General features: G+C 66.5%; 49 protein-coding genes, 3 tRNA genes and 1 riboswitch (1 of these 53 running past the window's edge). Of the genes, 27 read left to right on the top strand and 25 right to left on the bottom strand.

From position 1 onward, the window contains the following. The 3 genes from AC3A5N_RS14160 to AC3A5N_RS14150 all read right to left on the bottom strand — a co-directional run. Positions 1-444: the 5' portion of a response regulator gene (locus tag AC3A5N_RS14160; RefSeq protein WP_487737969.1), read on the bottom strand. 351 nt of this gene lie to the left of the window's left edge; only the first 444 of its 795 coding nucleotides appear in the window; the start codon lies at positions 442-444; the stop codon falls past the left edge of the window. Between the two features lie 328 nt (positions 445-772). Continuing rightward, a complete protein-coding gene (locus AC3A5N_RS14155) occupies positions 773-1,183 on the bottom strand; it encodes a response regulator (protein WP_487737968.1) in 411 nt (136 codons plus the stop codon). A 113-nt stretch (positions 1,184-1,296) separates the two neighbouring features. After that, positions 1,297-2,454: an N-acetyltransferase gene (locus AC3A5N_RS14150; protein ID WP_487737967.1), complete on the bottom strand. Its 1,158-nt coding sequence runs from the start codon at positions 2,452-2,454 to the stop codon at positions 1,297-1,299. 149 nt (positions 2,455-2,603) lie between these two features. On the opposite strand from AC3A5N_RS14150, the gene AC3A5N_RS14145 reads away from it, so the two are divergent. Then, positions 2,604-3,686: a fatty acid desaturase family protein gene (locus AC3A5N_RS14145; RefSeq protein WP_487738140.1), complete on the top strand. Its 1,083-nt coding sequence runs from the start codon at positions 2,604-2,606 to the stop codon at positions 3,684-3,686. Positions 3,687-3,762: 76 nt separating this feature from the next. Here the strand turns inward: AC3A5N_RS14145 and AC3A5N_RS14140 are convergent, their stop codons facing one another. From AC3A5N_RS14140 to AC3A5N_RS14115, 6 genes are all read right to left on the bottom strand, one after another. Beyond that, a complete protein-coding gene (locus tag AC3A5N_RS14140; RefSeq protein WP_487737966.1) occupies positions 3,763-4,053 on the bottom strand; it encodes a hypothetical protein in 291 nt (96 codons plus the stop codon). Between the two features lie 67 nt (positions 4,054-4,120). Then, a complete protein-coding gene (gene lptG / locus AC3A5N_RS14135; RefSeq protein WP_487737965.1) occupies positions 4,121-5,218 on the bottom strand; it encodes an LPS export ABC transporter permease LptG in 1,098 nt (365 codons plus the stop codon). A gap of 12 nt (positions 5,219-5,230) precedes the next feature. After that, positions 5,231-6,454 (bottom strand): LPS export ABC transporter permease LptF, encoded by a 1,224-nt coding sequence (gene lptF / locus AC3A5N_RS14130; protein WP_487737964.1) that lies wholly within the window; start codon positions 6,452-6,454, stop codon positions 5,231-5,233. An 83-nt stretch (positions 6,455-6,537) separates the two neighbouring features. Next, entirely contained in the window at positions 6,538-6,915 is a 378-nt protein-coding gene (gene clpS, locus AC3A5N_RS14125) for an ATP-dependent Clp protease adapter ClpS (protein ID WP_487737963.1), read from the bottom strand. A gap of 179 nt (positions 6,916-7,094) precedes the next feature. Beyond that, complete coding sequence (locus tag AC3A5N_RS14120) at positions 7,095-7,766, bottom strand: phasin family protein (RefSeq protein WP_487737962.1); 672 nt, start codon at positions 7,764-7,766, stop codon at positions 7,095-7,097. 144 nt (positions 7,767-7,910) lie between these two features. Continuing rightward, complete coding sequence (locus tag AC3A5N_RS14115; protein ID WP_487737961.1) at positions 7,911-9,755, bottom strand: PHA/PHB synthase family protein; 1,845 nt, start codon at positions 9,753-9,755, stop codon at positions 7,911-7,913. A gap of 125 nt (positions 9,756-9,880) precedes the next feature. On the opposite strand from AC3A5N_RS14115, the gene AC3A5N_RS14110 reads away from it, so the two are divergent. The 3 genes from AC3A5N_RS14110 to AC3A5N_RS14100 all read left to right on the top strand — a co-directional run bounded on the left by AC3A5N_RS14110 (position 9,881) and on the right by AC3A5N_RS14100 (position 12,431). Next, entirely contained in the window at positions 9,881-11,086 is a 1,206-nt protein-coding gene (locus tag AC3A5N_RS14110) for an LL-diaminopimelate aminotransferase (protein WP_487737960.1), read from the top strand. 162 nt (positions 11,087-11,248) lie between these two features. Then, complete coding sequence (locus tag AC3A5N_RS14105) at positions 11,249-11,668, top strand: winged helix-turn-helix domain-containing protein (protein WP_487737959.1); 420 nt, start codon at positions 11,249-11,251, stop codon at positions 11,666-11,668. Beyond that, positions 11,625-12,431 carry a crotonase/enoyl-CoA hydratase family protein gene (locus AC3A5N_RS14100; RefSeq protein WP_487737958.1) on the top strand — a complete coding sequence of 269 codons (807 nt, stop codon included), beginning with the start codon at positions 11,625-11,627 and terminating at the stop codon, positions 12,429-12,431. Before AC3A5N_RS14105 ends, AC3A5N_RS14100 begins: the two co-directional genes overlap by 44 nt. A 1-nt stretch (position 12,432) precedes the next feature. Here the strand turns inward: AC3A5N_RS14100 and AC3A5N_RS14095 are convergent, their stop codons facing one another. Continuing rightward, the gene (locus AC3A5N_RS14095; protein WP_487737957.1) at positions 12,433-13,212 is read right to left on the bottom strand and encodes a thioesterase family protein; all 780 of its coding nucleotides are present in this window, start codon (positions 13,210-13,212) and stop codon (positions 12,433-12,435) included. A 136-nt stretch (positions 13,213-13,348) separates the two neighbouring features. On the opposite strand from AC3A5N_RS14095, the gene AC3A5N_RS14090 reads away from it, so the two are divergent. After that, positions 13,349-13,422: transfer RNA gene (locus tag AC3A5N_RS14090), tRNA-Cys, on the top strand. Positions 13,423-13,482: 60 nt separating this feature from the next. After that, a tRNA-Thr gene (locus tag AC3A5N_RS14085) sits at positions 13,483-13,558 on the top strand. Positions 13,559-13,597: 39 nt separating this feature from the next. Here the strand turns inward: AC3A5N_RS14085 and AC3A5N_RS14080 are convergent. The 4 genes from AC3A5N_RS14080 to AC3A5N_RS14065 are packed head-to-tail and all read right to left on the bottom strand — an operon-like array spanning position 13,598 to position 19,208. Further along, entirely contained in the window at positions 13,598-16,270 is a 2,673-nt protein-coding gene (locus AC3A5N_RS14080) for a family 20 glycosylhydrolase (RefSeq protein ID WP_487737956.1), read from the bottom strand. After that, positions 16,263-17,408, bottom strand: a complete 1,146-nt coding sequence (nagA, locus tag AC3A5N_RS14075) for an N-acetylglucosamine-6-phosphate deacetylase (protein WP_487737955.1) — start codon at positions 17,406-17,408, stop codon at positions 16,263-16,265. The genes AC3A5N_RS14080 and nagA overlap by 8 nt, the downstream gene beginning before the upstream one ends. Next, positions 17,405-18,445 (bottom strand): SIS domain-containing protein, encoded by a 1,041-nt coding sequence (locus AC3A5N_RS14070; RefSeq protein ID WP_487737954.1) that lies wholly within the window; start codon positions 18,443-18,445, stop codon positions 17,405-17,407. The genes nagA and AC3A5N_RS14070 overlap by 4 nt, the downstream gene beginning before the upstream one ends. A gap of 19 nt (positions 18,446-18,464) precedes the next feature. Next, entirely contained in the window at positions 18,465-19,208 is a 744-nt protein-coding gene (locus AC3A5N_RS14065) for a GntR family transcriptional regulator (RefSeq protein WP_487737953.1), read from the bottom strand. Between the two features lie 225 nt (positions 19,209-19,433). On the opposite strand from AC3A5N_RS14065, the gene AC3A5N_RS14060 reads away from it, so the two are divergent. The 4 genes from AC3A5N_RS14060 (at position 19,434) to AC3A5N_RS14045 (ending at position 29,803) form a co-directional block, all read left to right on the top strand. Next, entirely contained in the window at positions 19,434-22,115 is a 2,682-nt protein-coding gene (locus AC3A5N_RS14060) for a TonB-dependent receptor (protein WP_487737952.1), read from the top strand. Between the two features lie 55 nt (positions 22,116-22,170). Continuing rightward, a complete protein-coding gene (gene ptsP, locus AC3A5N_RS14055) occupies positions 22,171-24,738 on the top strand; it encodes a phosphoenolpyruvate--protein phosphotransferase (protein WP_487737951.1) in 2,568 nt (855 codons plus the stop codon). Further along, entirely contained in the window at positions 24,735-26,441 is a 1,707-nt protein-coding gene (gene nagE / locus AC3A5N_RS14050; protein WP_487737950.1) for an N-acetylglucosamine-specific PTS transporter subunit IIBC, read from the top strand. The genes ptsP and nagE overlap by 4 nt, the downstream gene beginning before the upstream one ends. A 350-nt stretch (positions 26,442-26,791) precedes the next feature. Next, positions 26,792-29,803, top strand: a complete 3,012-nt coding sequence (locus AC3A5N_RS14045) for a TonB-dependent receptor domain-containing protein (RefSeq protein ID WP_487737949.1) — start codon at positions 26,792-26,794, stop codon at positions 29,801-29,803. A gap of 170 nt (positions 29,804-29,973) precedes the next feature. On the opposite strand, the gene AC3A5N_RS14040 is transcribed toward AC3A5N_RS14045, so the two are convergent. Then, positions 29,974-31,518: an acetyl-CoA acetyltransferase gene (locus AC3A5N_RS14040; protein WP_487737948.1), complete on the bottom strand. Its 1,545-nt coding sequence runs from the start codon at positions 31,516-31,518 to the stop codon at positions 29,974-29,976. A 41-nt stretch (positions 31,519-31,559) separates the two neighbouring features. Here AC3A5N_RS14040 and AC3A5N_RS14035 point away from each other — a divergent pair, with 41 nt between their 5' ends. The 11 genes from AC3A5N_RS14035 to AC3A5N_RS13985 all read left to right on the top strand — a co-directional run bounded on the left by AC3A5N_RS14035 (position 31,560) and on the right by AC3A5N_RS13985 (position 43,967). Beyond that, positions 31,560-32,180 carry a flavin reductase family protein gene (locus tag AC3A5N_RS14035; RefSeq protein ID WP_487737947.1) on the top strand — a complete coding sequence of 207 codons (621 nt, stop codon included), beginning with the start codon at positions 31,560-31,562 and terminating at the stop codon, positions 32,178-32,180. A gap of 63 nt (positions 32,181-32,243) precedes the next feature. Then, positions 32,244-33,227, top strand: coding sequence for an ArsR/SmtB family transcription factor (locus AC3A5N_RS14030; protein ID WP_487737946.1), 984 nt, complete (start codon positions 32,244-32,246; stop codon positions 33,225-33,227). Then, positions 33,224-34,159, top strand: a complete 936-nt coding sequence (gene metF, locus AC3A5N_RS14025; protein ID WP_487737945.1) for a methylenetetrahydrofolate reductase — start codon at positions 33,224-33,226, stop codon at positions 34,157-34,159. Before AC3A5N_RS14030 ends, metF begins: the two co-directional genes overlap by 4 nt. Then, positions 34,149-35,195: a homocysteine S-methyltransferase family protein gene (locus AC3A5N_RS14020; protein ID WP_487737944.1), complete on the top strand. Its 1,047-nt coding sequence runs from the start codon at positions 34,149-34,151 to the stop codon at positions 35,193-35,195. Before metF ends, AC3A5N_RS14020 begins: the two co-directional genes overlap by 11 nt. Before the next feature lie 2 nt (positions 35,196-35,197). Further along, positions 35,198-35,719: an N-acetyltransferase family protein gene (locus AC3A5N_RS14015; RefSeq protein ID WP_487737943.1), complete on the top strand. Its 522-nt coding sequence runs from the start codon at positions 35,198-35,200 to the stop codon at positions 35,717-35,719. A gap of 24 nt (positions 35,720-35,743) precedes the next feature. Continuing rightward, complete coding sequence (metH, locus tag AC3A5N_RS14010; protein WP_487737942.1) at positions 35,744-38,374, top strand: methionine synthase; 2,631 nt, start codon at positions 35,744-35,746, stop codon at positions 38,372-38,374. A gap of 57 nt (positions 38,375-38,431) precedes the next feature. After that, a riboswitch (glycine riboswitch) is annotated at positions 38,432-38,527 on the top strand. A 165-nt stretch (positions 38,528-38,692) separates the two neighbouring features. Further along, on the top strand, positions 38,693-39,826 hold the full coding sequence (gene gcvT, locus AC3A5N_RS14005) for a glycine cleavage system aminomethyltransferase GcvT (RefSeq protein WP_487737941.1): 1,134 nt from the start codon (positions 38,693-38,695) through the stop codon (positions 39,824-39,826). Between the two features lie 5 nt (positions 39,827-39,831). Continuing rightward, positions 39,832-40,203 carry a glycine cleavage system protein GcvH gene (gcvH, locus tag AC3A5N_RS14000; RefSeq protein WP_487737940.1) on the top strand — a complete coding sequence of 124 codons (372 nt, stop codon included), beginning with the start codon at positions 39,832-39,834 and terminating at the stop codon, positions 40,201-40,203. 100 nt (positions 40,204-40,303) lie between these two features. After that, positions 40,304-41,665 carry an aminomethyl-transferring glycine dehydrogenase subunit GcvPA gene (gcvPA, locus tag AC3A5N_RS13995; protein ID WP_487737939.1) on the top strand — a complete coding sequence of 454 codons (1,362 nt, stop codon included), beginning with the start codon at positions 40,304-40,306 and terminating at the stop codon, positions 41,663-41,665. Further along, positions 41,662-43,233 carry an aminomethyl-transferring glycine dehydrogenase subunit GcvPB gene (gcvPB, locus tag AC3A5N_RS13990; protein WP_487737938.1) on the top strand — a complete coding sequence of 524 codons (1,572 nt, stop codon included), beginning with the start codon at positions 41,662-41,664 and terminating at the stop codon, positions 43,231-43,233. Before gcvPA ends, gcvPB begins: the two co-directional genes overlap by 4 nt. Beyond that, complete coding sequence (locus tag AC3A5N_RS13985; protein WP_487737937.1) at positions 43,233-43,967, top strand: Nmad3 family putative nucleotide modification protein; 735 nt, start codon at positions 43,233-43,235, stop codon at positions 43,965-43,967. Before gcvPB ends, AC3A5N_RS13985 begins: the two co-directional genes overlap by 1 nt. On the opposite strand, the gene mmsB is transcribed toward AC3A5N_RS13985, so the two are convergent. The 9 genes from mmsB to AC3A5N_RS13940 all read right to left on the bottom strand — a co-directional run bounded on the left by mmsB (position 43,951) and on the right by AC3A5N_RS13940 (position 51,085). Next, positions 43,951-44,820, bottom strand: a complete 870-nt coding sequence (gene mmsB / locus AC3A5N_RS13980; RefSeq protein WP_487737936.1) for a 3-hydroxyisobutyrate dehydrogenase — start codon at positions 44,818-44,820, stop codon at positions 43,951-43,953. The genes AC3A5N_RS13985 and mmsB overlap by 17 nt on opposite strands. A gap of 14 nt (positions 44,821-44,834) precedes the next feature. Beyond that, on the bottom strand, positions 44,835-45,056 hold the full coding sequence (locus tag AC3A5N_RS13975) for a hypothetical protein (protein ID WP_487737935.1): 222 nt from the start codon (positions 45,054-45,056) through the stop codon (positions 44,835-44,837). Between the two features lie 7 nt (positions 45,057-45,063). Further along, positions 45,064-45,849 (bottom strand): enoyl-CoA hydratase-related protein, encoded by a 786-nt coding sequence (locus AC3A5N_RS13970; protein ID WP_487737934.1) that lies wholly within the window; start codon positions 45,847-45,849, stop codon positions 45,064-45,066. Between the two features lie 113 nt (positions 45,850-45,962). Further along, a complete protein-coding gene (locus AC3A5N_RS13965) occupies positions 45,963-47,030 on the bottom strand; it encodes an enoyl-CoA hydratase/isomerase family protein (protein WP_487737933.1) in 1,068 nt (355 codons plus the stop codon). Positions 47,031-47,041: 11 nt separating this feature from the next. Then, positions 47,042-48,187 (bottom strand): acyl-CoA dehydrogenase family protein, encoded by a 1,146-nt coding sequence (locus AC3A5N_RS13960; RefSeq protein WP_487737932.1) that lies wholly within the window; start codon positions 48,185-48,187, stop codon positions 47,042-47,044. Positions 48,188-48,196: 9 nt separating this feature from the next. Further along, the gene (locus AC3A5N_RS13955; protein WP_487737931.1) at positions 48,197-48,652 is read right to left on the bottom strand and encodes a YybH family protein; all 456 of its coding nucleotides are present in this window, start codon (positions 48,650-48,652) and stop codon (positions 48,197-48,199) included. Positions 48,653-48,699: 47 nt separating this feature from the next. Continuing rightward, on the bottom strand, positions 48,700-49,017 hold the full coding sequence (locus AC3A5N_RS13950; protein ID WP_487737930.1) for an I78 family peptidase inhibitor: 318 nt from the start codon (positions 49,015-49,017) through the stop codon (positions 48,700-48,702). Continuing rightward, on the bottom strand, positions 49,014-49,529 hold the full coding sequence (locus AC3A5N_RS13945) for a hypothetical protein (RefSeq protein WP_487737929.1): 516 nt from the start codon (positions 49,527-49,529) through the stop codon (positions 49,014-49,016). The genes AC3A5N_RS13950 and AC3A5N_RS13945 overlap by 4 nt, the downstream gene beginning before the upstream one ends. Positions 49,530-49,588: 59 nt before the next feature. Further along, positions 49,589-51,085, bottom strand: coding sequence for a CoA-acylating methylmalonate-semialdehyde dehydrogenase (locus tag AC3A5N_RS13940; RefSeq protein ID WP_487737928.1), 1,497 nt, complete (start codon positions 51,083-51,085; stop codon positions 49,589-49,591). Between the two features lie 90 nt (positions 51,086-51,175). On the opposite strand from AC3A5N_RS13940, the gene AC3A5N_RS13935 reads away from it, so the two are divergent. From AC3A5N_RS13935 to AC3A5N_RS13910, 6 genes are all read left to right on the top strand, one after another. After that, a complete protein-coding gene (locus tag AC3A5N_RS13935) occupies positions 51,176-52,072 on the top strand; it encodes a LysR family transcriptional regulator (protein ID WP_487737927.1) in 897 nt (298 codons plus the stop codon). 35 nt (positions 52,073-52,107) lie between these two features. Next, positions 52,108-52,181 (top strand) — tRNA-Gly (locus AC3A5N_RS13930). A gap of 163 nt (positions 52,182-52,344) precedes the next feature. Next, positions 52,345-53,595 carry a tyrosine-type recombinase/integrase gene (locus AC3A5N_RS13925; RefSeq protein WP_487737926.1) on the top strand — a complete coding sequence of 417 codons (1,251 nt, stop codon included), beginning with the start codon at positions 52,345-52,347 and terminating at the stop codon, positions 53,593-53,595. A 177-nt stretch (positions 53,596-53,772) separates the two neighbouring features. After that, entirely contained in the window at positions 53,773-54,915 is a 1,143-nt protein-coding gene (locus tag AC3A5N_RS13920; protein ID WP_487737925.1) for a Fic family protein, read from the top strand. A 94-nt stretch (positions 54,916-55,009) separates the two neighbouring features. Then, positions 55,010-55,306 carry a hypothetical protein gene (locus AC3A5N_RS13915; protein WP_487737924.1) on the top strand — a complete coding sequence of 99 codons (297 nt, stop codon included), beginning with the start codon at positions 55,010-55,012 and terminating at the stop codon, positions 55,304-55,306. Between the two features lie 165 nt (positions 55,307-55,471). Continuing rightward, a complete protein-coding gene (locus tag AC3A5N_RS13910; RefSeq protein WP_487737923.1) occupies positions 55,472-55,960 on the top strand; it encodes a hypothetical protein in 489 nt (162 codons plus the stop codon). A gap of 577 nt (positions 55,961-56,537) precedes the next feature. On the opposite strand, the gene AC3A5N_RS13905 is transcribed toward AC3A5N_RS13910, so the two are convergent. Continuing rightward, positions 56,538-56,705 carry a helix-turn-helix transcriptional regulator gene (locus AC3A5N_RS13905; protein WP_487738139.1) on the bottom strand — a complete coding sequence of 56 codons (168 nt, stop codon included), beginning with the start codon at positions 56,703-56,705 and terminating at the stop codon, positions 56,538-56,540. Positions 56,706-56,708 lie beyond the last annotated feature (3 nt).

The raw sequence follows: 56,708 nt of genomic DNA, 5'->3' as shown, positions 1-56,708 counted from the left end.
GTCCTCGATGATCAGGACGCTCGTGGCCGATTCACGGTCGATCTCCTCGACCGCTTCCTGGACCAGTTTCTGCACCGAGTCGCTGTCGAGATTCATGATCTCGGCCGCTTGATCGATGCTGAAATCCTCCAGCGTCGTCAGCAGCAGCGCCTGCCGGTTGAGCGGCGTGATCGTGCTGAGGCGGTCGTGCGCGGCGGCTTCGTGATCGCTCGCACCCATTCCCGCACCTGCGACTTCCATGTGGGCGCTGGCCCAGATCTTGTTGAACGCGCGGTACAATGGCACCCGTCCGTCGGCGAGCGACGCTTTGAGATCGTCGTCGGCGAGCGCGGCTTCGAGCGTCTGGCGCACGAACGCGTCTCCGGTCGATTGCGACCCCGTCAGCGCGCGGGCATAACGGCGCAGGTAAGGCAGATTGTTGGCGACTTGCTCTCCAAGCGGCATGAATTCCCTTCCCTAGATAGGCGTCGCTAGAACGCACGCGCGCAGGCATGGTTCCAATGAGCCCGTCTGGTGGACGATAAGCGCTTGTTGTGCAACCATTACGCTTGATCCCAAGCTGTCGTGAAAATTTTCGAAATTTTTTCTGAGGGCGGGGAACCGGATTTCAGGACGAACATTATCCCAGTGTCACCGCCGAGACCCCCCTCCCGTCCAAGCGGCTGGTGATACGATCCCGAAGGGCCTCCGTTCGAATTTCGAGCGGAGGCCTTTTTTCTTGCTCTCCGCACGTGCGGGATGCCTGTCCGATCGGCCACGGGTCGACGCGGCGTCAGCGTGCGATAAGGCGGAAGCGGGAGAGCAGGCCGCGCGGATGCTGCTCGCGGACAGCACGGACGAGCGCCGCCGGTTCGTACGGTTTCACCAGTACAGGGCCCAGCGCGGCGATGTTGGGGGGGATCCTTTCGGGGGCGCCGGTGGAGAAGACGATCCCCGGCGGCTTGGGTCCGATGCCGTCGACCAGTTCGGCGACCGCCCACCCATCGTCGCGATCGGCCAGATGGACGTCGAGCACGATCACGTCCGGCCGGGCGCGGCGCAGCGCCGCCAGCGCAGCATCGGTGGTATGGCAGATCTCGACTTCCGCCGCGCCGGCGTCGATCAGCGCGCCTTCCATGCCCAGCGCGACCATCGCATCGTCCTCGACGATCAGAATGCGTCCGAGCTTGTGCGTCGTCTCCATGATGTTGGCATAGTCCGTTGGGCCCGGCCCGTTGCCGTGCGCTGGCTGTTCAACGGCAGGGGCGATGGCGGGGTTCCCACATTGGCCTGCCATCGGCGTGGTTCGGCCGCGGATTACAGCGCCTTGCGGTAGATCGCGTATTCGCGGTTGATCTCGCTTTCGATAGCGTCGGCGATCGCGATCATTCCCTGGTTGTCCTCCAGGATCCAGCCGATCTCGCCCCGGGTCGTCCCGTTCGCACGGGTTGTGTCCTCGCGAATGTCGCTGATCATCATGAAGGCGAGCTGGCTGGCCAGCCGCGAGCTGTGATACTCTTTCAGCACGCCCATAAGCGGAACGCGCGCGGTCCGCGCCCGCGGCCTGCGCAGCCAGCGCAGCATGGTGATCCAGCCGAAGGGGAACAGCTTTCCCCCGATCCGCGCCAGCGGCTCATTCACGTCGGGCAGTGCGAGCATGAAGGCGACCGGCTTGCCGTCCAGCTCGGCGATGCGGGTCAGTTCCTCGCGCACCAGCGGCTTCAGCTTCTTCGCGCCGTATTCGATCTCGCGCTCGGTGAAGGGCACGAAGCCCCAGTTGTTCGACCACGCGTCGTTGAGGATGTGCAGCACCGTGCGCACGTCCTGCGTGTAGTTCGCGTGGTCGACCGGGCGGATGCGGATGCGCGGATTGCGCTTGCCCGACTGGACGATGCGCCGGATCAGCGGCGGGAAATCTTCGCTGACGTCGAGCTCGTAAGTGAACAGCCGCTTGGCGACTTCGTACCCGAGGCTCTCGATATAGTCCTGGTAGCGCGCGGGATGATGGCCCATCAGCACCGTCGGCGCGTGGTCGTGGCCGGCGACGAGCAGCCCGGGCTCTTCCCACATGGACAGCGAGATCGGGCCGAGCACGCGGGTCATGCCCCGCGCGCGCAGCCAGTCTTCGGCGGCCGCCAGAAGCGCCTGCGCCGCGGTTTGGTCCTCCGCGTCGAAGTACCCGAAGATGCCGGTGCCGGGGCCGAACCCCTGCTCCGGCCGCATCTCCAGCATTATCCGGTCGACACAGGCCGCGATCCGGCCGACCGGCTTGCCGGTGCGCCGCGCGATGAAGAGCTGGACCTCGGCATGCTCGAACAGCGGATTGCGCTCGGGATCGAGCAGCTCGAGCTGCTCGGAGCGCAATTGCGGCACCGAATTCGGCGTCTCGTCCGCGAATCGGCGGCCCACGTCGACGAAGGCCGCGCGCCCCGTCTTGCCGTGGACGGGTTCGATCACTATTTCGGCGTCGGTCACGGGGTATCCTGTTCAGCTTGGGTTAGCCCTGTGTTTGCTTGTTGCAGATTGTCAAGCGACAGCGCCAATGGCTCCGCCACCGGACGTGATTGTTCCGCAAGGCGGTTTTTTGCTGTAGGGCGCGGTTTCCGGGAAATATGGCCATGAACATGCATCAGAGCATAGATTCCATTGCCCTCGCGCGCGCGGCAACGACAGTGCCGCCGAAGCAGGCGATCGCGGACGACAAGGCCATGTTGCGCGCCGCCCGCGACCTGACCAAGGATCTGATCGTCGCCAGGCCAGCGATCTACTGGACCGACATGCTGCTCTCAGCAGGGTTCGGCTATGCCGCGCTAGCCGGGGCGATCCTGGTCGGCAGCGTGCCGCTGGCCGTGATCCTGGGCGTCGTCGCCGCGCTCTCGCTCTACCGCGCGCTGCTGTTCATCCACGAGCTGTCGCACATCCACCGCGACGCGCTGCCGGGCTTCCGGCTGGCGTGGAACCTGCTTGTCGGCATTCCGATGCTCACGCCCTCGTTCATGTACGAAGGCGTGCACACGCTGCACCACGCGCGCACGCGCTACGGCACGGCGGATGACCCCGAGTACCTGCCGCTGGCGCTGATGAAGCCCTGGTCGCTGCCGCTGTTCGTGCTCATCGCGCTGCTCCTGCCCTTCGCGCTCCTGTTCCGTTTCGCGGTGCTGGTGCCGCTGGGCGCGGTGATCCCGCCCATCCGCACGATCGTGTGGCAGCGGTTCTCCTCGCTTTCGATCAATCCGCAGTTCCGCCGCCGCCCGCCCGAGGGCGAGCTTCGCCCGCGCGTGTTCTGGCAGGAGCTGGGCGGCAGCGTCTGGGCTCTGGCCCTGCTCGGCAGCACGTTCCTGATCGGCTGGCAGCCGCTGCTGATAGCGCTCACCGTGTTCTCGGCGGCGGCAGTGCTCAACCAGCTGCGCACGCTGGTGGCGCACTTGTGGGAGAACGACGGCGAACCGATGACGGTGACCGCGCAGTTCCTCGACTCGGTGAACGTGCCCCCGCCGGGGCGGATCGCGGAGATCTGGGCGCCGGTGGGCCTGCGCTACCATGCGCTGCACCACCTGCTGCCAAGCATGCCCTACCACTCGCTGGGCGAGGCGCACCGGCGGCTCGCAGCGCATCTCGGCACGGGTTCGACCTACGACGGGGCGAACCACCCGGGCATGGTCCCGCTGGTCCTGCGCATCGCTCGCAGCACGATGCGTCCGCGCTAAGCGGCATCACAGGCAAAGAAGAAGGGCCGCTCCCCACCGGGGAGCGGCCCTTCGCGCTTCTACCCTGCGTAGGGGCTTATTCGTCCTCGACCGTCAGCGACGGGTCGCCGTCGACGTCGGCGCGCACGCGCGTATCCTCGTCGCCGACATTCGCCTCTAGGCCGTCCTCGTTGACGGTCACGCTGTCGCCGTTGTCCGCGTTCGGAACGCCGCCTTCGGTCACGACAGTGGTGCTCTCGGGCGCGGGCACCGGCACCACGGTTTCCTCGACCACGGTCTCGGTCTCGGTCGGTTCGGGAGCATTCGCTTCGCTGCAGGCGCCGAGCGCAAGTGCGGCAGCGAGGGCGGGAACGGCGAGGATCTTCATGCCAGGTCTCCTTTGTGTCGACATTGTGGCATAGACTCGCAGCCCGGCAGGAGGTTCCCGCAGCCTGTTATTCTTCTGTGCGGATCAGCACGGTTTCGCCGATCAGCAGGAACAGGAAGAACGGCGCCCAGGCCGCAAGAAACGGTGTGTAACCGCCGAAACTGCCCATCGCGAGCGCGGCGTTGTCGATCACGAAATAGGCGAAGCCGAGCGCCATCGCGATGATCGCGCGCAGGAAGAGCTGACCCGATCGCGCGAGCCCGAAGGCGGCGATTGCCCCGAGAAGCGGCATGAGGAAAGCCGAGAGCGGGCCGGAGAGCTTATGCCACCAGGTAGCCCGCAGTTCCGCCGTCCGCCGACCGGCCTCCTCGTAGGCGCGGATCGACTGAAACAGCTCGATGAAGTCCTGCGTGTCGGGATCGACGCTTTCGAGCTCGATCTGCGCCGGGGTCAGCCCTTCGGCCACGACCAGCTCGGGCAGGCGGGCGGTATCGGCGGTCGCGACGTCGAAACGCGCCGGGTTCTCGAGCCGCCAGCCGGGGCCGGCGTAAGTCGCGGCATCGGCGCGGACTTGCTCCACCAGCATTCCGCCCTCGCCGCGCCGATACCAGGTGACGCCGCGCATGGTGATGTCGTCCCCTTCGCCGGCGAGCGAGGCCGCGGTGAGGATGTCGTTGCCGTCGGTCAGGTAGACGTTGGACCGGACGCCCGATTCCTGCGGAATGGGGCCGAAGTCGCTCGCTTCCCAGGCCTTGAGCGTCGCCGTCGTGCGGGTGACGACCACTTCGTTGAAGGCGAAGCTGATCGCGGACACCACCGCCGCAGTGAGCAGCAGCGGCGCGAGCACCTGGTGCGCGGAGAGGCCGGCGGCCTTCATCGCGATCACTTCGCTGTTCTGGTTGAGCGTCACCAGCGCGATGATCGTTGCCAGCAGCACCGAATAGGGCAGGAACCGCGCGGCCAGCTGCGGCACGCGAAGCGAAACGTAGGTCCACAGCTCCCCCTGTCCGTTGCCCGGCGCGGCCAGAATCTCGCCGCTGGTGCTGAGGAGATCAAGCATCATCAGCACGAGCACGAGGATCGCGAGCATCGCCAGGATGCGCACCGCAAACAACTTCGCGAGATAGAGCGTCAGCGTGCGCGAGGGGAAGAAGTCGAACTGCATCGGGCCGGGCCGCTATTCGGCAGGGGCGAGGCTGGGGGCGCCCTGCCGCCGGCGGCCGAAGAGCTTGCGGATGCGCTTGGCCAGCTTGTCGAACGCGGTCTCAAGCGCCCCGATCGCCTGCCCGCCGGGCACGACCGCCACCTTGTAGTACATCCACAGGATCAGCGCGGCGAAGAGTGCGAAGGGGACCCACAGCGCGAGCACGGGTTCGAAGCGGCCGAGCGCGGCGAAGTCCTCCCCGTACTGGTTCACCTTGTGATAGGCCACGACCATCACGACCGAAAGGAACACGCCCAGCGCGCTGGTCGATCGCTTGGGCGGAATCGCCAGCGCCACTGCCAGCAGCGGCATCAACGCCATCATCACGACCTCGACCATGCGGAAGTTGAAGCTCGCCTGGCTCGCGTCGCGCTTGGCCTGGGTGGTCGTGTCGCTCCAGCCGATCTTGAGCAGCTCAGGCAGGATGTACTCGCGCTCGGCGTCGCCGCGTTCGCGGAACTGTTCGACCTGCGGCAGGTCGATCGGCAGATCGTGGCGCGTGAAGCTGAGCACGCGCGGGGTATTGCTGCCGGTATCCTGCACGATCGTGCCGTCGGTCAGCCGCAGGATGATCGTGTCGGGACTGTCGGTCGTAGCGAGGAAGGCGCCCTCGCGGGCCGAGATCGAGAGCACCTGGCCCTTGTCGTTGGCGACGCGGGCGAAGATGCCCTGGAGCCGCCGGCCCTGATCCTCGCTCTCCTCGATCCTGAGCGCCATCCGGTCGGCGAGCGTGGTGAACTCCCCGACCTTGATCGACGCGCCGAGCGCGCCCGAGCGCAGCTCGTACTCGAGCTGTTCGTAGTAATAGCGGCTCACCGGCTGGACGTAGAACACCAGCGCGACGTTCACCGCCATCAGCAGGGCGGTGATGATGTAGGGCACGCGCAGCAGCCGCCAGTAGCTGAGCCCGACCGCGCGCATGACGTCGAGCTCGCTCGATATCGCCAGCTTCCGGAAGGCGAGCAGGATGCCGAGCAGCAGGCCGAGCGGAATGGCGAGGCTGGCGTATTCGGGAATCAGCGCGCCGAGCATCTTGAACACGACGCCGATCGGGCCGCCTTCGACCGCGACGAAATCGAACAGCCGCAGCATCTTGTCGAGCAGCAGCAGCGAGGCCGCGATCGCGAACACCCCCAGCATCGGCAGGGTCACCAGCCGGAAGATGTAGCGGTCGAGAGAGGGGATGAAGTTGAACACGGGTCCCGAACGGCAGCTAGGTTTCAAGCGCTCTAGCGCGAATTTGCCGCCCGGTCATGCCTCCGATGCGCCGAATGCGACAGTCAGGCCTTCTCCAGCGTGCATTGCAACGGATGCTGGTTCTGGCGGGCGAAGTCCATCACCTGGTTCACCTTGGTTTCGGCGACCTCGTACGGGAAGATGCCGCAGACGCCCACGCCCCGCTGGTGGACGTGCAGCATCACCCGCGTCGCCTGCTCCAGGTCCATGCGGAAGAAGCGCTTGAGCACCATGACGACGAACTCCATCGGCGTGTAGTCGTCGTTCAGCATCAGCACCTTGTACTGGCTCGGCTTCTTCGGCTTGGCCTTGGTCTTGGTGGCGATGCCGAGCTGGCCATCGCCCGCACGGTCCGAATCATCGTCACCCGCGCTGCGCGGGCGCAAGTCGAGAAGGTGGTCGGTGGGGCGGGGGGTCGTCATGCGTGGGCAATATCGTATGGCAGGGGCGCATTCGCAAGATGGCGCGCGGCGATTGCACGCGGGTTGACGGCGCGGCGAAACGAAAAAGGAGCCGGCCAGCGTGTTGCTGACCGGCTCCCATATCAAGGCTCCGACGCGTAGGGAGAGGAGGTGTCGGAGCCTCGTGAAGTTTGCGGGGATCAGGCGGCCTTGCGGGCCTTCTCCATCGCCAGGCTCACGCGGCTCGAAAGCGGCGCGGCGACGTCGTTGGCGAGCTTGACCCAGACCTCGGTCGCCTTCGAAAGCTGCGCGACGGCGGCGTCGAAGTTGCGGCTGGCGATCTTGCCCTGGATCTGGACGAGCTCGGTCGGCGACTTCACCGCGGCGATTTCGCGGGCATCGGCGGTCAGAGTCTCGACCGCGGCCTTGCTCTCTTCGGCGGCCGTCTTCGTCAGGTCCTGCAGCGCGGCGGAGAAGATCCGGCCCGATTCAACGAACGCGTCGAAGTTGCCCTTGGTCAGCTCGCGCATCTCTTCGGCATATCCGGCGCCCTGCTCGTAGGCGCTCTTGGCGCGGGCCTGAAGCTCGGCGAGACCTTCGGTCATCTGTGCGGTGTAGTCGGTGGTCTTGGTCATGGCGGGTTCCTTGGAAATCGGTTTGCTGGCGGCTTTCGCCGCAGGCTTGCGCGCGGGCGCCGCCTTCTTCGCGGCGACTTTGGTCACGGTCTTCTTCGGCTTCGGCGCCACCTTGGCCGCAGGAGCAGCCGCGGCAGGGGCCGCCTCGTCGGTCTTCACCTCGGCCTTCGTGGCAGAGGCTTCGGCATAGGCCTTCTCGGCCGCCGCATCGGTCTTCGCTTTGGGCTCGGTAGCCATTGCGGTCATCCTGTGCCTGCGGGCGCAATGCCCTTCATGTTGCAGTGCACAAAATAGCTACTGCAAGCGCGAAGTCAACATGATTTTGTGCAGTGCACAATTAGTCACATAGCCTCGGCTGGCGCGGGGCAGCGGGGGCAACTCTCACCGGGCCTTCACGTACCGCCCCGGGGCATCCTCGATCACCCGATCGCCTCTGGCGCCCGGCTTGCGCTTGCCACTGGCGGGGACGCGCGCCGCGTCGTGCGCTTCCAGCCAGGCCCGCCAGTGCGGCCACCAGCTCCCGGGGTGCTCGGTCGCGCCTTCGATGAATTCCTCCAGCGATCCCGCCGCGCTGTCGCCGGTCCAGTGCTGATACTTGTTCGCCGCGGGCGGGTTGACGACGCCGGCGATATGGCCGGAGCCTGCGAGGACGAAGGTGGTGTCGCCGCGGAAGTGGCGGGTCGCCCGCCAGACGCTTTCGGCAGGGGCGATATGGTCCTCGCGCCCCGCCTGGATATAGGCCGGGGTCTGGACTCGCGTGAGGTCGATCGGCGTGCCGTCGGCGACCAGCGCGTCGGGCACGACCAGCTTGTTGTCGCGGTAGAGGTCGCGCAGGTAGGCGCCGTGCCAGGCCGCGGGCAGGTTGGTAACGTCGCCGTTCCAGTGGAGCAGGTCGAACGCCGGATAGTCCTCGCCCAGCAGGTAGTTGCTGACCACGTAGTTCCAGATCAGGTCGCGGCTGCGCAGGGCGTTGAAGGTCGCGGCGAGATAGCGCCCGTCCAGGTAGCCCTCCGGCGCGAGCTTGCCGATCATCTCGATCTGCTGGTCGCCGACGAAGTTGAGCAGCTCGCCCGCCTTCTCGAAATCGACCTGCGCGGTGAAGAACGTCGCGCTCCTGACTTTCTCCGCCTCTCCCCGCCGGGCGAGCACCGCCAGCGTCGCCGCGAGCGTGGTGCCGGCGACGCAGTAGCCGATCGTGTGCACTGCCGGCAGGTCGAGCCGGGCGCACACATGATCGATCGCGTCGATCTGCGCGCGGACATAGTCGTCCCAGGTCACGTCCTTCATGCTCGCGTCGGCCGATTTCCAGCTGACCACGAAGACGCTGAGGCCCTGTTCCACGGCCCACTTGATGAAGCTCTTCTTCGGCGTGAGATCGAGGATGTAGAAGCGGTTGATCCACGGCGGGAAGATCACCAGCGGCACCGCGAGAACCTGCTCGGTCGCCGGACTGTACTGGAGGAGCTGGTAGAGCGGGGTCTCGTACACGACCTTCCCGGGCGTCGTGGCGATGTTCTCCCCCAGCGCGAAGGCGTCCGAATCGGTATGGGTGAGCTGACCGCGCCGGAGATCGTCGATCAGGTGGCGCATGCCTTTCACGAGGTTCTGCCCGCCGGTTTCGATCGTGCGCCGCAGCACTACCGGGTTGGTCGCAAGGAAATTGTCGGGGCTCATTGCCTGCAGCAGCGTGTGCGTGGCGAATTCGAGCTGCGTGCGCTGCTCCTCCGGCATGCCCTGCACGCTCCTCGCAGCGTGAACGACATAGTCGGCGAGCATGAGATAGGTCTGGTGAAGCAGCAGATAGGCCGGATGCTCCTGCCATGCGGGATCCGCGAAGCGCCGGTCCTTCCGCGGCAGTTCGAGTTCCGCGCTCTCGCCGTCGGGGGCAGAGCCGAGCATCGCCTGAGCCACGCCCTGCCAGAGCTGCAACCCTTCGGTCATGAGCTTCTGCGCGGTTGCCGGATCGGGCGCAGGACCAGCGCTCGCCCATCCCTGCGCCAGCAGCGCCCACTGTGCCGGATCGAAGGGATTCGCGGGGTCCGGGCCTTTCGCGAGCCGTTCCTCGGCAAAGTCGAGCCACATCGCGCGCAGTTGCTCGGCCGTCTCGGCCCATTGTCCCGTCGCGCCCGGCTGCTGCGCCTCGGGCGCGAACCGGCCGAACATCTCGCGCATCATCTCGCCTTGCATGTCGAAGAAGGCGGCGAAAGGATCCTGCCGATCGGCCATCGATGCGCTCCTGAAGGTCGGCCTCGGTCGGTGATAGCGAAAAGCGCTTTCCACTGCGACCGCTATTCCGTTAGGTTCGCGGCGTCGCGAGGAAGGCTCGCGCCCCGCCATCAGAGACGAGGTCGATGCATACCGATTTCTACCGCATGAAGCGCCTGCCGCCCTACGTGATCGCCGAAGTGAACGCGATGCGGCACGAGGCGCGGCGAGCGGGGCGTGACATCATCGATCTCGGCATGGGCAATCCCGACCAGCCGCCGCCGCAGCACGTCGTCGACAAACTGTGCGAAGTCGCGGCCAAGCCCGACGCGCACGGCTATTCGCAATCGAAGGGCATTCCCGGGCTGCGCCGCGCGCAGGCGAATTACTACGGCCGCCGCTTCGGGGTAGATCTCGATCCCGAGACCGAAGTTGTGGTGACCATGGGCTCGAAGGAAGGTCTCGCCAGCCTCGCCACTGCGATCACCGCGCCGGGCGACGTCGTGCTCGCGCCCAACCCGAGCTACCCGATCCACACGTTCGGCTTCATCATCGCCGGGGCGACGATCCGCAGCGTGCCGACCACGCCGGACGAGAACTATTTCCGCAGCCTCGAGAAGGCGATGCACTTCACCGTGCCGCGCCCGAGCGTGCTGGTGGTCAACTACCCCTCGAACCCCACCGCCGAGGTGGTCGACCTTGCGTTCTACGAGCGGCTGGTCGCCTGGGCGAAGGAGAACAAGGTCTGGATCCTGTCCGATCTCGCCTATTCGGAGCTTTACTTCGATGGCAACCCGACGCCCTCGATCATGCAGGTCAAGGGCGCGAAGGACGTCGCGGTCGAGTTCACCTCGATGTCGAAGACCTACTCGATGGCCGGCTGGCGGATGGGTTTCGCGGTCGGCAACCGGCATCTGATCGCAGCGATGTCGCGGGTGAAGTCGTATCTCGACTACGGCGCGTTCACCCCGATCCAGGCCGCGGCCTGCGCGGCGCTCAATGGCCCGCAGGACATCGTCGAAACCAACCGCCAGCTCTATCACAAGCGGCGCGACGTGATGGTCGAGGCGTTCGGCCGCGCGGGTTGGGACATTCCGCCGCCACCCGCCTCGATGTTCGCCTGGGCCCCGCTGCCGCCGGCGCTCAAGGAAATGGGCAGTCTCGAATTCTCCAAGCAGTTGCTGATCCATGCCGACGTCGCCGTGGCGCCGGGCGTCGGCTACGGCGAGGAGGGCGAAGGCTACGTCCGCATCGCCATGGTCGAGAACGAGCAGCGCCTGCGCCAGGCCGCGCGCAACGTGAAGCGCTACTTCGCCTCGCTCGGCCTCAACACGGTCGCGCACACCGGCTGACATTCCGCGCGGCAAAATGCCGCCGGATCGGACCGACTGCACGTTGACGGCCCGATCCGCCCGTTCCTAGCATCCTCCAGTAAAACAACGGGTCGGGGGATGTATGGGTAGCGCTGGGGCGGTGGGTTCGTGATGTGGTGCGCGCCGGACATGGAGCGGCCGGTGCTGCCGCGCCGCCTCCCCGCCGGGCCGGTCATGCTGGACCTGTTTCACCGGGACGGGCTCGTGCGCGGCCGCTGGCTGCGGCTCCATCCGCGCGAGTTCGAGGTGCTCTGGCACCTCGCCGAATGCGCGCCCGAGCCGGTCTCGCAGGACCGCCTGCTGCGCGACGTCTGGCGGCTGGACTTCGATCCGGAGACGAATCGCGTCGCGGTGGCTATCTGCCGCATTCGCGCCAAGATGCGCGCCGTGGGCCTCCGCGGGCTGATCGCGACGATCCCGGAGCGCGGCTATCTCCTCCGGGCTGGCGCGGAAGCGCTGGACAGCCTCTCGCGCTTGGGCAACGATGGCGCCATCCAATCGGCGGCAGGTGACGGCAATGGGGTTTCGGGAAAACGATCGGATCTCGATCGATCTGGGTAGCGACGGCGTGGCGCAGGTCCGCCTGACGCGGCCCGACAAGATGAACGCGCTCGACCCCGAGATGTTCGCCCGCCTGATCGAAGCCGGGCAGGCACTGCACGAGATGAAGGGTCTGCGGGTGGTCGTCCTCTCGGGCGAAGGCCGCGCCTTCTGCGCGGGGCTCGACCTGTCGAACTTCGCGAAGGCCCCCGATCCGGACGGGCCGCGGATCACCGACCGCACGCATGGCAACGCCAACATGTTCCAGCAGGTCGCCATGCAATGGCGCAAGTTGCCGGTGCCCGTGATCGCGGCGGTCCACGGTGTCTGCTTCGGCGGCGGCCTGCAGATCGCCAGCGGGGCCGACATCCGCGTCGCCGCGCCCGATACGCGCATGGCGGTGATGGAGATGAAGTGGGGGCTCGTCCCCGACATGGGCGGTTACGCTCTCTGGCGCGGCCTCGTGCGCGAGGACGTGCTGCGCGAACTCGTCTATACCAACCGTGAATTCACCGGGGAGGACGCGCTCGGCCTGGGTTTCGCCACCCATGTCGATCCCGACCCGCTCGCCCGCGCCACCGCGATCGCCGCCGAAATCGCCGGCCGCAATCCCCACGCGATCCGCGCCGCCAAACGGCTCGCCGCCGCCATGGTCGAGCGCACGACCGACGAGATCCTGCTCCAGGAAAGCATGGAGCAGCACAAGATCATGCGCACGCCCAACCAGGTCGAAGCGGTCATGGCCGGAATGGAAAAACGCCCCCCGAATTTCGCGGACGTTTGATCTACCCGAAGATAGCCGCCGCCTGCATTCCTTCGAGCATCTGCCGCCCGTCCGCATTCCACAGCCGCAGCCGCTCCGACGAATAGCCGTGGTCCGCATGCTGGCTGGCGTTCTCCGACAGCCACCAGCCGTCGCGGGTCGCAGGCGCGGGATCGAGCACGTTGAACGACCAGTTGATCGAGCTGACCGGCCCCTGCCGCTGCATGGCGCGCATGGCGCCGGGCGGCAGCACATCGCCCATCAGGATCAGCTCGGAAATCGGATCGAGCACCCCCTGTTCGGTCAGCCGCGCCCAGCGCCGCACGACCGGCGCACCGGGGCCGCGCTCGTCCTGCGCGCGCCGAAGCTCGAAGTTGTAGCGGATGAAGGCCGGCCCCTTGTCAGTCATCACCGGCTCGGCGTCCTCGGGCGCGCCGGGCCAATCGTTCGGCTCGGCCGCGGGGTGGACGGCGTTCGGCTCCCGCGCGGTGCCGAACAGCCAGAACGCCGTGAGCGCGCAGGCGCCCTCGCACCAGATCTCGCTCCGTACCTGCGCGACGTTGCGGCCCTGCCGCACGATCTCGCGCTTCAGCTCGATCTCCCCCCCGACCGGTGCCACGAACGCGACTTGCCCCGCGCGCAGCGGTGGCAGGTCGGCGAAGGCGCGGACGACGGCGGTATAGGCGACGAGCGTCGACGCCCCGCCGTAGAGTGTGCGCCCCTGCATCCAGGCGTCCGCCTGCGAGAGGTTGGCGGGGCCGCCGGCGGCGGTGACGGGATCGATCAGGCTGGCAATGCTCATGCCGGCAAGCATTTACGGCTTCCCCGGGCGGGGTCCAGACTGACGTTACGGAAGGCCGGTCACCTAACCGATTGCCTTGGCGCGGCCGACTCGCTAGGGGGCCGCTTCCGTCCGTGTCGGCGATGCGGATGGACGAGGCCCGATGGCGGAGTGGTTACGCAGAGGACTGCAAATCCTTGCACGCCGGTTCGATTCCGGCTCGGGCCTCCACTCTTCGCGAAGCAAGGCATTGCGGCCCGCCCGCCGTGCCGATAAAGGGCCGCGATCAGTGCCGCTTTAGCTCAGTTGGTAGAGCACATCATTCGTAATGATGGGGTCAGGTGTTCGAGTCACCTAAGCGGCACCATTTTCCAAAATCGTTGTTGGACGGCCGGCGGACCGGCGGTCACTCGGCTCGTGTCACCCGTTCGCCGGCGGCGATCTTGACGGTGAACGCGCGGCCGTAAGGTCCGTCCGCCGCGAGTGCGGTGCGCAATTGGACTTCGCCGTCCGGTCCGGATTCGCACCTCTCCAGATCGGTCCACCCCGTTCCGCCGTCGCACTGGATCAGCAGGCCGGGGATCGCGACTCTAGTCTGCAACCCGCCGTCGGCGCGCACCACGCCTACCGTCGGCAGCCGGAAGCTCCAGCCGGATGCGGCGAGCTTGGGCAGTTCCTTCGTGCCCACGATGCTGGCGAAGCGGTTCCAGTCGGCGGCCATGGCGGCGCGGCGGTCGGCACCGATCAGCGGGTCGCCGAAACCGATCCGTGCGCCCGAATGGTCGTAAGGCACTTCCCACGACGGGCGGTGCCAGGCGCGTTCGGCAAGCGCGAACATGCGCGGGAAGAGCTGATATCCCAGCGTTTCGCGGTCGCGGATCGTCTCGGTCCAGAGATGGCCCTGAATGCCGGTGAACGCGCGGCCTTCGTCGAGCGGACGGTGCGCGGCGTCGCCGCCGCCCGGTCGGTCGTCGATCGTCAGCGCGCGCTCGTCGCGGTCGCGCCAGTAGGCAGCGAGGGCGGGCAGGTTCCCGGGCATCATCGAGAACAGCTTGCGCGTCGGCGCGCGGCGGATCGCCCAATCGTATCCGCCTTCGTCGGGGTGGGCGGAATAGGGCATGTCGAAATAGAGCGCGTCGGGAATCGAGAGGACCACGTCCCAGCCCAGATTTGCATGTCGGTGCGCGGTCAGCGCGCCGCCGCCGGCCAGCGTTCCCCAGACGTTGGACTGAACGCGATCGGGCAGCGCGGCCGGATCCACGTGCGACAGACCATCGCTCCATGCCGCGGGGATCACGCCCCGGTCGGCTACCATCTTCGCCACGCGCGCGATGAAGTAGCCGCCCAGATCCTCGAGCTTCGAAGGGCCTTCGCCGCTGGCGAGGAGTTCCCGGCAGATCGGCGATTCGACCCAGGCGCCCGCGGTTTCGTCGGCGCCGATGTGGTAGCGCTCCAGCGGCGCTCCGGCCTGCTCGTGCATCGCGATCAGGCGGTCGAGCACATGCCCGACGAACCGGTATGTCGAGGGGCGGCAGACGTTGATCGTATTATCCGAATAGTGCTGGATCGAACGATAGCGGGTCGTGTCCGCCGGATCGGACAGGAGGAATCGCGCCGCCTCTTCCTCCGGCTGCCCCGCGGCGATCAGCTTGCGGTAGCGCGCGTCCATCGCCCGGACCGCCGCCCGCGAGTGGCCCGGCATGTCGAGCGAGGGAATGACCTCCACCTGCCGCTCGGCGGCGTAGCGGAGCAGGCCCACATAGTCCTCGGCGGAGAGGTAGCCGCTTCCCGACCCCTCGGCGAGCGGGCCGCTGCCGAGCTGGGGCAGCAGGCACTCGTCTTCTTCCAGGTCGTGGCACCGCCGGGCGCCGACTTCGGTCAGTTCGGGCAGGCCCTCGATGGCGAGCCGCCATCCTTCGTCGTCGGCGAGATGGAGGTGGAGCCGGTTGAGCTTGTAGGCCGCCATCTGGTCGATAAGCGCGCGGATCGTTTCGGGCCCGTGGAAATTGCGCGCGATGTCGAGATGCAGCCCGCGGAAGCCGAAGCGCGGGGAATCCTCGACCGCGAGCGCCGGGACGTCGCGATGGCCGGGGCGCATCAGCGCCGCGAGGCTCTGCACCGCATAGAAGGCGCCTGCGGTGTCGCTCGCGGCGATCGAGACGGCCTCGCCCGTGATCCGCAACCGGTACGCCTCGGGCCCCAGTGCGGGATCGGTTTGGACGACGAGCGGAATGCCGTCACCGACCTGAGGAACGCCGAGCGCCTCCAGGCGCGCCATGGCCGGCGCCAGCGCGGCGGTCAGGCGGGCGTCGCCCCGGAGGGTGAGACCGCGCGCGAGATCGAGCCTCGCGCCGTCCGGGTCGCGCTCGACCTGGCTCGGCGTGGGGATGATCCCGCTATCCACCGCTTCGGCGACGAACGCCACGCCGCGATTCTCGGCGCCGACCAGTTCGGGAGTCTCCAGCGGCGTCAGGTCGCTGCTCGATCGGCGCACCGAGCCGGGTAGCGGCGCAAGATGCGGCAGCCACTTGCGGCCCTGATAGGGCCCCGCCACCTCGCGCGTGCTGTCGATGATCGCCGTGCCGCCTTGCGGATCGACGACGTAGTAATTGGGCATGACCTTGGCCCGGGTGAGGATCAGTCCGCGGACCACGAAGGCGACGCGGCGGCTCTCGCCTGGCTGGAGCGGCGGCGCATCCGAGGCGAAGCGCAGGACGTGGAGATCGCCGTTCACGTGCTTCACATGCGCGCCGTCATCCGCGGTGAGCGCGACGGGGTCGATCTGGCTGAAATAGATTTCGCGCCCGGCAAGTGCGAGCGGGCGCGCGGCGCTCAGGACGATCTCCGCCTCGGCGCAGGGCTGGTCCCCGCTGACCCGGCCGTCGGGAAGCCGGCACGATCCCTCGCCGCGATTGGCACGCACGCGATAGGTGAGATCGAGCTCGGCGCCGATGGCCGCGGCGTCGCCTGCGGGCGTCTGACGCTGGGTGTCGGCGAATGCCGGGGGCGACAGCGCACCGGTTCCGGCGACCAGCGCAAACAGTGCGATCGCCGCCCCGGGTTTCCTCAAGTCAGCCATGAACCTTGCGCCCTCCGATCCAGGTCGAGTGCAGTTGCAATCCGGCGCCGAGCACCACGAAATCGGCGCGCGCACCCTCGCGCAGCGCCCCGTAGTCGCCTTCGCGCCCGAGGAACGCCGCGGGGTGGGTCGATGCCATCGCCGCCGCCTGCGCCAGATCGACGCCGAGAGTCTCGACCGCATTGCGCAGGGCGCGGGCCATATCGAGATCGGAGCCGGCGAGGGTGCCGTCGTCGGCGCGGCAGGTGCCCGCCTCGACATGGATGCGGCGGCCCTGGAGATAGAAGCAGCCGTCCTCCATCCCGACCGAGGGCATGGCGTCGGTCACCAGCATGAAGCGGTCGAGCGGCTTGCATCGCAGCGCGAGACGCAAGGTGACGGGTGAGACGTGGTGCCCGTCGACGATCAGCCCGCACCAGCTTTCGAGATCCTCCAGCGCTGCGCCGACGACGCCGGGCTCGCGGCTGGTCAGCGGCGACATCGCGTTGAACAGATGGGTGAAGCCTGTGACCCCCGCGTCAAGCGCCGCGCGCATCGCCTCGTAAGTCGCGTTGGTATGGCCGGCGCAGACGCGCACACCGCGGTTCCGCAGCGCGCGGATCACCGGCGGGCCGGCCTGCTCGGGCGAGAGCGTCACGACCGTCGTCCCCCCACGCAGGCGCGACATCAGCTCGACGTGCTCTTCGAGGAAGGGGCGGAACTTGGTCTCGTCGTGCACGCCCTTGCGGTCGGTGCTGAGAAAAGGCCCCTCCAGATGGATGCCGATCACACCGGGAACGCCCTCGGCGATAGCAAGCTCGACCGCCTCGATCGCGGCGGCGACTTTGTCGAGCTCGTCGCTGATCAGCGTCGGCAGCAGCGCGGTCGTGCCGAAGCGCGCGTGGGTTTCGGCAATGGTGCGGATCGCCGCGACCGATGGATCGTCGTTGAACAGCACCCCGCCGCCGCCGTTGACCTGAATGTCGACGAAGCCGGGCAGGAGATGCGCACCGTCGAGCTCGATCCGCTCGGCGCCCCCGGGCACTTCCGATTCGTCGACGATCCCAGCGATCCGATCGCCTTCGACCACCACGCCGCGCCCCTCCAGGAAGCGCCCGCCGACGAGGATCTTGCCGCCGACCAAAGCTTTCACAGTCATGTCGTCTCCGTGATCTTGCTGAGGTGCGGCGGGGAATCCGGGTTCTCGCCCAGCGCTACCGCACGCCGGTTGACGAGGCGATAGAACGATTGGGCGAGCAGGATCGGTTGCAGGCGCGGGTCGCCGGCCAGCGTCGGCAGCGTCAGGCATCCGCGCGCCGCAGCCCCGGCGATGATCACTTGGGCGCCCATTTCCGCGAGCTTCTCGGCGGTTTCCACGACGTTGCCGGCGGTCGCATCGTGCTGCACCAGCGCGAGCACGGGGAAGCCCGGGCGGACGATCGCGGCCGGGCCGTGCAGGACTTCGGCCGCGCTGTAGGCTTCGGCGTGGATGCGGCAGGTTTCCTTGAACTTGAGCGCGGCCTCCTGCGCCACGCAGAGCCCGATGCCGCGCCCGATGACGAACAGGCTCTGCGCGCCGGCCAGCTTCTCGTCCGCCGCGCTCCAGTCGAGCTCCCATGCTCGGCTCATTCGCTCGGGCAGCGCCGCGAGCGCGGACTGCAGTTCCTCGTCCCCCGTCCAGGCGGCCACGATCCGGGCGATCATCGCGAGCGAGGCGAGGTAGGACTTGGTCGCGGCGACCGACGTCTCGGGAAAGGCATGGAGCGGCGCCACGTGATCGGCCAGCCCGGCGAGCGGCGACGCAACCTGGTTCACCAGCGCAACCAACCGTGCCCCGCCCTCGCGCGCGCTGTCTGCCGCGGCAATGATGTCGGGGCTGCGGCCGGATTGCGATATCGCGAGGCAGGCCGCCCGCTCGAGCGCGCTCTCGGCGTCGTAGAGGGAACTCACCGAGGGGGCCCAGGAGACCACCGGCACGCCGGCCGCCGTCTCCACCAGATACTTGGCGTAAGTCGCGGCGTGATCCGAGCTTCCGCGCGCGACCGTGGCGATCAGTCGCGGCTCGAGCGCGCGCAAGGCCGTGCCGATCTCCGCGATCGCCTCGGCCGAATCGACGGCCTGGCACGCGACGCAGGCGTGCGCCTCGCCGGCTTCGGCGAACATCAGCGTGGCGCTTTCGCGGGCGGTCTGGGTCATTTCGCGATCCTGCCCCGTGTCAGTGGCCGAGATTGAGTTCGGCGACGAAGTCGTAGGCGTCGCCGCGATAGTAGGAACGCGTCCACTCGACCGCGGCGCCGGCCGCGTTGAAGCCGATGCGCTCGATGAACAGCCCGGCGCTGCCGGGTTCGACCAGCATCAGCTCCGCCTGTTCCTCGGTAAAGAGCACCGCGCGCAGCCGCTGGAGCGCACGGACCGGGCGCTGATTGCGGGTGCGAAGCGCCTCGTAGAGCGAATCCTCCACCGCATGTTCGGACGGCAGGCATGCCGCGGGAACGGTTGCATATTCGAGCGCCATCGGGACCTTGTCGGCGCAGCGGAGGCGGTGGAAGCGCAGCACCGCCGTGCCGGGGCTGAGCGACAGGCTGAGCGATTCCTCGGGCGTGACCAGCCCGCGCTCGCGCACCAGCCAGTCGCTGTGGACCTTGCGTCCGCGCGAGACCATGTCCTCGGTGAACGAGGTCAGCGTGGCGAAGCTCTTCTCCACGCGGCCGGCGACGAACGTGCCCGATCCGCGCTTGCGGACGAGCAAGCCGTCCTCGACCAGTCCGTCGATCGCCTTGCGCACGGTGACTCGCGAGATCTCGAGCGTCTCGGCGATGTCCCGTTCGGACGGGAGCGGGTCGTCGGCATCCCACTGGTTCGACTCGATCGCGCCCCGCAGGACCTTGGTGAGCCGCTGGTACAGCGGTGTCCCGGTCGTGGTATTGAAGGTGCTCTTGAGGCCCTGAAGTGCGTTCACCCGCCCAAATCCCTGAAAGTTGTCGCTTATTGCCGTTCCAGCACGAAACCACCGACAAAGCCATATAAGACCAATATTACCAATTCGCTTCAAAAACAACTATTGGTTATAGTTTGGTATTGCAATTGGCAACAAGGTTGTCCTACACAACGCTGCAGGAGAACCGACCGCCGGTTCCGGAGTGGGAAGGGCTCCGCGGCAGCGTCGGACAAAGGGGAGGAAGCGATGAGGAAGTCCGTAGCATGGGTGCTTGGTGTTTCGACGTTCGCGCTGAGCGGCGGCGCTGCTCTGGCGCAGGAGACCGACCCGGCACCGCCTGAGGGCACGACCGGCGAGCCGATCGTGGTCACCGGCATCAGGGCCTCGCTCGCCGAGGCGGTCGACACCAAGCGCAACGCCGACGCCATCGTCGATGCGATCGCCGCCGAGGACATCGGCAAGTTCCCCGACCGCAACGTCGCCGAATCGCTCCAGCGCGTCCCCGGCGTGGTGACCAACCGCGAATATGGCGAGGGCGAGCGCGTCTCGCTGCGCGGGCTCGCGCCCAACCAGACGCGCACGCTGGTCAACGGCCATGCGGTCGCCACCGCGGACTGGTTCATCCTCGATCAGCAACAGGCGACCCGGAACTTCAACTATCTGGTGCTGCCCTCGGACGTCGTCGGGGAGATCCAGGTGTTCAAGAGCCCGACTGCCGACATCGAGGAAGGCGGCATCGGCGGCACGATCAACGTGCTGACGCGCAAGCCGCTCGATCTCGATCGCTTCGTCGCCGCGCTTTCGGTCGAGGGCGCCTATACCGAGAAGGCCGACTCGCTCGATCCCCAGATCTCGGGCGTCGTGAGCTGGTCGAACGAGGCCGGCACCTTCGGCATCCTCGCCGCCGGCGTCTTCCAGCAGCGCGAAGTGCGCCGCGACGGCATCGAGGTGCTCGGCTACGATCCCGGGCTCGACCCCACCGGCCAGGGCCGTCAGGTGCCGGTGCTGATCGGCTCGGCGCTGTTCCTCCAGAAGCGTGAGCGCCTCGGCGGCAATCTCGAGATCCAGTTCCGCCCGAGCGACAATCTGGAGTTCGGCATCAGCGGGCTGTGGACGCGCTTCAACGCCAACAACACCAACTACAACTTCCTCGCCTGGCCTTCGCGCTCGGGTCTCGGCGGCGGAACCACCGAATTGACCGACGAGACGGTGGTCGGTGACACCATCGTCGCGGGCACGATCCGTAACGTCGGAGAAGCCGGCGGTTTCGGGCAGGTCTACGACATCATCGACCGCGAGGCCTATGCCGAGTCGCGCTATATCGCGGGCAACTTCTCCTACGAAACCGACGGCGGCCTCACGCTCAGCGGGCAGCTCGGCTATACCGACGCTGACGGCGACACCGTGCGCCAGCCGTTCGTGGAATTCCTCGGTTCTAGCGATTTCAGCTACGACCTGACCGGCGATGCGCCGACCGTATCGTTCGAGAGCGTCGACCCGACCAACCCGGACGACTTCGCCTTCGAATTCGCCTCGAACCATTCGATCGGCAACGACGACAGCGAGTTCTTCGCCTACTTCGATGCCGAACAGGAAGTCGCGCTCGGGGTGCTCGAAGCGATCAAGGTCGGCGTCAAGTACACCGACCACAGCCGCAAGACCGACTTCCAGGCGACCACCTACGGCGGCTTCTTCGTCCCGTTCCGCGACAGCGGCTGCGACGGCGGCGTCTGCACCGCGGGCTCGTTCGGCGGCGGGCTGACCCCCGACGACTACCTCGACAATATTGCGATCTCGGGCACGCTGACCGACTACTTCCTGCCTGATCCCGCGCGCATCCGCGACCTGATCGGCAGCTTCCCCGCCTCGACCGAGCGGCTTCCGCTCTACTCGGAGATTTTCTCGGTCGATGAGAAGACCTACGGCGGCTACGTCATGGGGCGCCTCGCAGGCGAAGGATGGCGCGGCAATCTCGGCGTGCGCCTGGTGCGGACCGATCAGGTCTCGCGCGGCTTCGTCCAGGGCGCCGAAGGGCCCGGTCAGGTCTCGAACGCCTTCGGCGACTTCCTCCCGGTGACCGAGGAGCGCAGCTACACCGACATCCTGCCGAGCCTGAACCTCGCGTTCGACCTGACCGACGACCTGATCCTGCGCGCGGCTGCGGCACGGACCATCACCCGACCGGACTTTACCGATATCGCTCCGCGCGTCGCGCTCAACCCGGGCGCGCTGACCGGTTCGGGCGGCAACGCCGACGTCCAGCCGTTCCGAGCTAACCAGTTCGATCTGTCTCTCGAATATTACGCACCGAACAACGCGCTGTTCGCCATCGCGCTCTACTACAAGGACGTGCAGAACTTCGTCACCGACCGCATCGTCAACGAGGTCTTCTCGATCGAAACCAGCGCACCCGACTTGACCCGCTGCGTTCCGACGCCGGGCTCGACCAATCCCGATCTCTACGACTGCGAGTTCGCGATCAACCGGCGCACGAACGGCGGCACGGCCGAAGTGAAGGGATTCGAGCTGATCGCCCAGACCCCGCTGTTCGGCAATTTCGGCATCAACGCGAACTACAGCTTCTCGGATGCCAAGACCGACAGCGGCGATCCGATCCCGGGCAATTCGAAGCACGCGTTCCAGGTCGGCGGCTATTACGAAGACGAACGGCTCAGCGCGCGGCTGACCTACAACTGGCGCGACGACTTCTTCCTCACCTTCGACCGCGCCTCGCCGCTCAACCAGAAGGGCTTCGGATCGCTCGACGCCTCGCTCGACTTCAGGCTGACCGAGTGGGCGAGCTTGACCTTCGATGCGGTCAACCTCACCAACGAGAAAATCCGCCAGTTTGCGGGCGAATCTTTCCGCCCCCGCGCGATCTACGACAACGGCCGCTACTTCTTCTTCGGCGCCCGTTTCGAGTATTGACGGGCTGGGTTTCCCGCGGAGCGCAAAGCTTCGCGGGAATCCGCTGGGGTCGAGCATGATGGAGACAGGTGTGGCGCGTGGCGGATCGGCGGCCGAATTCGTGAGGCTGCAGGTCCACGCGCCGGCGAACGGCTGGCTCCTGCCGCTCGAAGCGACACCCGATCCGGCGTTCGCGAGCGGCGCGCTCGGTCCCGGGGTAATGCTCGAACTGCTCGACGACCTGATCCGCGCGCCTTGCGCCGGGGAAGTGGCCGCGGTCGCGGCGGAGCGCCATGCGGTCACGCTCGACTGCGGCAATGGGGCGCAGATCCTGATCCATTGCGGGATCGACACCGTCTCACTGAAGGGCGAGCCGTTCGACCTTCTGGTCAGGGTGGGCGACCGGGTGGAGACGGGCGATCCGCTGCTGCGGGTCGATCTGGAGGTCCTCGTCGCTGCCGGAAAGAGCGCCGCCACGCCGATCGTGCTGGTGGAGGCGGGCGGCTGGTCGTTTAGCCTCCGCTCCGATCCCGATGGCCTGGTCGAAGCCGGAACCGAACTATTCGAGCTTCACCGCGAGGGGGCTGGTGGCGGGAGCGGCGATCCAGCGGTCGAGAACGGGCCCGTGGCGACGCGCGAGGTGATCCTGCCGCTCCCGCACGGGCTTCACGCGCGGCCCTGCGCGGCGATTGCGGGGGAGGCGCGTCGCTGGCGCGCCACGGTCACGCTCCGGATCGACGGGCGCAGCGCGGCCGCGGCGAGCACCGTCGGTCTGATGAAGCTCGGCGCGACTCTCGGTGCGCTAGTCGAGATCGAGGCGCGCGGCGAGCAAGCCGAAGCCGCGGCCGAGGCCGTCGCCGCCCTGATCGAACGTGGGGCGGGCGATGCGATCGCCGAACCCCGCGCGGCTCCGCAAGCGCCGCGGCAATCCGTCGTCCTGCGCCTCGCCGATCCTGACGGGCCCGCCGAGCCGGGTCTTCTGTCCGGCGTCGCCGCCGCTCCGGGCCGGGCGATCGGACCGGCCTACTACGTCCATCGCTCGCGCATCGAAGTGACCGGCAATGCCGAGAGTCCGCCGGCCGAAAAGGCGCGGCTTCGCGACGCCATCTCCGTTCTTCGCGTCCGGCTCGCCGACGAAGACGATGGCGCAGCTGCGGCCATCGCCGCGGCGCAACTGGCGATCCTCGAAGATGAGGAGCTGGTCGCCGCGGCGGGAGCGCAGATCGACGCCGGGGCGAGCGCCGCCGGTGCCTGGCAGGCAGTCATGCAGCGCGAAGCCGAGGCTCTCCGCGCCCTGTCCGACGCGCGGCTTGCCGAGCGCGCCGACGATCTCCTCGACCTCGAACAGCGCGTGCTGCGGATCCTGCTCGGCAGGGACAGCGAAGCCACGGCGCCGGCGGGCGCGGTCGTGATCGCGAGCGATCTCTATCCGTCCGATCTCAAGCCGCTCAAGGCTGCGGGGGTGGCCGGCATCGCCACGCTCGCCGGCGGGCCGACCTCGCACCTGGCGATCCTTGCGGCATCGGCCGGCATTCCGATGGCGGTCGCATTCGGCGAGCCGCTGTGCCGGGTCGAGGAGGGCGAACTCGTCTATCTCGATGGCGATGCGGGAACGCTGCGTCATGCCATGGCGGAAGGGGAAGCCGAGGGACTGCGGGAGCATCTGGCGCAGCGCGAGGTGAGCTACCGCGCCGCGCTTGCTACGGCGCAGCGCGAAGCCCGGCTTGCGAGCGGCGAGCGGATCGAGGTCTTCGCGAACATCGGCAGCATTGCCGACGCCGAGGAGGCCTTTCGGCTGGGCGCCGAAGGTTCCGGCCTCGTGCGCACCGAGTTCCTGTTCCTCGACCGCGCCGCGCCGCCGAGCGAGGCGGAGCAGGCGGAAATCTATGCTGCGATCATCGAGCGCTTCGGCGATCGGCCGGTCATCATCCGCACGCTCGACATCGGGGCCGATAAGCCCGCGCCCTATCTGCCGCTCGCAAAGGAAGACAACCCGGCGCTCGGTGTGCGCGGGATACGGGTCGGCCTGCGCTATCCCGAGCTGCTCGCCGGGCAGATGCGCGCGATCCTGCGCGCGGCGGGCGCGCGCACCGCGCACATCATGGCGCCGATGGTGTCCTCGGCCGGCGAGTTCGCGCGATTGCGCGCGATGCTCGATGACGTTCTTGCGGAGACCGGGCATGCGGCGCCCGTCAAGCTGGGGGCCATGGTGGAAACGCCCGCCTCGGCGCTCATCGCCGGCACGCTCGCGCGGGAGGCCGACTTCCTGTCGGTCGGCACCAACGACCTCACGCAATATACGCTCGCGGCGGACCGCACCAATTCCGAACTCGCGCGCGACCTGGACGCGCTGCATCCGGCAGTGACGCGTCTCGTCGGGTTCGCGGCCGAGGGCTGCCGGGCACACGGCCGGCCGCTGGGCATCTGCGGCGGCGCGGCCGGCGATCCGCTGGCAGCGGCGGTCCTGATCGGCCTCGGCGCGCGCGAGCTGTCGGTCAGCGCCGCGCGCGTGCCGGAAGTCAAGCAGTGGCTCTCCGCGCTCACGCTCGGCCAATGCCATGCCGCTGCCGAAGCGGCGTTGGCCGCCGCTTCGGCGGAAGAGGCACGCGGCGAGCTTGGCCGGCTCCTGGGGAGGGCGGAATGAGGCGGCTGTTTGCAGGCATCCAGCAGCTCGGCCGGTCGCTGATGTTGCCGATCGCGGTGCTGCCGATCGCCGGGCTGCTGCTGCGCCTCGGCCAGCCCGACCTGCTCGACATCGGCTTCATCTCCGCCGCCGGCGAGGCGATCTTCGTGCATCTGGGGATCATCTTCGCGGTCGGCGTCGCGATCGGTTTCGCGCGCGACAACCACGGCGCCGCGGGACTTGCCGGGCTCGTCGCCTTTCTCGTCGCCACCAACAGCGCGAAGATGCTGATCGACCTGCCGCCGGGAACGCTCGACGGAGGATCGGCCGAGGAGGCCGCCCGCGCCCTCGCCGACTACCGCGATGCGGCCATGGCCAAGCTCGGCGTCCCCATCGGAATCCTGTGCGGCATTCTCTCGGGCATGCTGTTCAACCGCTATTCGGACATTCGCCTGCCCGAATTCCTCGCCTTCTTCGGCGGCCGCCGCTTCGTCCCCATCGTCAGCGGCGCGGCGGGGCTCGCGCTCGGCTTCCTGTTCGGCGAGTTCTGGCAGGAGACCGAAAGCGCGATGGACCACGCCAGCCGCGCGATCGTCGGCGCGGGCGAGATCGGCCTGTTCCTCTACGGCGCGCTCAACCGGCTGCTGATCGTCACCGGGCTGCACCACATCCTCAACAACGTGGCCTGGTTCGTGATCGGCGATTTCGAGGGCACGACCGGCGATCTCAGGCGGTTCTTTGCCGGCGATCCCACCGCCGGCGGCTTCATGGCCGGGTTCTTTCCGGTGATGATGTTCGGCATGCCCGCCGCCTGCCTCGCGATGTACCGCGCCGCCCCGCCGGCCCGGCGCAAGGAGGTCGCGGGCCTCTATTTCTCGATGGCGCTGACCTCCGCGCTCACCGGGATCACCGAGCCGATCGAATTCACCTTCATCTTCCTCGCCCCGCTGCTCTACCTCGTCCACGCGGTGCTGACCGGGCTGTCGATGGTCGTGATGGACCTTCTCGAGGTCAAGCTCGGCTTCGGCTTCTCCGCCGGGCTGATCGACTACGTTCTCAACTACGGCATCGCCACCAACCCGCTGCTGCTCCTGCCGGTCGGGCTGGTCTATTTCGCGATCTACTACTTCACCTTCAGCTTCGTGATCCGGCGCTTCGATCTGGCGACGCCGGGACGCGGCACCGAAGCGACCCCCGCGCCGTCCGCCGACATGCAAGCCGGCGAGGGCGCCAGGGGCCATGCCTGGCTGGAGGCGCTGGGCGGGGCCGCCAACATCGTTCAGCTCGGCGCGTGCACCACGCGGCTGCGGCTGATCCTCCGCGATCCCGAGCGCGTCGACCATGCCGCGCTCACGGCGCTCGGCGCCAGAGGCACGATCCGCCCGACCGCCGATACGCTCCAGGTGATCGTGGGGCCGACGGCGGAACTGCTCTGCGCCGAGATCGGCAATGCAGGGCAACGCTCCCCGGAGAATGCGGCGGCGCCAGTCGCGACATCGCCGCCCGCACCGTATTCCACCCCGTCGGATCTTTACGAATTCCTCGGCGGAACGGCCAACGTCGTCGACATGGCACAGGCCCCGGGACGCATCATGGTTCGCCTCGCCGAACCCGCCGTGATCGACGTTCTGGCCCTGCGCTCAAGGCCCGAGATCCGCCACGTTCACGACGCGGGCGGCGGCCTGTTCCACATTCTCGTCACCGAAGACCCCCCGGCAATCTAGGTGCCGCTTTGCCGCCGAAGCGGCACCGTTCCCGACCACTTTCCCTGACACGATGGCCGGCCTGGCGTAAGTCCGCTGCGAGCGTTGCAGGGGTTGCCCGCGGGGCCGCTTCATCGGGGGCAAAGGGGACTTCGAATCACGCGACAAGTCGCACGCGAACAGGCCGACAAACTGCGCAGTTTCCGCCGAAATGGATCAAGCTGCGTGTATGAACGTCCGTTAACATTGACATCAATGTCAGTTACGCTAGAAGCGACATCGGATTTGAGCGACGGGTCATCAAGATCCGCGATAAAATGGGGAGAGGGAATATGGGGATCGCCCGTAGTTGTCTTTGCGCATGCAGCACCTTGGCCTTGGTCGCAGCGGGCGTATCGCCGGCCTTGGCGCAGGATGTCGATGACGAGGGGCAGACCCCCAAGACCGCGAGCGGGGTGACGGCCGACGGCGCGGTCATCATCGTCACCGCGCAGAAGCGCGAGGAATCGATCCAGGACGTGCCAATCGCCGTCACCGCGATTTCCGGCGAGGGGCTCGACGACTACAAGATCGAAACCGGCGCCGAACTGCTGCGCGCCGTGCCCAACGTCAACTTCTCCAAAAGCAACTTCAGCATGTACAACTTCTCGATCCGCGGGGTCGGGACCAAGGCGATCTCGGCGGCGAGCGATCCCGCGGTCGCGGTCAGCTTCAACAACACCGCGCTGGCGCGCAACCGCCTGTTCGAGTCGGAATTCTTCGACATGGCGCGGATCGAGGTGCTGCGCGGGCCGCAGGGCACGCTCTACGGCCGCAACGCCACGGCGGGCGTGGTCAACCTGATCCCGGCGCTGCCGACCGATGAACTGGAAGGCTCGGTCAAGGCCGAGGTGGGCAGCTATTCCACCCGCCGGCTGAACGGCATGCTCAACGTGCCGCTGGGCGATACCTTCGGCGTGCGCGTGGCCGGCCAGTGGACCAAACGCGACGGGTTCGACTACAACACCTTCACCCAGAACCGCGTGAACGGCCGCGACCTGTGGTCGACCCGCGCGATCGCGGAATGGGAACCGAGCGACCGCTTCCGCGCCAACGTGATCTGGCAGCACTTCGAGGAAGACGACAACCGCTCGCGCACCGGCAAGCAGCTCTGCCACACCGATCCGGGGCCCGAGATGGTCGGCGACATCGCGATCACCGATCCCAAGATGCGCGGACGGATGAGCCAGGGGTGCTTGCCGGGCTCGCTTTACGACGATGGTGCGTACGGCGTGCCGAATGGCTACAGCCTCGCATATATTCTTCTCGCAAGCGAACTCCGTCCTCTCGGTTACGAACCGCTTCCGGGCGGCGGCGCCGGGGCACCGGTAGGTATGATCCTCCCAGGGGATCCCTATGAAGGCGTGACGCAGTCCCGCAATCTGCGAGAAATCTCGACCAGCTACGATCCTCGTTTCCGCGCCAAGAACGACGTGGTGCAGCTTAATCTGGAGTTCGAGCCGGCGGACGGTCTGACACTGGTGTCGCAGACCGCCTACTCGCGCGACCGCTACTTCTCGACGCAGGATTATAGCCGATTCGTCACCAACCCGATCTTCAACGATTCGACCCAGCCGCTCGTTGATAGTTTAGGGAATCCGATCGACACTGCGGCTGATCCAGGGCCGACGCCGGGCGGATTCTTTTGCGACCCGCAGCTTGGATGCTCGGATCGCATGATATCGGCGGATCTCAGCCGTTCGCGTAACCGGCAGTGGTCGCAGGAAATCCGCTTGCAGTCGGACTTCGATGGGCCAGTCAACTTCAATCTCGGTGTAAACTACCTGGATTTCAAATCCCGGGACGATTACTACGTCTTCAACAACACATTCACGTTTTTGGCAGAGAATTTCTATAATACGGGAATATTGGGCGACAGGCCTTGCGAGCTAGGATTTGAAGGGTACGAATGCGTATACATCGACCCCAACCCCATGGGCAGCCTGAACAATCAGGGGCACAACTACTTTCTCAGCCAAAACGGCGTCCGGACCAAGAGCTGGGCGGCATTCGGTGAGTTGTACTGGAACGTCGCGGATGATCTGAAGCTGACGCTCGGCCTCCGCTATACCCGCGACAAGAAGGTATCCGATCAGATCCCGAGTCAGTTGCTTTTGGGCGGTGGCACGGAGTTGGACTTCCCCGGCGCCGTCACCGGCGGCAGCGTCAACAGCGGCTATCCCGCACTGCCCGATATCGAGCAGAAGTGGGGCGAGTTCACCGGGCGCGCGGTCCTCGACTGGCAGCCGGTGCTCAATTTCACCGACGATACGCTGATCTACGCGTCGTTCGCGCGGGGCTACAAGGGCGGCGGGACCAACCCGCCGCGGGTCGATTTCAATCCCGACGTCGTGCAGTATCAGCCGCTGCCGCAGACGTTTCGGCCCGAATATCTGAACGCGTTCGAGATCGGCATGAAGAACACCTTCGCCGATGGCCGCCTGATCCTCAACGCAACGGCGTTCTACTACGATTATGACGACTACCAGATCTCCCAGATCGTCGACCGTATCGCTTACAACGAGAACTTCGATGCGACGACTTGGGGGCTCGAGTTCGAAGCGGCCTGGCGTCCCTCGCGCAACTTCAGACTCGATGCCAACTTCGGCTATCTCAAAACGAAGCTGGCCGACGGGTCGCAGTCGATCGACGTGATGAACCGCACCCAGGGTGACGAGGACTGGATGCTGCTCCGTCCATGGCTTCAGGTGCCGTCCAACTGCATCGCGCCCACGTCGCTGGTGGAAAGGGTTCTCGCGGGCCCGGCGGCGTTTCATTATCTCGCGCTTGCCGCGCTTTGCCCGGGCTCAAATCGCGCCGGTACCTTCAATCCGGAGGCCCCGGGCCTGCTCCCGCTCAATCTCTTCTACGGTTTCACGTACGATCCGTCCGCGCCCTACAATCCGGACACAGTGGGCCTCAATATCGCCGACGGCGGCAGCGGCGCCCCCAACGGCGGGCGCGGCTTCTATGCCGACTTGTCCGGCAATGAGCTGCCCAACGCCCCGCGCTGGACGATGAACCTCGGCGCGCAGTACACCTTCTTCCTGGAAGACGACGATTGGGAGCTGACCTTCCGCGGCGACTACTACCGCCAGGCGAAGAGCTACGCGCGGATCTACAACACCGAATACGACCGGCTGAAGGCGTGGGACAACCTGAACCTCGCGGTGACGCTGGAGCGTCCCGAGTCCCAGCTCGCCTTCCAGCTCTACGTGAAGAACGTGTTCAACGATGCGCCGATCACCGACTTCTTCACCAACAGCGACGACACGGGGCTGACGAGCAACGTCTTCACCCTCGATCCGCGCATCATAGGCTTCAGCGTGACCAAGGGGTTCTAGGGGGGGCACGCTGTGGAGCCTTCCGGGGCCGGCTAGTCCGGCTCCGGAAGGCTCCAATACAACCACGGCTGCATGGCTTGCGGGCGCGATCTGCAGACGCGCCGAGCACTCCTCCGCACCGGGACGATCGGGCGCTGCGACGCTCGCCCGGGTCTATGCGCTCCGCATTCCTACCCGTTGTCCCCGTCGTGGCGGGCCACGGACCGTCCGTCGGCCGCCGCCGACAGCGCAAGTCGCGCGCCGAAGGGCTCGCCAGTCTCGAAAAGCGCACGTGTCGGGGCGTGCGCGAGATCGGCGTTCGCCGCCACACGCTCGCCCTCCTCGTTGCGCCCGAGCACGATCGCGACCGGGCCGGAGCGGCTCTCCAGCACGGTATAGGTTTCAACCGTCAGCCATGCGGGCGGCGCCTTCGCCTTGCGCACGGTCTCGGCAGGCGAGGGAACCGCGATCCAGCGGTCGGCGCCCGACCAGTCGGCGGGCTCGGTCGAGTAGATGCCGGCCGAATACTTGCTCATGAACCCGCCGTTCGCGCCGACCAGCGCATAGCTTCCCCGCCGCTCCCGCAGGCGCTGCACCGCCTCCGCGATCGCGTGGGCGGAATAGTTGTTGCCCGCGCCGCCGAAGAACGGCAGCCCGCCGGTCAGCGTCAGCCCGCGTGGGTTGTCGATCGCAAGGCCGAAATGGTCGGTCACGTTGAACACCGGAATCGCAAAGCAACTGTAGAGGTCGAGCAGGGTCATATCGCCGAGCGCGCGGCCGCTGCGTTCCAGCGCGGTCTCGATCGAGGCGATCGAGGCGGGGCTGCGCGAGAGATCGCGCCGGGCCATCACCGGCAGCTCCTTCGCGTCGGCGACCGCATGGATATGGACCCACCGGTCCTCGGGAATTCCCAGCGCGCGCGCCTTGCCGGCCGATGCGATCACGATCGCGGCCGCCTGGTTCACCTGGTCGCGCGCGACCGTCATCCGTGCGTAGGGCTCGGCCACGATCCGGTTGCGCGGGGTCACGCGCGCCAGCTCGGCAGCGCTGCGCACCTCGCGCGAGGCGGCGTGCGGATTGGCCGCGGCCACTTCGGTGAACGGGGCGAAGAGCTCGCCGATCTCCGTCCGGTAGGCGTCGAGCGAGTGCCCAAGCCGCGCGCGCCGGGCATTCTCGAACAGCGCGTAGTGCGCGATCGCGTTGACCGCACCGTGCTGGAGCAGTTCGGCATCGAACATGCCCTCCAGCCCGTAGCCGCGATCCTCCAGCGCGCCGCCGACCTCTTCCGACCAGTCGCGCGTCTCGCCGGCGCCGAGCAGCGCGCGCACGGTCGAGATCGCCTCCGCGCCGACGATCGCCGCCATCTCGCTTTCGCCGCGAGCGATGGCGGAGGCGAACTCGCCGACCAGCTTCTGGTTGGTCTGCCCGCCGGTCGTCTCGAGAATGGCGCGCCGCGGGTCGGCACCGACCCGGCGCCCGATCGCGCGCGGCGGATTGTCCGCCCGGCCGAACGGCGTCTTCGCATCGGGGCGCGAGATTTCGAACTGGCGAATTGCGCCGATCGTATCGATCGCACGCGCCGCGTCGCCGGCGGCACGGGTGTCGGCAAGCGCGGTTTTCAGCGCTTCGCCGGCCAGATCCATGTAGGACAGCGCGCGATAGCCCAGGTCCTGGGGACGCTCCGAGGCTTGCCCGACCCCGACGATAACGGGTGTCAGCTCGTGGATTTCGGACATCGCGGTTGCTCTTCCTCCCCCGCGAGATTAGCGACGGATGCGTGTTGGACAAGGCCGCTTTCCGCAACGCGCTCGGTAGCTTCGTGACCGGCGTGACGATCGTCACCACCCGCGACGCGTCGGGCCATCCGGTGGGCCTGACCGCCAACAGCTTCAACTCGGTTTCGCTCGACCCGCCGATGGTGCTGTGGAGCCTGTCGCTCGACAGCGGCAATCTGGCGGCCTTTCGCGACGCGCAGAGCTGGGCGGTCCATGTCCTCGCCTCCGGGCAGCAGGAAATGTCCGACCGGTTCGCGCGGCGCGGGGCCGACAAGTTCGCCGGGCTCGACGTGGCCGACGGGCCCGAGGGCGCGCCGCTGATCGAGGGTTGCGCGGCGCGCTTCGGCTGCTGCGCACGCTTCGAGTACGAGGGCGGCGATCACGCGATCTTCCTCGGCGAAGTGGTCGATTTCGACCGCAGCGAGGCCGATCCGCTGATCTATCACGGCGGCCGCTACGGCCGGGTCATGCCGCCGACGCGCGAGGAGCTCGATCCGCAGGACCACGCGCAGCTCGTCGCCTCCGGCCTCTTGCGGGAGAGTGGCGGGAAATGGGTTCTGACCGGGCAGGGTGAGGCGCAGCTCGCGCTGCTGCAGCGGATCGCGCGCGACAGCCCCGCCTGAGCACGGCAGCGGCAGGGATTCTGCGCGCTTGCACATATAACAATATCTTTATATGTAGCCCGCATGCGGATCGAGACGATCATGCGGGCGCTTGCCGACCCCACCAGGCTGCGAATCATGCGGCTGCTCGCTGCCATGGAACTGGCGGTGGGCGAACTGGCGCAGGTCCTCGGCCAGAGCCAGCCGCGCGTCTCGCGCCACGTCGGCATCCTGTGCGATGCCGGGCTGGCCGAGCGGCACCGCGAGGGGAGCTGGGTCTTCTTGCGCGCCAGCGTCGGCAAGGAGCGCGGCACGCCGGTGGGCGAGGCGGTCGCGCGGCTGCTCGCCACCGCCGAGCGCGAGGACGCGGACTTCGCCGCCGCCTGCGCCGAAGACCGCCGCCAGCTCGCCGCGATCCGCGCCGCCCGAGAAAGCAGCGCCGAGACGTACTTCGCGCGCCACGCCGAAGTCTGGGACGAGCTGCGCCAGCTCCACAGCTCCGACGAACTGGTCGAGGCGAAGCTCGTAGAGGCCCTGGGCGACGCGCCGCTCGGCCACGTCCTCGACATCGGCACCGGCACTGGCCGCATGGCCGAACTCTTCGCCGGCCGGGCCGAGCGGGTCGTGGCGCTCGACAAAAGTTTAGACATGCTACGCTTCGCACGCGCAAAGTTGCAAAACTTACCCTCCGGCGCAGTAGAACTCGTCCAAGGCGATTTCGCCGCCCTGCCTTTCCCGGCGCGCGGGTTCGACACGGTGCTGCTGCATCAGGTGCTCCATTTCGCGCAGGACCCGGCAACTCCGCTCGCCGAAGCGGCGCGGGTCACGCGGCCGGGTGGGCGGATCGCAATCGTGGATTTCGACACGCACCAGCGCGAGGAGCTGCGCGACCGCCATGCGCACGCGCGGCTCGGTTTCACCGACGCTGCTATCGCCGGCCTGCTGACCGAGGCTGGGTTTACCCCCGCGCCGCCGGTCGCGCTCGAAGGCGGCGAGCTGGTGGTCAAGATCTGGCTCGGCACGCGGCAGGGCGCTCCCGCCAGTGCGGGAAGGAAAGCAGCGAGATGAGCCCGACGTTGGGTCAGATGCAGGAAGCGCGCATGGCGCTCGACGCGCCGCTGTTCTCCGGCCTGCCGGGTGACATCGCGGTCTCGTTCGAGTTCTTCCCGCCGCGGACCGAGAAGATGGCGCAGACCTTGTGGGAAAGCGTCAAGACGCTCGAACCGCTGGGGCCGCGCTTCGTTTCGGTGACCTACGGCGCCGGCGGCTCGACGCGCGAGCGCACGCACGAGCAGGTCGTCCGGATCAACCGCGAGACGAACATCCCGGCCGCCGCGCACCTCACCTGCGTTCAGGCGACGCGCGAGGAGATCGACGAGATCGCGCGCCATTACTGGGAAAGCGGCATTCGCCACGTCGTCGCCCTGCGCGGCGATCCGCCAGACGGCCAGTCGCGCTACACGCCGCATCCCGGGGGCTATGCCAACGCGGCGGAGCTGATTGCCGGGTTGCGGGCTGTCGCGCCGTTCGAGATCTCGGTTGCCGCCTATCCGGAAGTCCACCCGGACGCACGCGATGCCGAGGCCGACCTCGACAACCTTAAGCGCAAACTTGATGCCGGGGCGACCCGCGCGATCACGCAGTTCTTCTTCGAGCCCGAGTGCTTCTTCCGCTTCCGCGACAAGGCCATTGCGGCGGGGATCGACAGCGAGATCGTGCCCGGCGTCATGCCGGTGATGAGCTTCGCCAGCGTCCAGCGCATGGCGGGCCTGTGCGGCACCGCTATTCCTGCATGGATGGAGGGCCTGTTCGAGGGGCTCGACGAGCGGCCGGCCGCGCGCCAGCTCGTCTCCGCGACGATCGCCGCGGAGCTCTGCCGCCGGCTCTATGCCGGGGGCGTGCGCCAGTTCCACTTCTACACGCTGAACCGCGCCGAGCTGAGCTACGCGATCTGCCACATGCTCGGGCTGCGGCCGAAAGGGATTCCCGATGACCGCTAGAGAACGCCTGCTCGCCGAAGCGGCGAAGCACATCCTGATCAAGGACGGCCCCTACGGCACCGCGATCCAGCGCGCGAAACTATCTGCGGATGACTATGCCGGGGACACGGGCCTGTCGCAGGACCAGAAGGGCAACAACGATCTCGTCAACCTGACGCAGCCGGCGGTCATTCGCGCGATCTGCGACAGCTACATCGATGCCGGCGCGCATGTGCTGGCGACCAACACCTTCAACGCCAACCGGATCAGTCAGGCGGATTACGGCGCCGAAGCGCTGGTGCGCGAGATCAACGTCGCCGCCGCACGGGTAATCCGCGAAGCGGTCGATGCGGCCACCGCGCGGGACGGCGTCGTGCGCTACGTCGCCGGCGCGGTGGGGCCGACCAACAAGACGCTCTCGCTCAGTCCCGACGTCGAGGATCCCGGTTTTCGCGAGGTCACGTTCGACGAGGTCAAGGACGTCTACCGCGAACAGGCCGCGGCGCTGGTCGAAGGCGGGGTCGACTTCATCCTGGTCGAGACCGTGTTCGATACGCTCAACTGCAAGGCCGCGATCATGGCGGTGAAGGAGCTGGAGCGCGAGCTCGGGCACGAACTGCCGCTGATGCTCTCGCTCACGCTCACCGACCTGTCGGGCCGCAATCTCTCAGGCCATACGGTCGAGGCCTTCTGGTACACGGTGCGCCACGCGCGGCCGGCGACGATCGGGCTCAACTGCAGCTTCGGTGCCGAGCAACTGCGCCCGCACGTGCAACTGCTTTCCGGCATGGCCGACACCCTGCTGATGGTTTACCCGAACGCCGGCCTGCCCAACGAGCTCGGCGAGTACGACGAGGCGCCGGAAGAGACCGCGGCGCTGGTGAAGAGCTGGGCGGAGAGCGGCCGCGCCAATATCCTAGGCGGCTGCTGCGGTTCGACGCCCGAGCATATCGCGGCCATCGCGAAGGCGGTGGAGGGCGTGGCTCCGCGCCGCATTCCCAACGCGCCCGAAGGCACGCGGCTCGCCGGGCTCGAGCCCTTCACGATGGCGGCCTGATCGTGGCGGAAACAGTCCCATGGCGCATCCGCCAGGCGACGCGGGAGGATGCCGGTGCGCTGGCACTGATCGGCGCGGCGACCTTTCTCGAGACCTTTGCCGACGTGCTCGATGGCGCGGCGATCGTCGCGCACTGCGAGCGCGCGCACAGCCGCGCGACCTATGAAGCCTATCTCGACGCCGGCGGGCAGGCCTGGCTTGCGGAAGTCGAGCCCGGTCAGGCTCCGGTGGGCTATGCGCTCTCGGCCGAGCCCGATCTGCCGGGCGCGCGCGAAGGCGACTGGGAACTGAAGCGCATCTATTCGCTCTCGCGCTTTCACGGCAGCGGGCTCGGCACCGCTCTGATGGCAGCAGCGGTCGAGGGGGCGGCGGGCCACGAACGGCTCCTGCTCGGCGTTTACGCCGGCAATGCCCGGGCCATCGCATTCTATCGCAAGCAGGGCTTCGAACCGATCGGCGAACGCCGTTTCGACGTCGGCGGCAAGCTCTACGACGACGCCGTGCTCGCGCGCAGCCTGCGCTGAGCGATCGGCAAAACGGACCCGTTGATGACAGACAATCTTTCCTCCGCCCGCTTCGTCAATATCGGCGAGCGCACTAACGTCACCGGCTCGGCCCGCTTCAAGAAGCTGGTCATGGCCGGTGACTATGCCGCCGCCGTCGAAGTCGCGCGCCAGCAGGTCGAGAACGGCGCGCAGGTGGTCGACGTCAATATGGACGAAGGCCTGCTCGACGCTGTCGAGGCCATGACGACCTTCCTCAAGCTGATCGCCGCGGAGCCCGACATCGCGCGGGTCCCGGTGATGATCGACAGCTCCAAGTGGGAAGTGATCGAGGCGGGCATCAAGTGCGTTTCCGGCAAGCCGATCGTCAACTCGATCTCGATGAAAGAAGGCGAGGAGCAGTTCCTCGAGCATGCGCGCAAGTGCATGGACTATGGCGCCGCCGTGGTCGTCATGGCGTTCGACGAAACCGGCCAGGCCGACACGAAAGAGCGCAAGGTCGAGATCTGCAAGCGGGCCTACAAGCTGCTGACCGGCATCGGCTTTCCGCCCGAGGACGTGATCTTCGACCCGAACATCTTCGCGGTGGCGACCGGGATCGAGGAGCACGACCGCTACGGGCTGGACTTCATCGAGGCGGCGCGCGAGATCAAGGCCGCCTGTCCGCACGTGCATATCAGCGGCGGACTGTCCAACCTCTCGTTCAGCTTCCGCGGCAACGAGACCGTGCGCCGCGCGATGCATTCGGTGTTCCTCTACCACGCGATCCCGGCCGGGCTCGACATGGCGATCGTCAATGCCGGCCAGCTCGACGTCTACGACGCGATCGCCCCCGAACTGCGCGACGCGTGCGAGGACGTGATCCTGATGCGCCGCCCGGATGCGACCGAGCGGCTGATCGCGCTCGCCGAAAGCTACAAGGGCAAGGACCCCAAGGCCGACAAGGAGGCGGCCGAATGGCGGGGCTGGCCGGTCGAGAAGCGGCTCGAGCATGCGCTGGTGAAGGGCATCGATGCGGATGTGGTCGAGGACACGGAGGAGGCGCGGTCGGCCTTCGCCGCCGAGGGTCGCCGCCCGATCGAAGTGATCGAAGGGCCGCTGATGGACGGGATGAACGTCGTCGGCGACCTGTTCGGCAGCGGCAAGATGTTCCTGCCGCAAGTGGTCAAGTCCGCGCGCGTGATGAAGAAGGCCGTCGCCCACCTCATCCCGTTCATCGAGGCGGAGAAGGACAAGCTCGCTCCGGAGGATCGCAAGGCCAAGGGCAAGATCGTGATGGCGACCGTGAAGGGCGACGTTCACGATATCGGCAAGAACATCGTCGGCGTCGTGCTCCAGTGCAACGGATACGACGTCGTCGACCTGGGGGTGATGGTGCCTTGGGACCGGATTCTGCAGACGGCGAAAGACGGCAATGCAGACATGATCGGGCTCTCGGGCCTGATAACGCCATCGCTCGACGAGATGGTCACGGTCGCCGAAGAAATGCAGCGCGCAGGCATGACCATGCCGCTGCTGATCGGCGGCGCGACGACGAGCAAGGTGCATACGGCGCTCAAGATCGATCCGGCGTACGAAGGGCCCGTGATCCACGTGCTCGACGCGAGCCGGGCTGTCGGCGTGGCCAGTCGCCTGCTCTCGGACACGCAGTGCGAGGGCTTCGTTACGGAAACCGCGGCGGACTACGCCCATGTGCGCGACGTGCGCGCGGGCAAGACCGCCAGCGTGCTCCTCAGCCTCGAAGACGCGCGCTCCAATGCGCCAGCGATCGACTACAGCGACAAGCCGGCGCCGCCGCTGCAGCCGGGCATTCACAGTTTCGCAGACTGGCCGCTGGCGGACCTGGTCGAGTACTTCGACTGGACGCCGTTCTTCCGCGCCTGGGAGCTAGCCGGAACCTACCCGTCCGTCCTCGACGACGAAGTGGTGGGCGAAAGCGCGCGCCAGCTCTTCGCCGATGCCCAGGCGATGCTGGAGAAGATCGTCGCGGAGAAATGGCTGACGGCCAAGGGCGTGTGCGGCTTCTGGCCTTGCGCGCGGGACGGCGACGACGTGGAGATTCATCTCGCCGAGGAAGAACGCCATGTACGCCTGCCGTTCCTTCGCCAGCAGGTGCGCAAGAGCCGCGACCGGGCGAACTTCTGCCTCGCCGACTTCATCGATCCCGCTGGCGACTGGATCGGCGGCTTCGCAGTCGGCATCCACGGGGCCGAACCGCACTCCGAACGCTTCCGCGCGGCGCACGACGACTATTCCGACATTCTCCTGAAGGCGCTGGCCGACCGTTTCGCAGAGGCCTTCGCCGAAGCGCTGCACCGGCACGCGCGAACCACGCTGTGGGGCTATGCCGAAGGCGAGCAGCTCACCAACGAGGCGCTGATCAAGGAGCAGTATCGCGGCATCCGGCCCGCGCCGGGCTACCCCGCGTGCCCCGATCACAGTCTGAAGCCGATCCTGTTCGACCTGTTGGACGCAGGCGGGAACGCCGGGCTGGAACTGACCGAGAGCTTCGCCATGCTGCCCACCGCGGCGGTGAGCGGGTTCTATTTCGGGCACCCGGAAAGCGAGTACTTCGGCGTCGCGCGGATCGGCCGCGATCAGGTGGAGGACTATGCAGCGCGGCGCGGGGCCGACCTGTCCACCACCGAGCGCTGGCTTCGGCCCAATCTCGATTGACCGGGCGCGCGTAATCGCGCAGGGACTCGGGCGTCATCCGGAGGAGCGATTCTTCGGAAGCGTCGCGCGGGAGAGATCGCGGACCTTCGGGGCCGCGGCGCCGAAGGAGCAACCGCCCCGGAAACTCTCAGGCCACCGGACCGCGCGATGGCAGGCACTCTGGAAAGCGTCCCAGCGCGAGTTGGGGCCACCGAAGGGGTAATCCCGGGTTCCTCTCGAAAGGCGGGGAGGCGGGGCAAGCTCTCAGGTTTCCCGACAGAGGGGGCAGGTGGAACGGCGCTTCACTGCGAGGCGTTGCCAGCCCAGTCGGGACGAGTGATGAGCGACGATCAAGAGACGACAGAACTGGAGAAGCTCCCCCTCGATGCGTGGCACCGCGCCCAGGGCGCGCGCATGGTGCCGTTCGCGGGGTACTGGATGCCGATCCAGTATGAGGGGATCGTCGCCGAGCACGAGTGGACGCGCACCCATGCCGGCCTGTTCGACGTCAGCCATATGGGACAGTTGCTCGTGTCGGGCGACAGCGCGGCCGAGGCGCTGGAGGCGCTGCTGCCCGGCGATATCCTGTCGCTGAAGCCGGGCCGCATCCGCTATTCGCTGCTGCTGGGCGAGAACGGCGGCATTCTCGACGATCTGATGGTCACCAACGTCACCCCGGAAGGCGGCACGTCGACGTACTATGTCGTCGTCAACGGCGCGACCAAGTGGGACGATATCGCGCACTTGCGCGAGCATCTGCCCGACGAAATCACCCTTACCCATCTGGATGATCAGGCGCTGCTCGCGGTGCAGGGGCCGGAGGCTGCAACCGCGCTCGGCCGCGTGTTCCGGGGCGCGATCGGCGAGCTCAAGTTCATGCAGGGCACCTCGTTCCGGTTCGGCGAAATCGAGATCGGCATCGGCCGCTCGGGTTATACCGGCGAGGATGGATTCGAGCTCTCGATCCCGGCCGAGCATGCCGAGACGATCGCGGGCCGCCTCTGCGCCGAGATCGAGATCAAGCCGATCGGCCTCGGCGCGCGCGATTCGCTGCGGCTGGAGGCCGGTTTGCCGCTCTACGGCCACGACCTCTCGCCCGAAACCGATCCGGTCACCGCCGGCCTCGCCTTCGCCATCGGCAAACGCCGCCGCGCCGAAGGCGGATTTCCGGGCGCCGAGCGTATACTCGCCCTGCTCGAAGGCGGGGCCGGGGAGAAGCGCGTCGGTCTCGCGCTCGAAGGTCGGCTGCCCGCGCGCGAGGGCGCCGTGGTCTACGCGGGCGACGACGCGGTCGGCCGCGTCACGAGCGGCGGCTTCGCCCCCACCCTCGGCCACCCGATCGCAATGGCCTACGTCGCCAGCGAGCACACGGCCGAGGGCGCCGAGCTCGAAATCGAAGTCAGGGGCAAGCGCCTTCCCGCACGGATCGCACCGATGCCCTTCGTCCCCCACCGCTACTACCGAGGGAATTGACCGCCATGACCCGCTACTTCACCGAAGAACACGAATGGATCGACGTCGAAGGCGATACCGCCACCGTCGGCATCACCGACTATGCGCAGGAACAGCTCGGCGACATCGTCTTCGTCGAGCTGCCCAGCGTCGGCACCGTGATCGAGAAGGGCAAGGACGCCGCCGTGGTCGAGAGCGTCAAGGCCGCGAGCGACGTCTACGCCCCGATCAGCGGCGAAGTAACCGAAGCCAACGGGGCGCTCGAGGACGACCCGGCGCTGGTCAACTCGAGCCCCGAGCAAGACGGCTGGTTCTTCAAGCTGACCATCGCCGACACGTCGCAGCTCGACGGGCTGATGGACGAGGCGGCCTACAAGAGCTTCGTTGACGGGCTGTGACGAGCGCGTGAGTCCCCGCAAAGGCGGGGACCTCAGGCCACCCGCGCTCCGCCAAATGGCATGAGGCCCCCGCCTTCGCGGGGGCGCAGGATGGAAAATTATGCGCTATCTACCCCTGACCGACGCCGACCGCGGCGCAATGCTCGCGAAGATCGGCGCATCGTCGATCGACGACCTGTTCGCCGACGTCCCGCAGGAGGCGCGGCTTTCCGGGCCGATCGAGGGGCTGCCGCTCCATGCCAGCGAGATGGCGGTCGAGAAGCATATGCGCCGCCTGTCGAAGAAGAACCTCGCCGCCGCCGACGCGCCGTTCTTCCTCGGCGCGGGGGCTTACCGCCATCACGTTCCGGCGAGCGTCGACCACATCATCCAGCGCGGCGAATTCCTGACCGCCTACACGCCCTACCAGCCGGAAATCGCGCAGGGCACGCTGCAGATGCTGTTCGAGTTCCAGAGCCAGGTCGCGCGGCTCTACGGCTGCGCGGTGGCGAACGCCTCGATGTACGACGGCTCGACCGCCTGCTGGGAGGCGGTGGCGATGGCCGGGCGCGTCACCCGGCGCAAGCGCGTGGTGCTCTCGGGCGCGCTGCACCCGCATTACGCCGAGGTCGTGCGGACGATGGCCAAGTTCACCGAGGACGAGATCGCCGACGCGCTCCCCTCGCTGCAGGGCGCGCCCGACAACGCGGGCCTGATCGCCCGGATCGACGACGACACGAGCTGCGTCGTCGTGCAGTATCCGGACATTCTCGGCCGCATTCCGGATCTTGCGGCGATCGCCGAGGCGGCGCACGACAAGGGCGCGCTGCTGATCGCGGTCAATACGGAGCCGGTGGCGCTGGGCGCGATCAAGGCGCCAGGCGAGCTGGGCGCGGACATCGTGGTCGGCGAAGGACAGGCGATCGGCGTGGGCCTGCAGTTCGGGGGGCCCTATCTCGGCCTGTTCGCGGTGCGCGATACCAAGCACGTGCGCCAGATGCCCGGCCGGCTCTGCGGCGAGACCGCCGATGCGGAGGGCAAGCGCGGCTTCGTGCTCACGCTCTCGACCCGCGAGCAGCATATCCGCCGTGAGAAGGCGACCAGCAACATCTGCACCAATTCGGGGCTCTGCGCGCTCGCGTTCTCGGTCCACATGACCCTGCTCGGCGAAGAGGGGCTGCGCCGGCTTGCCGCCTGGAACCACACGCTTGCCTGCAAGGCGGCCGACCGGCTGGCCCGCGTGCCGGGTGTGCGGCTGCTCAACGACAGCTTCTTCAACGAGTTCACGCTGGTGATCGACGGCGACGCGCGCGAGATCGTGCGCAAGCTCGCCGACGATGGGATTCTCGCGGGTGTCTCGCTGGGTCGCCTCTATCCTGTGGAGGATGCGCTCAAGGGCGGCCTGCTCGTCACGGTCACCGAAACCACCACAGAGGAGGACGTCGAAACGCTTGCCTCCGCCCTGCAGGAGGCGCTGGCATGAACGCCCCCAACAAGTCCGGCTGGAAGCCCGAGATGACCGCTGCCGACGACGGGATGCACAATGGCCCGCGGACCGTCACCGGCAACCGCGCGCTGATGCTGGAAGAACCGCTGATATTCGAGCTCGCGGGCACCGACACGACCGGCGTCGACCTGCCGGAGATCGAGCTAGGTCCGAACCGCCTTGGCGGGATGGAGCGAACCGCGGCGATCGGCCTGCCCGGCCTGTCGGAGCCCGAGACGGTGCGCCACTACACCCGTCTCAGCCGCCAGAACTACGCGATTGACCTCGGCCTCTTCCCGCTCGGTTCGTGCACGATGAAGCACAATCCGCGGCTGAACGAGAAAGTGGCGCGCATGCCGGGCTTTGCCGACGTGCACCCGCTGCAGCCGGTCTCCACCGTGCGCGGGGCGCTGGAGGTGATCAACGAGCTGGCGTTCTGGCTGATCGATCTCACGGGGATGCACGGCGTCGCGATGAGCCCAAAGGCCGGCGCACACGGCGAGCTGTGCGGGATCCTGTGTATCCGCGCCGCGCTCGAGGCGCGGGGTGACCCGCGCGAGGTGGTCCTCGTGCCCGAAAGCGCGCACGGCACCAATCCCGCGACCGCGGCTTTCGCCGGCTACCGTGTCGAGAACATCCCTGCGAACGCCGAAGGGCGGGTCGATCTCGAAGCGCTCAAGACCCGTCTCGGGCCCGATGTTGCGGCGGTGATGATCACCAACCCGAACACCTGCGGCCTGTTCGAGCGTGACATGAAGGCAATCTCCGACGCAGTCCATGCCGCCGGGGGCTTCGTCTATTGCGATGGCGCGAACTTCAACGCCATCGTCGGCAAGGTCCGCCCCGGCGACCTCGGCGTCGACGCGATGCACATCAACCTGCACAAAACCTTCTCCACCCCGCACGGTGGCGGCGGGCCGGGATCCGGTCCGGTGGTGCTGAGCGAGGCGCTGAGCCCCTTCGGCCCGCTGCCGTTCACCGCGCGCACCGCCGACGGCGTCGTCCATCTCGTGGAGGAGGAGAACGCGGCCGAGTTCGACCATACGCGTGCGTTCGGCCGCATGACCGCGTTCCACGGGCAGATGGGCATGTTCACCCGCGCGCTGGCCTATATCCTGAGCCACGGCGCTGACGGGCTCAGGCAGGTGGCGGAGGATGCGGTGCTCAACGCCAACTATATCCTGCGCAGTCTCGACGATCTGCTCCACGCCCCGTTCGGCGAGGGCGGGCCGTGCATGCACGAGGCGCTGTTCGGCGATCGCGGCTTCGGCGAAGGGCTGTCCACGCTCGATCTGGCGAAGTCGCTGATCGATGAGGGATATCATCCGATGACCATGTATTTCCCGCTCGTCGTCCACGGCGCGATGCTGATCGAGCCGACCGAGACCGAGAGCAAGGCCGGCCTCGACCAGTTCATCGCCGCCGTGCGCAGCGTGGCGGAACGTGCAAGGGCCGGGGACGTGTCGATGAAGCAGGCGCCTTATTACGCGCCTCGCCGCCGGCTCGACGAGACGCTCGCGGCGCGCAAGCCGGTTCTGGCCTGGAGCGATCCCGACTCCGCCTGATGCGGATCGTCCTGAGCAGGAAAGGCTTCGACAGCACTTCGGGCGGCGGGCCGTCGCCGATCGTCGGTGGCCGGCCGCTCAGCCTGCCGATCCCGGCGGCCGAGCATTCGCGCACGACTTATGGTTCGCTGGAGTTGGGGCAGCATGTCGTGCGCGCCAGCAGGGGCCGGGTCGGCGCGGATGATCTGTGCCACCACGATCCGATGTTCCTGGCCGACGGCACCTGCCTGTTCGGCCAGTGCGGCGCCGCGCAGACGCATCTCGCAAACCGCGGCGTCGGGGCGGGGGACGTGTTCCTTTTCTTCGGCCTCTTCCGAGAAGAGGAGAGCGGTGAGCCGCACCACCGGATCTTCGGCTATCTCGAAGTCGAGCGGCGGATCGATCTGGCGTGCTGCGAAGAGACGGCCCTCGCAGCGCTGCGCGAACACGGCCACCCGCACGCGATCGCGATGCATGGCCGCAACGATGCGATCTACCGTGGACCGGGCGGCACGGCTTCGCGCGCCGGGGATGCCCTGCGGCTGACGATGCCAGGCGGCCCGCCGAGCCTGTGGCGCCGGCCCGCCTGGCTGCGGCGCGGCGGGCTTTCGTATCACGACCGCGCCGACCGCTGGCTTCGGGGCGGGCGGCTGCGCGCCGTTTCGCGCGGTCAGGAGTTCGTGACCGAGATCGGGCGCCGCAGGGCGCCGCGCGAATGGCTCGCGCGGGCGATCGCGGCTATCGAAGCGTCTTGATGATGGCCGAGAAGTCGAGCCCACCGTTCTCGGCTGCGAAGGATTCGTAAAGCTCCTTCGCGTGGGCGCCGAGCGGGGTCGGGGTGCCGGACGTCTCCGCCGCTTCCATCGCCAGCTTCAGGTCCTTGAGCATCAGCGCCGTGGCGAAACCGCCTTGGTAGCCGTTGTCCGACGGGCTTTGCGGTCCGACGCCGGGAACGGGGCAGTAGCTGGTCATCGACCACGACTGCCCCGTCGCCTTCGACGAGATATCGTAGAAGACCTGTGGGTCGAGCCCGAGCTTTTCCGCCAACGTGAAACCTTCGCAAGTGGCGATCATCGTCGCGGCCAGGATCAGGTTGTTGCACAGCTTCGCCGCTTCGCCCGCGCCCGAATCGCCGGCATGGATCACCGCCTTGCCCATCGCCGAGAGGATCGGTTCCGCGCGCGAGAACGCCTCGTCGCTGCCGCCGACCATGAAGGTCAGGGTGCCGGCATTGGCCGCCGCGATGCCGCCGGAAACCGGCGCATCGACCATCACATAGCCCTTCGCGCCAGCAGCCTCGGACAACTCGCGCGCGGTGGCAACATCGATGGTCGAGCAGTCGAGCAGCACCACGCCTTCGGGCGCATGGCCGAACACGTCGTTTTCGAACACAGCTTTCACGATCCCGCCGTTGGGCAGCATCGAGACGACCGCCTCTACACCGCTCACCGCTTCCTTGGCATCGGTGAAGGTCTCGCACCCGTTCTCGCGCGCCGCGGCGAGCGCGGGCTCGGCCAGGTCGAACGCGCGGACCTCATGCCCCGCCTTCACGAGATTGGCAGCCATCCCGCCGCCCATGTTGCCGAGGCCGATGAAGGCGATTTTCATTTCTAGTCTCCCGATCACCAGCCGTCGTTCGGCCGGTTGATAAACCATCGCAGCAGGCTCGCGCTGACAATCAACGCGGCGCCAACCGCGAAGAACCAGGTTCCTGCCAAGAAGTAGGCGATAAGCGCTAACGCAGAGCTGTCGTAGTCACCCAGCCAGCCGGTTGCCAGCAAAGCGAAAAGCCCCGCCTGAAGAGCAAGCAAAATGCCCGCTGCGACTACGGTGCCTCGGCTCATTATAGAATCACCGCCCCTTCCACTTACCCTCGCGCTTCTCGATGAAGGCGGCCATGCCCTCGGCCTTGTCCTCCGATGCGGCGAGGATCTGGAAGATGCGGCGTTCGACGATCAGTCCCTGATCGAGCGTGGTCTCGAACGCGGCGTTGACCATTTCCTTGTTCGCGATCGCAGCCATCGGCGGCATTCCCGCGATCGCCGTGGCGGTCTTGAGCGCTTCGTCGAGCAAGCTGTCGTGCGGCACGACGCGGGCGACGAGGCCGGAACGCTCGGCCTCCTCGGCGTCCATCATGCGGCCGGTCAGGCACATCTCCATCGCCTTGGCCTTGCCGACCGCGCGGGTCAGGCGCTGGCTTCCGCCCATGCCGGGGGCGACACCGAGCTTGATCTCGGGCTGGCCGAACCTGGCCTTATCGCTCGCCAGGATGAAGTCCGCCATCATCGCCAGCTCGCACCCGCCGCCGAGCGCGAAGCCGTTGACTGCCGCGACCCAAGGCTTGCGGGTCGCTTTGACGAGATCGCTGGTCCAGCGGGCGAAGAAATCCTCGAGAAAGAAGTCGGCGGCCGCCTTGTTGGCCATCTCCTTGATGTCGGCGCCCGCGGCGAAGGCCTTGTCGCCCGCACCGGTCAGCACCGCGCAGCGCTGACTGTCATCGGCCTCAAAGGCTGCGAAGGCGGCGATCAGGTCTTCGAGCACCTGCGAGTTAAGCGCATTCAGCGCCTGCGGGCGGTTGAGCGTGATCAGCGTGACTGCGTCGCGCTGTTCGGCGGTGATCGTTTCGTAATCGGCCATCGGCCTCCCTCCAATCGTCACCCTGAACTTGCTTCAGGGCCCATTCCTCGAATTGCGCCGCCGTCGCTGGTGGAGCGATGGCTGCTGAAACAAGTTCAGCATGACGGCGCCGGTTAGCTCCGGTCGAGCGGCACCCATTCTTCCCCTTCGGGCAGGGGGGCGAAGATGCTGTCGAGCAGGCCCCCGGTCACACCCTCGGGCGTCGCGGGGTCCCACTTGGGATCGCCGGTCTTGTCGACGATCACCGCGCGTACCCCTTCGGCGAAGTCCGGGCGGACGATCACGCGGCTGGCGATCCGGTATTCGTTGCGCATGTTGTCGGCGAAGTCGGTGAAGTCCTTCGCCTCGGCGAGCTGGCGCAGCGCGACCTTGCAGGTCTGCGGGCTCTTGGCGCGCAGCGCGTCGAGCTCCTTCTCCGCCCATTCGCCCCCATTGCTCTCGGCGCCCTTCTCCAGGCTGGCGAGAATGTCCTCGAGCCGGTCCGAGGCGAAGTGCTTGGCGATCCGGTCGGCGTTGGCGGCAACCCGCGCTTCGGGCGGAGTGACCGAAAGCTCCGACAGAATGCCCCCGATCCGGTCCGGGTGTTCGGCGATGCGCGCCTTGGCCTCGGGCAGCTTCGCGGCGGGAAGGTAGTGGGTGGCAAGCCCGGCCCAGAGACACTCGGAGCCGTCGAGCCGCGCGCCGGTGAGCGCAAGGAACTGGCCGAGCCGCCCGCCGAGCCGCGCAAGATACCAGCCCCCGCCGACATCGGGAAACAGGCCGATGCCCGTCTCCGGCATGGCGAAGCGCGTGTTCTCGGTCGCGACGCGGTATTTCGCGGGCAAGGCGATTCCGACGCCGCCGCCCATCGTGATCCCGTCCATGAAGGCGACGATCGGCTTGGGGTAGGCGAACATCTGGTGGTTGAGCTGGTATTCGTCGTGGAAGAACTTCCGCCCGCTGACGCCGTTATCGTTCAGCGCCGAGTTGCGCAGGAAGGCGATATCGCCGCCCGCGCAGAACCCGCGCCCTTCGGCATGATCGACGATCACCGCCGCGACCGCATCGTCGCTCTCCCAGCGGCCGAGGGCCTCGCTCATCGCGTGACACATTTCCAGCGTCAGCGCATGGAGCGCCTTCGGCCGGTTGAGCGAGAGGTGCCCGGCCTTGCCGTGGGTATGGATGTTCACGTCTTCAGTCATCGGTTCGCTACTCACTGGCGCAACAGGTCCCGGCCCACGATCATGCGCATGACCTGGTTCGTGCCTTCGAGGATCGAATGCACCCGCAGATCGCGCCAGAAGCGCTCGATCGGGTAGTCCTTCAGATAGCCGTAGCCGCCGAAGAGCTGGAGCGCGTTGTTGACGACGTTGCTGCCGCTGTCGGTCGCGAGGCGTTTGGCCATGGCGGAAAAGCGCGTCTTGTCAGGTGCATTCTCGGTCACCTTGACGGCTGCGAGGTAGAGCAGAGCGCGCGCCGCTTCCAGTTCGGTCGCCATGTCGGCGAGCGTGAACTGGGTGTTCTGGAAGTCCGCGATCGGCTGGCCGAACTGCTGGCGTTCCTTGGTATAGGCGATCGCCTCGTCCAGACAGCGCTGCGCGCCGCCCAGCGAGCACGCGCCGATGTTGAGGCGGCCGCCGTCGAGCCCGGCCATGGCGAAGCGGAAACCGTCGCCCTCCGCGCCGACGCGGTTCTCCACCGGCACGCGCGCGTCCTCGAAGATCACCTGCGCGGTGGGGGAGGCGTTCCAGCCGAGCTTCTTCTCCGGCGCGCCGAAGCTGACGCCCGGCGTGTCCTTCTCGACGACGAGGCAGGTGATCCCGCGGCTCTTGTGTTCGCCGGTGCGGACCATGCAGACGTAGATGTCGTTGAACCCGCCGCCCGAGATGAACTGCTTGGTGCCGTTGAGCACGTAATGGTCGCCGTCCAGCCGCGCGGTGGTCTTGAGATCGGCCGCGTCCGAGCCGGAGCCCGGCTCGGTCAGGGCGTAGCTGGCGATCTGCTCCATCGTCACCAGCCGGGGCAGGAACTTCTTCTTGACCTCATCGCCGCCGAAACGGTCGATCATCCATGCGGCCATGTTGTGGATCGAGACGTAGGCGCTCGTCGCGGGGCAGCCGTAAGCCATCGCTTCCATGATCAGCGCCGCTTCCAGCCGGCCCAGCGCGATCCCGCCGCTCTCTTCCGAGACGTAGATTGCCCCGAACCCGAGCTCGCCGGTCTTCTGGATCACGTCGCGCGGGAAGTGGTGCTTCTCGTCCCACTCGGCGGCGAACGGCGTGATATGGTCGGCCGTAAAGCGGCGTGCCATTTCCTGGATCGCGAGTTGATCGTCGGTAAGCTGGAATTGTCCGGTCATTGGCCCTGTTCAGTCTGTCGCAGTTTCGATCCGCGTGTTCTGGTCGTGCACGAGCCGCCATTGGCCATCCTCGAGCTGGAAGCCAAGCGAGAGATAGGCGGGGCGTCCCGGTGTTGGCCCGGCGCCATCGGAGTCGTAGCTGGTGCGATAGAGCGCATAGCCGTAATCGCGCCCCTCCCGCACCCTCACCGGCTCCAGCACCATCACCCACGCAGGATCGGCGAACCATTCGCGGTGAAAGCCGAGGAACTGCTCGCGCGTATCGTAGCGCTCGCCGTTCGGGAAGATCAGTATGAGCGTCTCGCCCTTGGTGATCGTGTCGGCGATCCCCTCATAATCGCGCGACTGGATCGCGGCGACGTGGCGGTTCAGCGTTTCGCGGAAGCTCTCCGACGGAGGCTCGGGCACGCTCTGGCATGCGCCGAGCGCGAGCGGCGCGAGAAGAAGGGGCAGCGCGTATTTCACGCGCTGCTTCCCGAGCCGCTCAGCCTGAACCTACGCCGGTGCATCGTTCACCCGCAGGTGATCTTGGTGATGGTCATTGCATCGTCGTACATCACGTTGACCCGGTCCTGCCGGAAATCCATCGTGAAGGCGGCGCGAGGCGGGCCCCAGCGAAGCTGGCGCGCGCCGGTCGCGTCGAGGATCTGCTCGCCGATCTGCCCGGTCGCCTTCTGGCCGATGTAGGTCTGCGCTGCTGCGGGATCGCACATGGCGGTCTCCCCGTTTTCGGTGCCCGGCGTGCCGGGCTCATCGGCGGACGTCGTGGCGCATGCCGCGAGCGCCGCGGCGGGCAAGAGGGCGATCAGTTTTCCAGTGTGAATCATCATGCGTCTCCTTCGGAGCAGCGGCTATAGCGCAGCGGATCGGCCATGGCGTCCTCGCCGTATTCGGTGCGGACGAGGGCTTCGCCGCCATCTTGTGCGGCGAGCGCCATGTCGCGGCTCCAAGTCATGCCTTCGCCGGTGAAGGAAAAAGTGGCGCGGATGTTGTCGTCGGTGCGTTGGGCAATGTCGCCTAGCATAGCGCGTGATTCGTAGAACGTGATCGTGTTGCCGGTGACCTCGATCAACCCTTTGGCATCGCCCCGGGTCGAGGTGCAGTCGGCCGCGACGAGGCCCCAGCGGCCCTGTAGCGCGGCAGGGATTGAGGCCGTGTCGCTATCTGGCGTGGAGGTCTCGCCGGCGGGCGGCGTTGCTCCGTCGCCGATGCCGCCATCGGGCTCCACCGGCATCGGGGTTTCGGCCGCGGAATCCGCGCCATCGGCGCTATCGTCCGCAGGCGCACCGCAGGCCGCGAGCGCGAACGCCGGGGCTGCGGCAAGAGCAATCATCAGTCGCATGGAGTCCTCCAGTCTTTGTTGCGCTGCCTAAACTCGCGAGCCGCGCGGATTATCCCGGCTCATCCCATCGTCGGGATGAGGAAGGCATTCGACCCGTCGCCCCCACCGTCCGGCCAGCGCTGGGTGACGGTCTTGACCTTGGTCCAGAACTTGAGCCCCTCGGTGCCGTACTGGTTCGTGTCGCCGAAGCCGGAACGCTTCCAGCCGCCGAAGCTATGATAGCTCACCGGCACGGGGATCGGCACGTTCACACCGACCATGCCGACGTTGACCCGGCTCGCGAACTCGCGCGCGGCGTGGCCGTTGCGGGTGAAGATGGCGACGCCGTTGCCGTACTGGTGGTCACTCGGCAGGCGCACCGCTTCCTCGAAGTCGGTGGCGCGCACGATCTGGAGCACCGGGCCGAAGATCTCCTCCTGATAGGACTTCATCTGCGGCGTCACCCGGTCGATCAGCGTCGGGCCGACGAAGAAGCCTTTCTCGTGCCCCTGCAGGCTGAACCCGCGCCCGTCGACTACGATCTCGGCGCCTTCCTGCTCGGCGGTGTCGATCCACTGCTCGATCCGCGCCTTGTGCTCGGGCGTGACCACCGGGCCGTAATGTGCATCGGGATCGTTCGACACGCCGACCCGCAAGGCGTTGATCGCGGGGATCAGCTTTTCCTTGAGCCGCTCGGCGGTGTCATCGCCCACCGGAACCACCACGGGCAGTGCCATGCAGCGCTCGCCGGCCGAACCGAAGGCGGCGCCGGCCAGGTCGTTCACCACCTGATCGAGGTCGGCGTCAGGCATGACGATGCCGTGGTTCTTCGCGCCGCCCATCGCCTGGACACGCTTTCCGTTTTCGACCCCGCGCTTGTAGACGTAGTGCGCGATGTCGCTGCTGCCGACGAAGCTGACGCCGGCGATGTCGGGGTGATCGAGGATCGCGTCGACCATTTCCTTGTCGCCGTGGACGACCTGCAGCAGCCCCTCGGGCGCGCCTGCCTCGAGGAACAGTTCGGCGAGGCGCACGGGCACGCTCGGATCGCGCTCGCTGGGCTTGAGGATGAAGGCGTTGCCCGCCGCGATCGCCATGCCGAACATCCACATCGGAATCATCGCGGGGAAGTTGAACGGCGTAATGCCTGCGCCGATGCCGATCGGCTGGCGCATCGAATAGACGTCGATCCCCGGCCCGGCGCCCAGCGTGTATTCGCCTTTCAGCACCTGCGGGATGCCGCAGGCGTATTCGATCACTTCGAGCCCGCGCTGCACGTCGCCCTTGGCGTCGTCGACCACCTTGCCGTGTTCGCTGGAAAGCAGCTCGGCGAGCTCCTGCATGTTGGCTTCGATGAGTTCCTTGAAGCGGAACATCACCCGCGCGCGCCGCTGCGGATTGGTCATGGCCCAGCCGGGCTGGACCCTCTTCGCCGCCTCGATCGCGCGGTCGAGCAGAGCGGCATCGCCCAGCGCCACTTCGGCCTGAACCTCGCCGGTGGACGGATTCCACACCTTATGCGTGCGCCCGGACCCGCCGCCGGCTCCTCCGGCGATGAAATGGTCGACCTGGCGCATGACGTATCTCCTCTACCAATCGTTGGGCGCGGATCGTGCCGATTGCAAGCTTGCAGACAACCTTCAATATCGCAGGTAAAGCCTGCAAATATGCAGGATCCCAACTGGAACGACATCCGCGTGTTCCTCGCGGTGGCGGAAGCGGGCCAGATCGGCCGCGCCGCGCGTGCGCTCCGGCTCGATCCGACCACCCTCGGCCGCCGGTTGCGACGGCTCGAGCGGCAACTCGAGATCACGCTGTTCGAACGCACGCGCGAAGGCCAGACGCTGACCGAAGCAGGCGAGAGCCTGCTCGCCAAGGCCGAGGCCATGGCCCAGGCCGCGCGCTCGATCGACGCAGTGCAGAGCCGTCAGACCGGCCTCGGGGGAAATCTGCGTCTCAGCGTCTCGGAAGGCTTCGGCAGCCAGTTCCTGACGCTCTATCTTGCCGATTTCGCCCGCGCCCATCCCAACCTTTCGATCGAACTGGTCGCCAACAGCGGGTTTCTGAGTCCCTCGAAGCGCGAGGCCGATATTGCCGTCATGCTCTCGCGCCCCCAGGCCGGGCCGGTCATCTGCCGCAAACTCTCGGACTACAGCCTGATGCTCTATGCCAGCCGCCGCTATCTGGCGGTGCACGGCACGCCGCAGCGTCCGCGCGAGCTTGCGCAGGGCCACACGCTGGTGAGCTACATCCCCGACCTGCTTTATGCGCCCGAACTCAACTATCTCGACGATTTCCATGCGGGGCTGACGGCGCACATCCGCTCGTCCAGCATCAACGCGCAGAACCGCCTGATCGAGGAAGGAGTGGGGATCGGCGTGCTGCCGCGATTCATCGGCGACCGCGGTGCCGACCTCGTCCCCGTCTGCCCGGACCGTTCGATCCGCCGCAGCTTCTGGATCGTAACCCACCGCGACACCCAGAACCTGGCCCGCGTGCGCCTCGCCAAGGAATGGCTGCTCGACTGCATGCGGACGGGCCGCAAGGTGCTGATGCCCGATTGACCCGCGCGCGCCGTTACGGCAAAGGCGCTCACCGCGCGGGTGTAGCTCAATGGTAGAGCAGCAGCTTCCCAAGCTGACGACGAGGGTTCGATTCCCTTCACCCGCTCCAACAGCCCCTCCCAGAAGGTCCGAGAAGGTCCCGTTAGCAACTGTTTTTAACAGCTTTTTTATGGTAAAAGGTCTCTACAGGTTCGGAGACGTTTCACCAAAACCCGGCACATAAGTGGAACAGGTGATGGTATCTCCGAAAAGCGGAGAAAGGCGGTACCATCATGACCCATGGGAATCGGCAGAAGTCCTTGACCGCGGTATCGGTGAAGCGAGCCAAGCCGAAGGACAAGCCATACAAGCTCTCTGATCGAGATGGGCTTTATCTGTACGTGAAGCCGAACGGCAGCCGGCTTTGGCGGATGAACTACCGCTTCCATGGCGCACAGAAGACCATCTCATTCGGGCGCTGGCCGGAAGTCACGCTGGCGGACGCTCGCGAAAAGACCCTACAGGCCCGCCGACGCCTTACCGACGGCATCGATCCTTGCGAGCAGAAGAAGCTCGACAGGATCGCGGCCTCGATCGCACACGCCAACACCTTCAAAGCGATTTCGAATGAATGGCTGGAGAAGGTGCGCCTCGAAGAACGCGCACCAATGACCATCCGCAAGTATGAGTGGCAGCTCGGCCTCGTCATGCCGAGCCTGGGCAGGCGGCCACTCAGCCAGATCTCGGCTCATGAGGTGTTGCTCGCGCTCAAGCGGATCGAGCGAACCAAGAAGTACTACACAGCCTGCAGCGTCCGGGCGACCTGCAGTCAGATATTCCGCTATGCGATCGCTACTGCACGCGCAGAGCGCGATGTGTGCGCTGACCTTCGCGGAGCCTTGGTGACGCCCAAGGTCGTACACCGCGCAGCGATAACGACCCCCAAAGAGGCGGGCGCACTGATGCGCTCCCTAGAGGACTATGACGGGCACCCGATCATCCGAGCTGCCTTGCGCCTGCTGCCTCACGTCTTCGTTCGTCCCGGCGAGCTTCGCCATGCCGAGTGGAAGGAGTTTGACCTCGAGCGAGAGGTCTGGACCATCCCGGACCACAAGATGAAGATGGGGCGGCCCCATGCCGTGCCGTTATCGCGGCAGGCCATCGCGATTATTCGGGAGCTGGAGCATGACGAGGCGCTGAGCCCCTATCTGTTTCATTCCTTACGAGGCGGGGACAGGCCCATGTCCGACAACACAATTAATGCCGCCCTCAGGCGTTTGGGATATGCCAAGAATGAAATGACCGCCCATGGCTTCCGGGCGATGGCGGCCACGTTGTTGAACGAGATGGGAATCTGGAATCCCGATGCCATCGAACGGCAACTTGCCCATGCCGAAGCCAACTCAGTGCGGAGGGCATACACGCGCGGTCAGTATTGGAACGAGCGTGTCCGGATGATGCAGCACTGGTCCGATTATCTCGACGAGCTACGGGGCGGCGCCACGATTCTTCGGGCGGACTTCGGCCAGTACAGCCCATCTTGAGTGCAACAGCGAGCACCTTGCTAGTGACATGGAAATTGGTGATCCGTAACGTCGCCGCGACGTGCGGGTCAGTGGAAGGCGATTTAACACGACTTTTTTTCGCGTTAAAAATTCCACACTTTTATAACACGACAAACCGGATATGTAAGCGCGACTCATAAACGCGAACATGAACGCATGAAACTGACGCACACATACGACATACCCAATTTGCCGCTGCCGAAAGCGGTCGATTCCGAAGCCGTGTTACGCGCCTTGGCACCGGCTCATCGGCACCTCGCCGAGTTAAAGGGCCGCGCCAGCAGCATACCGAATCCGGGGATCCTCATTGATACCCTCTTTCTGCAGGAGGCGAAGGCAAGCTCCGAGATCGAAAACATCATCACGACACACGACGAGGTCTTTCAGACGACGCTCTTCCCGGAAAGCCCTGCCTCACCAGCGGCAAAGGAAGTCGCCCTCTACAGGGACGCACTCCACCTCGGGTTTGAGCGGCTTCGTGAACAAGACGGGCTGCTAACGAACAATACCATCATCGCCATGTTCCAAGCGTTGAAACGCACCGATGGCGGATTTCGCGATACGCCAGGTACGGCTCTCAAGAACGAAGCGAGCGGTAAACTCGTGTATGTGCCTCCCCAAGATGGTCGCGCCGTTCGGGATCTGATGAATGGGCTCGAACGCTACATTAACGAGGACGAGCTATGCGCACTCGATCCGCTCCTCAAGATGGCGATTATTCACCACCAGTTCGAAAGCATCCATCCGTTCCCCGACGGGAACGGGCGCATTGGGCGCATCATCAATGTGCTGTATCTCACCAGGCAACGTTTGCTGGACATCCCGATCCTATATCTCAGCCGCTTCATCACCTCGAATAAGGGCGAGTACTACCGGCTCCTTCAGCTGGTGCGTGAGAAGCAGCAATGGGAGGAATGGTTGCTCTACATGCTTCAGGCAGTCGCCGAAACGTCTGTCGAAACACTGAAGATGGTCGAAGGCATCCACAGACTTATGGCAGTCTATAAGAACCGCATTAGAACCGAGCACACGAAGATATACTCGCAAGACCTCCTGAACACCCTTTTCCGGTTCCCTTACACTCGGATCGAGATGGTGCAGAAAGACATTGGGAAGACCCGTCAAACAACAGCGAAATACCTTGATGAACTTTGCGAGGCGGGACTGCTGACTAAGCACAGGCTTGGGAAGGCCAACTACTACGCAAACGATCCTCTCGCGGCGCTGTTTCTGGATGCGCCGAGTGCCTCGCAGCCGGAGGAAGTCAAGGAGGCGGGAGTGTCGGCCAATATTGCCTAGTCGACTCCCGGTCAGTTGAGAGGCACTTTGTCCAGAAGTCAGGCGACCGTGGAAAGGCGCCTCTTGCACTGCCTGCTGGCTGAAAGGAGCTATCATGGTCCGGCTTACCTTGATTATTCCGCTGTTGGCGGTGTGGGGATGCCAGGATGCTCCAACACGCAACGCTGAAGAGTCGATTGTCAGCTTCAACGAGCGTTTGGCTGAAGTTCTTCGATCGAAGCCCAGGGGCCTTTCGCGTGCCTATGCAATCATGAAAGATGGGGCTGCGGATGGGGAGTGGCTAGCCACTATCCACGGCTATCCTGACAACAGAGCTGTATGCGAAGAGCTGATCGCGCCCTACAATGAAGATGAGACGCTTCTGTCATTCAAGGGACATATATCTGCGTAGAGCTGTAGATCTCGGGCATTAGGCGAGCTCAGGTTCGCTCGTTGAGTACCTGGAGTGATGATGGGCGGGGCGGACGCTGGCTGCCCTGCGAGCTAACTATCTTGAATCTCGACAAAGTTCAAGCTAACCGCGCTCGCTCAAGAAACGAGTGAGGGGGGAGAATTCATGAAGCTGCGAGTCCTCTGGCTGGCAGTCGCGGGCGTAGCTGCGCTTCCGGCTTCGGCAGCTGCTCAAGTTGTCTTGGAAGGCAATGGCGCGCGTTCCGAGGGTGAGTGGGGTGGCGAGCTCGGCGTCGGCTACTCGGTCGGTTCCGCCGGCTTCAAGCTCACGCCCGCCATCGGTGCATTCATCCATCAGGGCGACAATGATCGCTACTACATGGACGACAACGCCGGCGATCCGCGCTGCCGCGACAGCACCAATGGCCAGTACGCTGAGAGCGAGCTGTGCGACAACACTGCAGTGAAGATTTATGGCCGGGTTGAGGCCACCTACAGCCTTCCCGCCTCCTTCACATTCGGAGCTGGCGTGCGCTACATGAGTGAAGAGTTCCGCCCGTATGGCACAGTGGCGTTCCCGCTCGCACCGCGCATCACCATCAAAGGCAATGCTGGGCCGAAGTATTATGCGGCAGGTCTCCAGGCTCGCTTCTGAGCTCGGCCATGGTTTGATGCATGACCGGCCTGGAGGGGGAACTTCCTGCACAGCAGGCCCCCCTCCGAAGGCAGAGGTCAGAGGTTCGAAGCCTGTCGGGCGCGTCACTTTACAGGGACTTACTCCTCTGGAACGCAGACCGTACGGAACGAACGGAGAATGCCTCCGGTAGTTGGCGGCGAATCTCAAATGTGAGGAAGTGCGCGCTGCCTGTGTCGCGACGGCCGCAGAAGCCATTGCTGCGTAGGGTGGTTATTTCTTGCAGGCCTTGAGCCCGAGATTCTTGATCCGCCAGCACATCGCAGACGGCGAGACTATGAAGTTACAGCTGCTTCATCAGAGGTGGGCCGCGCTCATCACGCGCCGCCTCATAAATCATTTGAACCGCATTCTCGGCGTGAACAAATTTGCCGCGAAGCTATTTTCCTGATGCTCATGAACTTTGTGGATATCCGAGTTATAGACCGGTGCGTGCCGCTCGGTTGGATACATCCGGATCGTTCGCTCCAGCAGCACGAGCCATGATGTAGTCGCGGATGAGGCGCTCAATGTCATTTGGCGGTTGAAAATTCTGGCTCTATTGGCTCCTGTCTGCGGTGTAGCACATGGGGCTATTCATCCATTCGTCGATATCAGCTTCCAGCCAAGCCACGCATCGAGGACCGATCGTAATCTGCTTCGGAAACGTGCCCTCCTCGATCTTGCGGTAGAGTGTCGAGCGGCTGAGGCCGGTCTTGTCGAGCACGGC

This window comes from Pelagerythrobacter sp. Soil_C_18, from assembly GCF_057657235.1.
This window is presented reverse-complemented; position numbering and strand designations above follow the sequence as displayed.

What these genes read in the sequence shown, in the direction of transcription:
- gcvH (WP_487737940.1), top strand. Translation starts at nt 39,832, where the DNA reads ATGACCCGCTACTTCACCGAAGAACACGAATGGATCGACGTCGAAGGC.
- AC3A5N_RS14080 (WP_487737956.1), bottom strand. Translation starts at nt 16,270, where the DNA reads ATGGCTGACTTGAGGAAACCCGGGGCGGCGATCGCACTGTTTGCGCTG.
- gcvPB (WP_487737938.1), top strand. Translation starts at nt 41,662, where the DNA reads ATGAACGCCCCCAACAAGTCCGGCTGGAAGCCCGAGATGACCGCTGCC.
- AC3A5N_RS13920 (WP_487737925.1), top strand. Translation starts at nt 53,773, where the DNA reads ATGAAACTGACGCACACATACGACATACCCAATTTGCCGCTGCCGAAA.
- gcvT (WP_487737941.1), top strand. Translation starts at nt 38,693, where the DNA reads ATGAGCGACGATCAAGAGACGACAGAACTGGAGAAGCTCCCCCTCGAT.
- lptG (WP_487737965.1), bottom strand. Translation starts at nt 5,218, where the DNA reads ATGCAGTTCGACTTCTTCCCCTCGCGCACGCTGACGCTCTATCTCGCG.
- metF (WP_487737945.1), top strand. Translation starts at nt 33,224, where the DNA reads ATGAGCCCGACGTTGGGTCAGATGCAGGAAGCGCGCATGGCGCTCGAC.
- mmsB (WP_487737936.1), bottom strand. Translation starts at nt 44,820, where the DNA reads ATGAAAATCGCCTTCATCGGCCTCGGCAACATGGGCGGCGGGATGGCT.
- AC3A5N_RS13975 (WP_487737935.1), bottom strand. Translation starts at nt 45,056, where the DNA reads ATGAGCCGAGGCACCGTAGTCGCAGCGGGCATTTTGCTTGCTCTTCAG.
- AC3A5N_RS14145 (WP_487738140.1), top strand. Translation starts at nt 2,604, where the DNA reads ATGCATCAGAGCATAGATTCCATTGCCCTCGCGCGCGCGGCAACGACA.
- ptsP (WP_487737951.1), top strand. Translation starts at nt 22,171, where the DNA reads ATGATGGAGACAGGTGTGGCGCGTGGCGGATCGGCGGCCGAATTCGTG.
- AC3A5N_RS14115 (WP_487737961.1), bottom strand. Translation starts at nt 9,755, where the DNA reads ATGGCCGATCGGCAGGATCCTTTCGCCGCCTTCTTCGACATGCAAGGC.
- nagE (WP_487737950.1), top strand. Translation starts at nt 24,735, where the DNA reads ATGAGGCGGCTGTTTGCAGGCATCCAGCAGCTCGGCCGGTCGCTGATG.
- AC3A5N_RS13945 (WP_487737929.1), bottom strand. Translation starts at nt 49,529, where the DNA reads ATGCGACTGATGATTGCTCTTGCCGCAGCCCCGGCGTTCGCGCTCGCG.
- AC3A5N_RS13960 (WP_487737932.1), bottom strand. Translation starts at nt 48,187, where the DNA reads ATGACCGGACAATTCCAGCTTACCGACGATCAACTCGCGATCCAGGAA.
- AC3A5N_RS14060 (WP_487737952.1), top strand. Translation starts at nt 19,434, where the DNA reads ATGAGGAAGTCCGTAGCATGGGTGCTTGGTGTTTCGACGTTCGCGCTG.
- AC3A5N_RS13940 (WP_487737928.1), bottom strand. Translation starts at nt 51,085, where the DNA reads ATGCGCCAGGTCGACCATTTCATCGCCGGAGGAGCCGGCGGCGGGTCC.
- clpS (WP_487737963.1), bottom strand. Translation starts at nt 6,915, where the DNA reads ATGACGACCCCCCGCCCCACCGACCACCTTCTCGACTTGCGCCCGCGC.
- AC3A5N_RS14030 (WP_487737946.1), top strand. Translation starts at nt 32,244, where the DNA reads ATGCGGATCGAGACGATCATGCGGGCGCTTGCCGACCCCACCAGGCTG.
- AC3A5N_RS14155 (WP_487737968.1), bottom strand. Translation starts at nt 1,183, where the DNA reads ATGGAGACGACGCACAAGCTCGGACGCATTCTGATCGTCGAGGACGAT.
- gcvPA (WP_487737939.1), top strand. Translation starts at nt 40,304, where the DNA reads ATGCGCTATCTACCCCTGACCGACGCCGACCGCGGCGCAATGCTCGCG.
- AC3A5N_RS13915 (WP_487737924.1), top strand. Translation starts at nt 55,010, where the DNA reads ATGGTCCGGCTTACCTTGATTATTCCGCTGTTGGCGGTGTGGGGATGC.
- AC3A5N_RS14110 (WP_487737960.1), top strand. Translation starts at nt 9,881, where the DNA reads ATGCATACCGATTTCTACCGCATGAAGCGCCTGCCGCCCTACGTGATC.
- AC3A5N_RS13935 (WP_487737927.1), top strand. Translation starts at nt 51,176, where the DNA reads ATGCAGGATCCCAACTGGAACGACATCCGCGTGTTCCTCGCGGTGGCG.
- AC3A5N_RS13910 (WP_487737923.1), top strand. Translation starts at nt 55,472, where the DNA reads ATGAAGCTGCGAGTCCTCTGGCTGGCAGTCGCGGGCGTAGCTGCGCTT.
- AC3A5N_RS14140 (WP_487737966.1), bottom strand. Translation starts at nt 4,053, where the DNA reads ATGAAGATCCTCGCCGTTCCCGCCCTCGCTGCCGCACTTGCGCTCGGC.
- AC3A5N_RS14095 (WP_487737957.1), bottom strand. Translation starts at nt 13,212, where the DNA reads ATGAGCATTGCCAGCCTGATCGATCCCGTCACCGCCGCCGGCGGCCCC.
- AC3A5N_RS14070 (WP_487737954.1), bottom strand. Translation starts at nt 18,445, where the DNA reads ATGACCCAGACCGCCCGCGAAAGCGCCACGCTGATGTTCGCCGAAGCC.
- AC3A5N_RS14040 (WP_487737948.1), bottom strand. Translation starts at nt 31,518, where the DNA reads ATGTCCGAAATCCACGAGCTGACACCCGTTATCGTCGGGGTCGGGCAA.
- AC3A5N_RS14100 (WP_487737958.1), top strand. Translation starts at nt 11,625, where the DNA reads ATGGGGTTTCGGGAAAACGATCGGATCTCGATCGATCTGGGTAGCGAC.
- nagA (WP_487737955.1), bottom strand. Translation starts at nt 17,408, where the DNA reads ATGACTGTGAAAGCTTTGGTCGGCGGCAAGATCCTCGTCGGCGGGCGC.
- AC3A5N_RS14020 (WP_487737944.1), top strand. Translation starts at nt 34,149, where the DNA reads ATGACCGCTAGAGAACGCCTGCTCGCCGAAGCGGCGAAGCACATCCTG.
- AC3A5N_RS13985 (WP_487737937.1), top strand. Translation starts at nt 43,233, where the DNA reads ATGCGGATCGTCCTGAGCAGGAAAGGCTTCGACAGCACTTCGGGCGGC.
- AC3A5N_RS13950 (WP_487737930.1), bottom strand. Translation starts at nt 49,017, where the DNA reads ATGATGATTCACACTGGAAAACTGATCGCCCTCTTGCCCGCCGCGGCG.
- metH (WP_487737942.1), top strand. Translation starts at nt 35,744, where the DNA reads ATGACAGACAATCTTTCCTCCGCCCGCTTCGTCAATATCGGCGAGCGC.
- AC3A5N_RS13965 (WP_487737933.1), bottom strand. Translation starts at nt 47,030, where the DNA reads ATGACTGAAGACGTGAACATCCATACCCACGGCAAGGCCGGGCACCTC.
- AC3A5N_RS14120 (WP_487737962.1), bottom strand. Translation starts at nt 7,766, where the DNA reads ATGGCTACCGAGCCCAAAGCGAAGACCGATGCGGCGGCCGAGAAGGCC.
- AC3A5N_RS13925 (WP_487737926.1), top strand. Translation starts at nt 52,345, where the DNA reads ATGACCCATGGGAATCGGCAGAAGTCCTTGACCGCGGTATCGGTGAAG.
- AC3A5N_RS13970 (WP_487737934.1), bottom strand. Translation starts at nt 45,849, where the DNA reads ATGGCCGATTACGAAACGATCACCGCCGAACAGCGCGACGCAGTCACG.